The sequence below is a fragment of the Flavobacterium poyangense genome, from assembly GCF_011751075.1.
GTDB classification, from domain to species: domain Bacteria; phylum Bacteroidota; class Bacteroidia; order Flavobacteriales; family Flavobacteriaceae; genus Flavobacterium; species Flavobacterium poyangense.
The window spans coordinates 1-56831 of record NZ_JAALLN010000003.1; the positions used below are offsets into that span (position 1 = coordinate 1).

Consider the following 56831-nt stretch of genomic DNA (forward strand, 5'->3'; position numbering starts at 1 on the left):
ACTGGAACAGAACGAATTCTATTCCAGTTTAATTATTTTAAAATATTAATCCAGTCAACCTTTTTCAGGACTACTCATATATAACTAACGGATAAGTTTTTTGAGTATGTCAAAATATTTTTAAGTAGTAATTTATATCTAAAAGCAAATGATACATTTTATATTTCCTTATTTTTGAGTTATGAAACAACTGCTACTTCTATTTTTGCTTTCGCCATTTGTAATATGGTCGCAATCTAATTTTGAAAAGGGAGAAAAATTGTTTCACGCTAAAAAATACGATGAAGCTCAGAGTATCTTCGAAGAGATTTTGAAAACCAAACCATCAGATGTAAAGGCAATGGAATATTTAGGAGACATTGCTGCTTACAATAAATCTTGGGAAGAAGCGGTAGACTATTATAAAAAACTAAAAGAATTAAAACCTTCTGAAGCTAATTATTATTTTAAGTATGGAGGTGCACTCGGAATGCGTGCTTCAGAAGTCAACAAATTTAAAGCTTTAGGAATGGCAGGCGAAGTGAGAGAGTCGTTTGAAAAAGCAATAGCACTCAATCCTAAGCACATTCAGGCCCGTTGGGGATTAATCGAATATTATTTACATTTACCCGGTATTTTTGGAGGAAGTGAGGCTAAGGCAATTGCATATTCAGTAGAGTTAATGCAATTATCTGTCGTAGACGGATATTTGTCCAGAGGGAGGATTGAAGAGTATTTTAAACGATATAGCTCGGCTGAAAAATATTATATAAAAGCGAATGAAATTGGTAAATCAAAAACTACATTTCAAAAATTATATAATTTATATTTGAACAAATTAAAAGACCCAAAAAAGGCTCGCGAGTTAAAACAAAAATTCGAAACTTAATAGCTAGATTTTTAGAATATTAAGATTTGAAATTTAAGATAAATTGAAATTTAAAATGAAAACACATTTCATCGCTATAGGCGGAAGTGCCATGCATAATCTGGCATTAGCATTGCATAACAAAGGATATCAGGTTACAGGAAGTGATGATGCTATCTTCGAGCCATCAAAATCAAGGTTAGAGAAAAAAGGAATTCTTCCTGTAGCGTTAGGTTGGTTTCCTGAAAAAATCACTGCAGATCTTGATGCTATAATTTTAGGAATGCATGCAAAGGCAGATAACCCGGAATTACTAAAAGCGCAGGAATTGGGAGTGAAAATCTATTCGTATCCCGAATTTTTGTACGAGCAATCTAAAAATAAAACCCGTGTTGTAATTGGTGGTTCTCATGGTAAAACGACTATTACTTCGATGATTCTGCATGTTATGCATTATCATAATATAGAGGTAGATTATATGGTGGGGGCACAATTAGAAGGTTTTGATACCATGGTGCATCTAACAGAAGAGAATGATTTCATGGTTCTGGAAGGAGATGAGTATTTGTCTTCTCCAATAGACAGAAGACCAAAATTTCATTTGTATCAGCCTAATATTGCCTTGATTTCCGGAATTGCATGGGATCATATTAATGTTTTTCCAACATATGAGAATTATGTAGAGCAGTTTGAAATTTTTATTGGTAAAATTACAAACGGAGGTATTTTGGTGTACAACGAAAATGATCCAGAAGTAAAACGCGTTGCTGAAGCTGCAACAAATCCTATTCGAAAATTGGCCTATGAGACTCCGGAATATACAGTTAGTGACGGGGTTACTTTGTTAAAAACACCTGAAGGGGATATGCCTATTGAAGTTTTTGGAGCACATAATCTCAATAATCTGGCCGGAGCGAAATGGATTTGCCAGAACATGGGCGTTGATGAAGCTGATTTCTACGAAGCGATTGCCAGTTTTAAAGGAGCTTCTAAACGTTTGGAGAAAATCGCGGAAGGAAAAGGAAAAGTTGCCTACAAAGATTTTGCCCATTCACCAAGTAAGGTAGCTGCGACGACCAAAGCGGTAAAAGAACAATACCCGAACAGGACTTTGGTTGCTTGTTTAGAATTGCACACTTACAGCAGTTTGAATGCCGAGTTTCTGAAAGAATATGAGGGCGCTTTAGAATATGCAGATGTTGCGGTAGTGTTTTATTCTCCGGATGCGGTTAAAATCAAACAACTCGAAGAAGTGACTTACGAGCAGATTGCAAGTTCATTCAACAGAAAAGATTTAATTATTTACACCAACCCTGTTGAATTTAAGGAATACCTTTTTAATCTAAATCTCGACAACTCTGCACTACTTTTAATGAGTTCAGGGAATTACGGAGGATTAAATTTTGATGATGTTAAAGGACTGATCGAGTAGTCGTACTTTATATAATAGTAGTAAGCCAATTAGCAATTTCAATTTGTTAGTTGGCTTTTTTATTTTACATATTTGTAGTGCCCCACAATTTTATAAGCAAATAAGCAGTCTTCCAGAACCTGGCCACCACCAACATTGTGAACAATTAGATTTCGTTTTCGGTCTTTTGATTTTTTGTTGGTAACAATTCCAATATGTGGAAGTTTTTCATTAATCATCCAGGTTACGATTTCGCCAGTTTTATAAATAGAAGGATCTTGGTTTACGGAAAGTTTCTGCCCCTTTCTTTCAAAGAATACTTCAAGATTCGGAACTCTTCTATGGTCTATATTAGTGTCCGTTTTTGTCATTCCCCATTTTTCTAAATTGGGGTACTCAGAAAAGTTGGCAATCATATCCTCATGTACTTCTTTTTGCAAATCGATGCCCAATTTTCTATAGGAACGGATAATAACATCAGTGCAAACACCTTTGCTTTTAGGGACATCCCCGTTAGGATACGCTATAGAAAAATAGGCTGGATCATATTCTATTGTGGGATCAATAATCGAAATTGCAGCATCGGATAGTTTTTCTTCAAATGTTTTTGCGGTCTGATTTGTAGTAGATATCAATGCTTTGTTGTTCTCTTTTTGATGACAAGAGCCTGTTAAAATCACGAACAAAAGTATAGAAAGGTATTTCATTGTTTTTTATTTAAAATTAGAAATAATTTAAGTGAAAATGGGTGTTTATTTTTGAATGAATTTTCTTATTTTTGTGTAGATTTGTGGAATTAGATATTTACCTAAATTTTTACCAATGGAAGCAATACATTTCCCTATAAGAAACTGGTCAGAAGACGACAGACCACGCGAAAAATTAATGCTAAAAGGCAAAAGTGCTTTAAGCGATTCAGAATTAATTGCCATTTTAATCGGATCCGGTAACAGAACCGAATCGGCTGTTGATTTGAGTAAAAGAATTTTAACCACTGCTCATAGTTTAAGTACACTTGGGAAAATGTCAGTTCCGCAATTGATGAATTTTAAAGGAATAGGAGAAGCAAAAGCAATTAGTATTATTGCAGCCTTAGAATTAGGTCGCCGTCGTAGAAGTGAAGATTCTGTCGAACTAATCAAAATTACATCAAGTAAGTTGGTGTTTGAAATGATGCAGCCCATTATTGGAGATTTGCCGCATGAGGAGTTTTGGGTGCTTTTTCTGAATAATTCAAATAAAGTCATTTCTAAATCACAACTAAGTAAAGGTGGTATAGCTGGTACAATTGTTGACGTACGTTTAGTTTTTAAATTAGCTTTAGAAAAGGGGGCTACAGGCTTAATTTTGTGCCACAATCATCCTTCAGGGGCATTAAAACCCAGTGATGCAGATAAAAAAATTACGAAGACATTAAAACTGGCAGGGGAGAGCTTAGATGTTAAAGTTTTAGACCATTTGATTATTACTGAAACAAAATATTATAGTTTTGTAGATGAAGGAATCTTTTAATATATGAATACTACTATTACCGATATTTTTTTTGATTTAGACCATACACTTTGGGATTTTGATAAAAATTCTGAGATGACCTTTGATCGTATTTTCAAAGAGAAATTTCTAAGCATAAACACGGCCGATTTTATTGATAAATATGTGCCAATCAATCAGGCCTGTTGGAAATTGTACCAACACGATAAAATCACACATCAGGAACTGCGATACAATAGACTTAAATTTTCTTTTGATGCCTTAAATTATAAGATTTCGGATGAAGATATCGATTTGATTGCCAATGATTATATCGAGCTCTTAACAGAGAATAATCATCTTTTTGATGGTGCAATTGAAGTGTTGGAGTATTTAAAGCCAAAGTACAAATTGCATATTATTACTAATGGCTTTGCTCAGGTACAGGAAAAAAAAATAAATAATGCAGCTCTTGGGGGATATTTTAGCACTATCACTAATTCGGAGTTAGCGGGTGTAAAAAAGCCAAATAGTGTTATCTTTGATTATGCCCTTAATTTGGCTCAAACTTCCAAAGAAAATAGTATTATGATAGGAGACGATCTTGATGCGGATATTAATGGTGCTTTAAATGCCGGTTTGGATGCAATCTTTTTTAATGATAAAATGATTGAGGCTCCGACAAATTTTAAACAAGTAAATCATTTATTAGAACTTAAAAAATATTTATAATTATGAAAGTTAAATTTTTACTGACGGCACTTTTATTTTCGGTTATGGGATTTTCACAATCTGTTAATGATTATAAAGCTGTCATTATTCCTCTGAAATACGATTTTATTAAAACTGACAATCAGTATAGATTAGCAACAAGAACGAAATCAAATTTGCTTAGTGCCGGTTTCAATGCATTTTATATCAATGAAGAAATGCCCGGAGAGTTAAACGATCGTTGTCAACTTTTATATGTTGATGTAAAAAAGCAGGGTGGTTTTTTAGTTACGAAGCTTTTTGTTGAATTAAAAGACTGTTACGGAAAAGTGATTTATAGTTCAGAGATTGGAAAAAGTAAAGAAAAAGATTATGAACTTGCGTATAGAGAAGCGCTTGATGAGGCGTTTGTCTCTGTAAAGAGTCTGAACTACAAGTATAGTGGTAAAGCTGTTGCGGCTCCTGTAGCTAAGGCAACTAATACCGCTGCGTCTTTACCTGTTGTTAGTGCAGTCGCTGTTGCTGCTCCTGTCGTTACTGCTACGCCTGTCGCAGATGTTTCAGACCCCAATTTGCTTTATGCACAGCCAACAGAAAATGGATATCAGTTAATTGATAAGACTCCAAAAGTGGTTATGAAATTGTTGAAAACCTCTCGTGCCGATTCTTTTATAGCAATAAAAGACAATGTGCAAGGGACATTAAATGCAAAAGATAATCAATGGTTTTTTGAATATTATCAAAATGATAAACTAGTGTCTGAAAAAATTTCGGTTAAATTCTAAATATAAAATTTGGTTTTAATAACCATATTTATCTTTCCAACGGTTCTTTAAAAATTCGCGGTTGCTATTCTCTCGGGAATTGCTTCCCGGATTGTAAAGAACCGTTTCTTTTATGGCATCCGGTAGAAATTCCTGTTCTGCAAAATTATTGGCATAATCGTGAGAGTATTTGTATTCATCACCATATCCCAGTTCTTTCATAAGTTTAGTTGGGGCATTTCTTAAGTGAATTGGTACCGGCAAATCTCCGGTTTGTTTCACCAATTGCTGCGCAGTCCCTATCGCCATGTACGAGGCATTGCTTTTTGGTGAAGTTGCCAGATAAATGGCGCATTGACTTAGTATGATGCGACTTTCCGGATATCCAATGGTAGAGACGGCCTGAAAGGTACTGTTAGCCATGATAAAAGCCGTTGGATTGGCATTTCCGATATCTTCACTTGACAATATAAGCATTCGCCTTGCTATAAATTTTACATCTTCACCTCCTTCTATCATTCGGGCTAACCAATAGACAGCTCCATTCGGGTCGCTGCCTCTAATTGATTTTATAAATGCGGAAACAATGTCATAATGTTGCTCTCCGGTTTTGTCATACAGAACCGTATTTTGTTGCACTAATTCAAATACACGGTCGTTTGTAATGATAATTTCTCCGTCTGCTGAGGCGTTTATTACTAACTCAAATATGTTAAGCAGTTTTCTGCCATCTCCGCCAGAAAGTCGCAATAGTGCTTCCGTTTCTTTGAGCGTTATGTTTTTTGAGACTAATTCGATATCTGTTTTTAGGGCACGATGTAGTAGGGCTTCCAGATCATATTTACTAAATGCATTTAGAATGTATACCTGACAGCGTGATAGTAATGCGGGAATAACCTCAAAACTCGGATTCTCTGTAGTGGCACCAATAAGTGTAATCCAGCCTTTTTCTACAGCAGCCAAAAGTGAATCCTGTTGGGATTTGCTAAATCTATGAATCTCATCAATAAACAAAATCGGATTTTTGGCAGTGAATAGCCCGCCGCTTTGTTTTGCCTTATCGATAACATCCCGAATATCTTTTACGCCCGAATTTATAGCACTTAAAATATAAAACGGACGTTTAGATTCTTGCGCAATAATCTGAGCTAAGGTTGTTTTTCCTGTACCCGGAGGCCCCCATAATATTAAGGAAGGAATAACTCCTCTTGAAATTTGCTGTGTCAGGGAACCATTAGGTCCAACTAAATGTGTTTGACTAATATAATCTTCTAATTTCTGTGGACGAATTCGTTCGGCTAAAGGTGCTTCCATTTTGTAAAATTACTATTTTCCATTTTAATTTTATAGTTTTTTGGGGCTATTTCCCGGAGTCGTAGGATGTCTTTTTCGATTTGTTGGGATGGATATATAAAAGAACTGTTTGTAATGGATTTACAATTGTTGATGCATAAACTTTCGGTTTGCTGACAAATTATCAGTAAATTGTATTTGGATAGTTTTTTGATGATTAGCTAATAGAACTGACTATTATACCCTTATGAACGACAATCACTTTAAATTTTCAACTGCTGTAATTGGTCTGCCTTTACTTTTTGTGCTTTCACTATGGATTGTCTACTGGTTTCAAATTCGTTTTGATTTAGATTTTTATCAAAATGGCATTTACCCTCGCGATTTTTCAGGGCTTCAAGGAGTTTTATTTAGTCCTTTTATTCATGAGAATTTGAGACATTTGTATAATAACTCTATTCCACTGTTTGTGTTATTGGCTGCGCTGCAATTTTTTTATCCCAAACAAACTTTAGCTGTTATTACCTATGGGATTTTGTTATCGGGATTTATTACCTGGTTGATCGGTCGTGAGAATTATCATATTGGAGCCAGCGGGTTGATTTATGTTTTGGTTAGTTTTATTTTCTTCAAAGGAATTCAGACAAGGTATTATCGTTTAGTGGCACTTTCGTTTGCTGTTGTTTTGTTGTATGGAGGTATGATTTGGTATGTTTTTCCGGATATAGATCAATCCATTTCGTGGGAGGGGCACTTGGCAGGGTTTATTACTGGTTTTGTTCTGACTTTGTTTTATAAAACCCCTGAATATGCAAAGCCGATATTTTACGATTGGCAGAAACCGGATTTCAAGCCGGAAGAGGATCCATTTATGAAACATTTTGATGAAAATGGAAATTTTGTAAATACGGAGATTTTAGTAGAGGAGGAGCCAGAGGTGATTTCGGGTTATTTTAATTCCAATGTTTTGGTTAATTATACCATTAGAAAAAAAGAGGATACAGACGAAATGGCATAATTTTGACAGGTTGAGATTTGTCTTTATAAAATCAGTGTTTTTGTATTAAAGGTTTAATGCTTAAACGTTTAATTGTGAAAAAAACAAGCTTACTGATTCTGGCCGTTTTATTTTCTGTATCGCTTGTAGCACAATGCGAAATTCATAATAAAGTACTGGCAGACGGGTCTATGTTGTATTGTCCGGATGCTTTCTCGGGCTTTGAAGTTGTTTCTGCCGATATTATATTAAGGAGACAGAGTTTATTAGAAATTATGTCTTCAAATTGCTCAATTTCGGGAACATCCTTGTTGTCGTAATAAGCTACAAAGCCAGAAGGCTTTCATCTGGGAGTTAAATAATAATTCCTCCAAAGTCTAAAATGACCTTTGTACATTATTTTCGAAAAGATTTGAAGAGAATTCTGCTGCTATACAAGTTGGCAATATCTAATTCTGTAGACCATTTTTCGTTTAGAGTGCGCGTAAACTGGATTTCATACCAAAACTGATTGTAGGTGCTATTTTGTCCATAACAGTAATTTGAAAGTACTGTTATGGATAAAAGTATAAATGGTTTATTAGGAATCGTTTTAATGGTAAGTAAGAATGCATTCGATTTTAAGTTAAAATTATTCATTACCAATCTAAAATCTAAACTTCTAATTTATTTAGCTTCTTTGTCTAACGGCCTCATATAAGAATGCTCCACAGGCGACAGAAACATTTAAAGAGCCAATCGTTCCAAACATTGGAAGTTTTGCTTTTTCATCTACAATTTTAAGTACAGATGGATTTATTCCGCGGTCTTCAGATCCCATTATTATCGCAATAGGTTCGTTTAAAGACAGATCATAAAGAGTTTGTTCTGTTTTTTCAGTAGCTGCGACAGTTTTGATTCCTGAACCTTGTAAATAAAAGATGGCGTCTTTTATATGTTCAACTTTACAGATAGGGACATTAAAAACAGCACCGGCCGATGTTTTAACAGTATCTCCATTTACAGGAGCTGATCCGGCTTTTTGTACAATGATTCCATTTACGCCAGTACATTCAGCAGTACGGATAATGGCACCAAAATTTCTTGCATCAGAGATTTGGTCCAATATTAAAAATAAAGGTTTGCTGCCTGATTCGATTGTGGATTCAACCAAATGTTCTAAATCAATAAAACCAATAGGAGAAATCGTCGCTACGGCTCCCTGGTGATTGTTTGGTGTCAGTCGGTTTAGTTTTTCTACGGGAACATAGGAAAAATTTATGTTGGCGCGTTTCATCACCTTCATTAAATCTTTCATCAGCTCGCCGGAAATTTCTTTTTGGATGAATACTTTGTCTACTTCTTTACCTGCCTGAATTGCTTCTATAATGGCTCTAATTCCAAATATTTGATGTTCTTTTTCCATAGGGCAAATATAGGTATAATGTTGCTATAAAAAAAAACCACTCTGAATGAACAGAGTGGTTTAGTATGTTTATTTTGAGAATAAAATTAGAATTTATCCCAGAATAATTTTGTTGTCAATAAATCTCCACCGATAGCTGTAGATGCAGCTTTCCAGTTTGCGTTATTTACTTGTTGTTCAAGTACAGGGTATGTCATTCTCACCGGAACTTTACCACCAGCATTGTTAATTGCAGTTGGAGGAGCCAATAAAACCGGGAAGTCTAATCTTCTCCAGAAGTTCCATGAAGTTAACCCTTGATTAAACATCGCTACCCAAGCTTGCTCTCCAAGTGATTTTTTCCAGTTTGCCGGATCAAATGGTTTTGTAGCAAGATAAGCTGTAGCTTCAGCAGGAGTACCGCCCCATTCTGTAATAGATGCTGTAACTGCCGCGTCATAAGATGCTGCCGCTGCCGCTGTGTTCCAACGGGCATTTGCCTCAGCAACGTAGAAAGCAACTTCGGTAAAGTTTAAGATAGTACCAGGTGTTGTTGAAGTATAAGCAAATCCGCCAATATTAGAAACACTTCCAAACTCAGCACCTTCACCAATTGTCTGACCTTTGTAACCACCACCTGCTACTTCGTCGTAATAGTGACTAATTCTAGGGTCGCTAGACGCGTTCATGTAGTCAACCAATGTCTTTCCAGCAAAGAAATCATCTCTACCACTTGCAGAAAGATTTTCATACAACGGATTGTAGTTTGGTGATGCATCGAAATATTGTAACTGAGCGTTATCGGCAGGAGATGTCATTACTCCTGCAGCAATAGCAGCTGTTGCAGTAGTTTGTGCTAAAGTTGGGTTAGCATCCGCGATTCCTATTGCTAATTTTAATTTTAAAGAATTTGCAAATACACGCCATTTTGCCGGACTCCCACCGTAAAGTTTGTCACCTCCATCAAAAGTACCGAATCCAACAGCACTATTGTCTAAATTAGCTATATCAGTGTTAACTCTTGCGATTAAGTCACTGTAAATAGTAGCAGCATCGTCATATACTGGTAATGGATATGCAATAAGATTTGCAGCTTGAGTGTAAGGAATATTACCAAAAGTATCTACTAAAATTTGATAAGTGTAAACCTGCATCAGGTCAATAATAGCTAGTTGGTTCTTTTTGTTTTTTGGCCAACCTGCTATCTCCGTTGGAGCAGGATCGTATACGTTAATGATTTCTTTAGCTTTACCTAAATTGTTTAAGACGTTTACATAATTTAGTAAAAAGATATTGTTAGAAACATTTCTGTTGGTAAAATCGTAATTACTCTCGTTTACATAAGTGGTCTCTTGCCAATACTGCATCGTTAACCTGAAGTTGTTTTCGTTCACACTCGGGGTGTTCAGGTAGTCACTTAGCTCTTTTTGTGAGTAAGTAATCAACGATCCAGGCACAGTGGTATAAGCGCTATTTGGGTCTGTATTTGTGTCCTCATTAACACAAGCTGTCATCGACAGACCTATTGCTAATATTGCTATGATTTTTTTCATTTTCATTTTTTTTAAAAATTAACTTTGACATTAAAAGAAATATTTCTAGTTGTCGGCATAGGTCCAGATTGGTATCCTTGTGTGTTACCAGAAGATAATCCGGCCTCTGGGTCTGCATATGGCAAACTTTTGTCAATGATCCAAAGGTTGTTACCTATTATGCTAAATGAAGCTCCTTTTACAGATTTTCCTAAAATACTTTCAGGTAGGTTGTAGGTAAGAACTACCTCTCTTAATTTTACAAATCCTGCATCGTAAATAAATTCTTCAGCTGGTGGATCTGTTCCTAAAACCTGGCTTGATTGTGATTTGTCTAATCTGGTTGTGTTTTTAATGTACTGTGGTTGGTTTCCTCCTGGAGTATAAGCAGGGTTAGCCATAACACCATCTAATATCACCCCTCCATTGTTTACTAGAGTGTTTCTTACAGGGAATCCTAGATCATTGTTTCCAACTGAATTAGCATAAATACCAGTTCCATATCCATAATATTGATCAAGAGAGAAGATTTCTCCACCTTTTCTGATGTCAATTAAGAAGCTGAAAGAAAGATTTTTGTAGTTGAATTTATTGTTAATACCACCAGTCCAGTCAGCTTGGTAAGTTCCTAGTTTGTTGTCAGTTGTAGTTGAAACTAAGTAAGCACCATTGCTACCGATAATTTTGTTTCCAGCATCATCGCGTACAAAAGTAGTTCCCCAAATTTGTCCGTAATCTTGATTAAGAGGAGCATTGATACTAATACCACCTTGTAACGAGTTAATGTTGATGTTTTCGATACCTGGAGCTAATTTCGTAACTTTAGTATTTGGGTTAGCCCAGTTTATGTTTACGTCCCAAGAGAAATTATCTGTTTTAATAGGGGTAGCATTAAGGGAAACCTCAAAACCTTTTGTAGTCAATGTACCAGCGTTAACTGTATTAAATGGTGATCCGGTAGCTGTTGATACAGGAAGTGGTAAAATCTGATCGTATGCTTTGTTTTGGAACCAAGCCACATCAAATCCAAGTCTGTTTTTTGCAAATTGCATGTTCAAACCTAACTCGACGTTATCTAATTGTTGTGGTTTTAGGTTTGCGTTTTTCTTAGTAGTATTGAAAGAATAAACTGCAGTTCCGAATGGATTTCTGGCAGTGTAAGTATCCAATAATTGGTTTGGATCAGTGTCAGAACCTACTTGAGCGTAAGCTGCTCTGAATTTACCAAAATTGATGAATTCTACATCTTTTAACCAGTTAGAGAAAACAACACTTCCTGATATTGCAGAATACCAATAGTCATTGTTGTCTTGTGGTAAAGCAGAAGACTCATCTCTTCTTACAGAACCTTCAAGGTAGTAAGTTCCTTTGTAGCCTAAAGTTGCTTGTCCGAATAAACCAAGTACTTCTTTTCTTGTATCAACAATTCTAGGTAGTGCAGGAGCTGATACTGAGTTAGAAATAGTATACAATCCAGGGATATATAATCCACCTGAAGTCATTTGTTGGTTAATAAATCTGCTTTGTACGTTATAGTTAGTTCCTAAAACTACGTTAAGATTTAAGTTTTCGCTTAGGTCTTTTTTATAAGTTGCTAAGAAGTCATAGTTTTGCTCGCTGAAATCATAGATATCTAAAGCGTAACCTGATGGCTGAACTGGTAAGTTTTGACCATTTGAATTTGATCCAAGAGTTGCAGGAATAGATCCAACAGCAATTCTGTCTTCAGTTCTCATTGTGAAACCGTCAGTACCAACTCTACCTGTAAAACTTAAGTTTTTAGTAGCATCATAAGTTATACTTGCATTGGCAGCAAATCTTTTTCTGCTGTCGTTATTGTAATTCTGATATCTTGTGAAGTAAGGGTTGTCCCAATATTGCGGAGCAATATCAGCAGCACTTTTAATGTTCCAAGTATAGTTTTGGTGACCTAATTCGTAAAGTTGTTTTTGTTCTTTAAGGTCAACGTTTGTTGCCCACCATTGTCTGAAACCAGCGATATTGTTTCCTCCGTAACCAGTAGTATTTCTATTTCTGGTGTTTTGTGATACGTAAGTAGCGTTGAAAGTTGAACTTAATTTGTCGTTAAACTTATAAGTTGCACTTGCGTTAAAGTTGTTTTTACTTAACAAAGCATTAGGTAAGATGTCACTGCTGTTTGTGTTAGCATAAGTTAATCTGTAAGTCGCTTTTTCAGTTCCACCGTTTAACGAGATGTTGTTGATAGTAGATGTTGCAGTCTCGAAAAATTCGATTGGACCATTTTTAGCAGCTACCCATGGAGTTCTTTGACCGTTTGTTGGTGAGCCCGGAATAAAAGCGCCGTATTGCCAAACTAGTGAACCGTCAAATTTTGGTCCGTAAGAAGCATCATGTCCAGTTATCGATCTCGGTTGCCCTTGATACGATGAAAATCTTTGTCCTAAATATCCTTGACCGTATTCGCTTTGGTATTCAGGGAATGTTTTTTTGTCTACAGTAGACATAGTGTAAGAAGATGAAAATTCTACAGCTAAGTCAGTTCTTGCTTTTCCTTTTTTGGTTGTGATAATAATTGCACCGTTTTGTGCTCTGGAACCGTAAAGAGCTGTTGCAGCAGCACCTTTTAGTACGTTGATGTCAGCAATGTTATTTGGGTTGATATCAGAAGCAGCGTTTCCGAAATCGTAACCACCTCTACCGCTTTTTTGGTCAGCACTGTTTACGTTACTGTTCAAAATTGGCACACCGTCAACTACAAATAGAGCCTGGTTGTCTCCCAAAAGTGATTTGAAACCTCTAAGAACTACGTTTGTAGATCCACCGAAGTTAGTACCATTGGTTACGTTAAGACCAGCTACTTTTCCAGATAAGTTGTTTACAAAGTTTCCAGTAGGAACAGTTGATACTTGTTCAGCACTTACTTGTTGTGCAGAGTATCCAAGAGATTTTTTCTCTCTTTTAATACCTAAAGCTGTTGTTACAACAACCGCTTCAAGTTCATTAGCATCTGCGCCTAATTTTACATTAATCGAAGATGAACTTGCAGATACTTCTTGAGTTTTCATCCCAATGTAGCTGAATACCAAAACTTGGCTTGTTGATGCTTTGATAGAGAATTTACCATCAAAATCAGTTTGTGTCCCAGATTTTGTTCCTTTGATCAATACACTCACCCCTGGTAGAGGCATTCCTGTATTGTCAGAAACCATTCCCGAAACAACTCTTTCTTGCGCGAAAGTTAGTTGCGCCACTAGTACTATGAACAGTACTAGCAATCCATTGAACTTTAGTTTCATTTTTAAATATTTTGAATTAGTATCGCAAAACTCTTAATAATTTGTTAACTTTCCTAATAAATAAAAATCTTTTTTTGATAAACGCTAAAATTTAACATTATAACATATGTTTATAATACTGTTATATAATTGCATTTCCTGTATATTCTCGCCTCCATTGGTCATCGTAATTTTTAATAAACCGTTTTTTGTTTGAACAGCTGTTCCGATTCCGATTCCTGTTAATTTTTTGATTTTGTTTTTGCTTGAAGTGTTTGTGAGGTCTTGGTATAAGCCGTAATCAATGATAGAATTCAGATATAAGTTTTTGGAGACTATATATCTGTATTCTGTAAGAATTAAGGTGTTGAAATTTGCTTGTAAACTGTTTTCTAAAAAACCTCTTATAGAGTTAATTCCACCGAAGCGATAGAGTTCGTTTGAGATGTAATTTTTACTTTTTAAATAAAAATTTTGTGAATTAATACTAATAAAATTCTTCTCATTTAACTCAAAATTATAAGAAATGTCCAGATTAGTGAAGAACTGTATGCTGGATTCTGCTGTGTTGGGATTGTTGTTTGTATCTCTTTTTCCGTAGCCAATTATGAAGTTTATGAAAGCTTTTTTTGGAAAAAGATTGTTGATAGGATCTGTTTTTTTGTACTCAAAAGTAGAAGTGGTGTAGGAGTTGTTGTAATCGCTTATTGATGAGTTGTTTGTGTTCTGAATATCGCTTGATTCGGTTGCTTGATAACCTAAATATATTTTGGAGTTGTAGTTGATGTAGTACCCTAAATCTATAGCCGTTTTTGTGTTTTGAAATGTGCTGTCTTGCTTGAATATGTTGAGTTGAGCTTTTATTCCTAATGAAGTTTTAAAAATGTATGGAAGTTCAAGTTTGGTGTTGAAAGTCTTTTGTTGGTTACCATCGCTTTTCCAGTACAATGAAAATTTTTCCCCGGAATGAAGAATGTTTTGCAAGGTAATATCGAGATATCCGTTAAGGTTGATTTTTTTGTCTTCGTCATTGGAGAAACCTATGTAACCGTCAAAAGTGTTGGCTTTTCTTTTTTCGATGTAAGTATAGATTTTTGTTGAATCATTGGTGAATAGTATTTCGGGATATTTTGGCTGTGTAATAAATTCAAAGCTGTTTAGGTCTTCGTATAACTGCTTTGTTATTTCTTGATTAAAAGTTTTGTTAACGTATTTTTTGTTTAATTGTTTTAAATGGCCTTTTGGGAAAAAATCTTTTCCGTTGTTGTTTGTGTAATTGAGAATAATGGAATTTAGGGTTCGTTTTTTTTCGGATTTAAAGTTTAAGTCGGCGTAAATAGATGTGTTTTTTCTTGTGATATTTTCAAGTTTTATTTTGCTTAAGGCGTAGCCTGATTTTTCTGCTTCAATTGTTTTTTGATTTAGATAGTTTTCAATCTCTGTGTAAGGAATGATTAGGGTGTCGTTTGGGTTTTTTGGCGATTTGAAGAAGGTGTTATTTTTACCTATATATATATGCGCGAGCTTTATTTGTTTTTTGAGATTTATGATTGCTAAATAAGTGCTATCGTTTAATTTGTTGTTTTCTAGTATTTTATTGTCTAAATATCCTTTTTGAGAAAGTTTTTTTGAGCTGCTGTTAATTTCGTCAAACAACGATTTTATGTTGCTGTGTTTTGTTTGGTAATTGAGTGAGTCGATCGTTTGGTTTTCGGTGGGATTGGTTCCTTCTATTTTTAAATAAAAGTTTTGTGCATGACAGCTTAGTCCGTAAAAGAGAATTAATATGTTTAAAAGCTGTTTCAAGTGTGAAATGAAATTTGTTGATTGTGTTGCAAATATCTATTGTTTGTTTGTAAAAACATAAGTATAAATAATGTTATTGAAAATTAATGAATTAACGTTTGTATAGTGAAAAATATTTTATACATTTGCAACCCCGTAAAAAGCGGGAATTTAATAAACATAATAATTTTTAGTATTAATTATGCCAACAATTCAACAATTAGTAAGAACAGGAAGAACTCAGATCACTAAGAAGAGTAAATCGGTTGCTTTAGATTCTTGTCCTCAAAGAAGAGGGGTTTGTACGCGTGTTTACACTACTACACCAAAAAAACCAAACTCTGCAATGCGTAAAGTTGCGCGTGTACGTTTGACAAATGGTAATGAAGTGAATGCTTACATCCCAGGAGAAGGACACAATCTACAAGAGCACTCGATAGTATTAGTGCGAGGTGGAAGGGTAAAAGATTTACCAGGTGTTAGATATCATATCGTTCGTGGAGCGCTTGACACGTCAGGAGTTGCAGGAAGAACGCAAAGAAGATCTAAGTACGGTGCTAAACGCCCAAAAGAAGCAAAAAAGTAATTTAAAACGTTAAGAGTTGGAGGTTAGGAGTTAAGAGTTACCGGTAGAAAACGAAAGTCGAAAATCTGTAACACATAACATTTAACGGATAACCTATAACTTTTTATTAAAAAAAAGACATGAGAAAAAGAGCGGCAAAGAAAAGACCACTTTTACCAGATCCAAGGTTTAATGACCAATTGGTAACGCGTTTTGTAAACAACTTAATGTGGGATGGTAAAAAATCTACAGCTTTCAAAGTATTTTATGATGCAATTGATATCATCGAATCTAAAAAGCAAAATGATGAAAAAACTTCATTAGAAATCTGGAAAGATGCTTTAACAAACGTTATGCCTCACGTAGAAGTACGTAGCCGTAGAGTTGGTGGAGCTACATTCCAAATTCCAATGCAGATTCGTCCGGACAGAAAAATTTCTATGGCAATGAAGTGGTTAATACTTTATTCAAGAAGAAGAAATGAAAAATCTATGGCACAACGTTTAGCGTCAGAATGTTTAGCTGCGGCTAAAGAAGAAGGTGCGGCGGTTAAGAAAAGAATGGATACTCACAAAATGGCAGAAGCTAACAAAGCTTTCTCTCACTTTAGATTTTAATTCGTAAAGAAATGGCTAGAGATTTAAAATATACAAGAAATATCGGAATTGCTGCTCACATTGATGCTGGTAAAACAACAACTACTGAGCGTATTCTTTTTTATACTGGAAAGTCACACAAAATTGGTGAGGTACACGATGGTGCTGCAACAATGGACTGGATGGCACAAGAGCAAGAAAGAGGTATTACAATTACTTCTGCTGCTACAACTTGTACTTGGAATTTTCCAACTGAGCAAGGTAAAACTTTACCTAATTCGTTGCCATACCACTTTAATATTATTGATACTCCTGGACACGTTGACTTTACTGTAGAGGTAAACCGTTCTTTGCGTGTACTTGATGGTTTGGTTTTCTTATTTAGTGCTGTTGATGGTGTTGAGCCTCAGTCAGAAACTAACTGGAGACTTGCTGATCAATATAGAGTTCCTCGTATGGGATTCGTAAACAAAATGGACCGTCAAGGTGCTAACTTTTTAGGAGTATGCGGACAGGTTAAAGATATGTTGAAATCGAATGCGGTTGCAATTACTTTGCCTATTGGTGACGAGGCTGATTTCAAAGGTATTGTTGACTTAGTAAAAAATCAAGCTATTGTATGGCATGATGAAACTCAAGGAGCTACTTTTGATATCGTTGATATCCCGGCTGACATGGTTGACGAGGTTAGACAATATCGTTCTATTCTTATCGAAGAAATTGCTACTTACGATGAGAATCTTTTAGATAAGTATATGGAGGATGAGAACTCTATTACTGAAGAAGAGATTAACAACGCGTTAAGAGCTGCAACTATTGACATGGCAATCATTCCTATGCTTGCTGGTTCTTCTTTCAAAAACAAAGGAGTTCAGTTCATGTTAGATGCAGTTTGTAAATATTTACCATCTCCTTTAGATAAAGAAGGTATCGAAGGTATTCACCCTGATGATGCTGATTTATTAGAAGAAGATCAAACTAAAATCTTGCGTAAGCCAGATGTAAAAGAGCCGTTTGCTGCTTTGGCATTTAAAATTGCTACTGACCCGTTCGTAGGTCGTTTAGCTTTCTTCCGTGCTTACTCTGGTCGTTTAGATGCAGGTTCTTATGTTTTAAATACTCGTTCTGGTAACAAAGAGAGAATCTCTCGTATTTACCAAATGCACGCTAACAAGCAAAATCCAATCGAATTTATTGAGGCTGGAGATATTGGAGCTGCTGTAGGATTTAAAGACATCAAAACAGGAGATACTTTATGTGATGAAAAGAATCCAATTATCTTGGAATCTATGAAATTCCCTGATCCTGTAATTGGTATCGCTATTGAGCCTAAAACTAAAGCTGACGTTGATAAAATGGGTATGGCTTTAGCGAAATTAGCTGAAGAGGATCCAACATTTACTGTTAGAACAGATGAGGCTTCAGGTCAAACTATTATCTCTGGTATGGGTGAGCTTCACTTAGATATCTTGGTTGATAGAATGAAACGTGAATTCAAAGTTGAAGTAAACCAAGGTGAGCCTCAAGTTGAGTACAAAGAAGCATTTACAAAATCTGCTCAACACAGAGAAACTTACAAGAAACAATCTGGAGGTCGTGGTAAATTCGGTGATATCGTATTTACAATTGAGCCTGCTGATGAAGTTGATGGTAAAGTTCCGGTTGGATTGCAGTTTATCAATGCTGTAAAAGGTGGTAACGTTCCTAAAGAATATATCCCGGCTGTTGAAAAAGGATTTAGAGAAGCTATGAAAACTGGTCCGTTAGCAGGTTATGCTGTAGATAGTTTGAAAGTAACTTTAACTGATGGATCTTTCCACCCTGTGGATTCTGATGCATTATCTTTTGAATTAGCTGCAAGAATGGGTTATAAGGAGTCTGGGCGTGCTGCCGGAGCTGTTATTTTGGAGCCAATCATGAAAATCGAAGTTATTACTCCTGAAGAAAACATGGGTGATATCGTAGGTGACTTGAACCGTCGTAGAGGTCAGGTAAATGATATGGGGGACAGAAACGGAGCTAAAACGATCAAAGCTGATGTGCCTTTGTCTGAAATGTTTGGTTATGTTACAACATTAAGAACATTATCTTCAGGTAGAGCTACTTCAACAATGGAGTTTTCTCACTATGCAGAAACGCCTTCTAATATTTCAGAAGCGGTAATTAAAAAAGCAAAAGGTAACGCTTAATTCTTAAGAAAATGAGTCAAAAAATCAGAATAAAACTAAAATCTTACGATCACATGTTGGTAGATAAATCTGCTGAAAAGATCGTAAAAACAGTAAAAACTACTGGAGCGGTTGTAACAGGTCCAATTCCGTTGCCAACTCACAAAAAACTTTTCACTGTATTGCGTTCTCCGCACGTTAACAAAAAAGCGAGAGAGCAATTCGAAGTAATGTCATACAAGAGATTGATTGATATTTATTCGTCTTCATCTAAAACTATTGATGCTTTAATGAAACTTGAATTGCCAAGTGGTGTTGAAGTAGAGATCAAAGTATAATTTTTTATTATATTTTATAAATAAAAAGCGGAACAGAAATGTTCCGCTTTTTTTATGGATTTAAGTTTTTTTTTAGTGGCTGATGGTTGTTTTTTGTTTTTGTAAAAACGGTGTTTGTTTTTGTGAAATGTCTTTTGTTTAGGCTGTTGGCGACGTTTTTTGATTTTTATTGTGGTGTAATTGTTGGTTGTTTTGTTGTTTCTGGCTGAAGTAATTATTTTAAATTTTTAAATCGTTGCGAGGTGTGTTGGGTCTGATTTTGGGCTTGGATTTTGATTATGAGCGATTTAATTTTCGTAACTGTTTGGTATATTCAATTTTAATAGCTACTTTTGCACTCCCTGTTTGGAAATTTCTGTTATTTTCAAATTGAAGGGAATTTTAGTAATTAATAATTAATATTTATGTCTGGGTTAATTGGTAAAAAAATCGGCATGACTAGCATTTTCGACGAAAACGGGAAAAACATTCCTTGTACAGTAATCGAAGCTGGGCCGTGTGTTGTTACCCAAGTCAGAACCAAAGGTGTTGACGGGTACGAAGCGTTGCAACTTGGTTTCGATGACAAAAACGAGAAACATTCCACTAAAGCGGCTTTAGGTCACTTTAAAAAAGCGGGAACTGTTGCTAAGAAAAAAGTCGTTGAATTTCAAGATTTTGCAACTGAACAAAAATTAGGAGATCTTATTGATGTTTCTATTTTTTCTGAAGGAGAATTTGTAGATGTACAAGGTGTCTCAAAAGGTAAAGGTTTTCAAGGGGTTGTTAAACGTCACGGATTTGGTGGTGTTGGACAAGCAACTCACGGTCAACACAACCGTTTAAGAGCGCCAGGTTCTGTGGGAGCTTCTTCTTATCCATCTAGAGTATTCAAAGGAATGCGTATGGCTGGAAGAATGGGAGGAGACAATGTAAAAGTTCAAAACCTTAGAGTTTTAAAAGTAGTAGCTGAAAAGAATCTACTTGTTATTAAAGGATGTGTTCCTGGACATAAAAACTCTTATGTAATCATTCAGAAGTAATGGAAGTAAAAGTATTAGATTTCAACGGAAAAGATACTGGAAGAAAAGTTCAACTTTCTGATTCAGTATTCGCAATTGAACCAAACAATCACGCTGTATACCTTGATGTTAAGCAATATCTTGCTAATCAAAGACAAGGTACTCACAAAGCTAAAGAAAGAGCTGAAGTGACAGGAAGTACACGTAAGATTAAAAAACAAAAAGGAACTGGTACAGCTCGTGCGGGTAGTATCAAAAATCCATTGTTTAAAGGTGGTGGAACAATTTTTGGACCAAGACCAAGAAGTTATTCATTCAAATTGAATAAAAGCTTGAAGAGATTGGCTAGAAAATCTGCTTTCTCAATCAAAGCAAAAGAGTCGAATATTATCGTTCTTGAAGACTTTAATTTTGAAACGCCAAACACTAAAAATTTCATTAACGTTTTGAAAGCTTTAGGGTTAGAGAGTAAAAAATCTTTATTTGTGTTGGGAGAGTCGAATAAAAATGTATATTTGTCGTCACGCAATTTAAAGGCTTCAAATGTCGTAACTAGCTCAGAATTAAGCACTTACGCTATCTTAAACACTAATAATTTAGTGCTTTTGGAAGGTTCTTTGGAGTTAATTGAAGAAAATTTAAGTAAATAATAGGAATATGAGTATCATTATCAGACCTATAGTAACGGAAAAAGTAACCAAAGAAAGTGAAGTTTTAAACCGCTTCGGATTCGTTGTTGACAAAAAAGCAAACAAAGTTCAGATTAAGAAAGCTGTTGAGGCTGCTTATGGAGTAACTATCGTTTCAGTTAACACGATGAACGTTAGACCGGATAGAACTACAAAATACACTAAAAGTGGTTTAATCAGTGGAAAGACAAATGCAATTAAGAAAGCGATTGTTCAAGTACAAGAAGGAGAAACAATTGATTTTTACAACAATATCTAAGATAGAAAAATGTCAGTAAGAAAATTAAAACCTATTACCCCAGGTCAGCGATTTAGAGTTGTGAATGGTTATGACGCCATTACAACTGATAAGCCGGAACGCTCTTTGATAGCGCCGATAAAAAACTCTGGAGGTAGAAATAGTCAAGGAAAGATGACCATGCGTTATACGGGTGGTGGTCACAAGCAGAGATATCGTATTATTGATTTCAAAAGAACTAAAGACGGAATTCCGGCTACAGTGAAATCAATCGAATACGATCCAAATCGTACTGCATTTATCGCTTTATTAGCTTACGCTGATGGAGAGAAAACTTATATTATCGCTCAAAACGGATTGAAAGTAGGTCAGAAATTAGTTTCTGGACCAGAGTCTCAACCAGAGATCGGTAATACATTGCCTTTAAGCAGAATTCCTTTGGGAACTGTTATATCTTGTATTGAGTTACGTCCAGGACAAGGAGCAGTTATTGCTCGTTCAGCTGGAACTTTTGCTCAGTTAATGGCAAGAGACGGGAAATATGCAACAATTAAAATGCCATCTGGTGAAACAAGATTGATCTTGTTAACTTGTTCGGCTACAATTGGAGCTGTTTCTAACTCTGACCACCAATTGGTTGTATCTGGTAAAGCAGGTAGAACAAGATGGTTAGGAAGAAGACCTAGAACTAGACCAGTAGCGATGAACCCAGTTGATCACCCTATGGGAGGTGGTGAAGGACGTTCTTCTGGAGGGCACCCACGTTCAAGAAACGGATTGCCAGCTAAAGGTTACAGAACTCGTTCTAAGAAAAACCCGAGTAACAAGTATATCGTAGAACGTAGAAAGAAATAATAAGATATGGCACGTTCATTAAAAAAAGGACCTTTCGTTCATTATAAGTTAGACAAGAAAGTTCAGGAAAACGTAGAAAGTGGTAAAAATGCAGTTGTAAAGACTTGGTCTAGAGCTTCAATGATTACTCCGGATTTCGTTGGACAAACTATCGCAGTTCATAACGGTCGTCAATTTGTACCGGTTTACGTAACAGAAAACATGGTAGGTCACAAATTAGGAGAGTTTTCACCAACTAGATCTTTTAGAGGTCATGCTGGAGCAAAAAATAAAGGTAAAAAATAAGAAGCAATGGGAGTTCGTAAAAGAGAAACAGCAGATGCGAGAAAAGAGGCTAATAAGTCTATTGCTTTCGCAAAATTGAATAACTGCCCTACTTCACCTAGAAAAATGCGCTTAGTAGCGGACTTGGTAAGAGGTCAGAAGGTAGAAAGAGCACTTAACATTTTAAGATTCAGTTCTAAAGAAGCTTCAAGAAAATTAGAAAAACTATTATTATCTGCAATCAACAACTGGGAGCAAAAAAATAGTGAAGGTAATTTAGAAGAAGCTGGATTATTTGTTAAAGAGATCAGAGTAGATGGTGGAATGATGTTGAAAAGACTTCGTCCAGCTCCACAAGGTCGTGCACACAGAATAAGAAAACGTTCTAATCACGTAACAATCGTGCTTGGAGCTATCAATAACACACAAAGCAATTCTTAAGCAGCATGGGACAAAAGACAAATCCAATTGGAAATAGACTTGGTATCATCAGAGGGTGGGACTCAAACTGGTATGGTGGAAATGATTACGGTGATAAACTTGCCGAAGATCACAAAATCAGAAAGTATATCCACGCTCGTTTATCAAAAGCTAGTGTATCAAAAGTAATCATTGAGAGAACTTTAAAGCTTGTAACCGTTACTATCACTACTGCTAGACCTGGTATCATTATCGGAAAAGGCGGACAAGAGGTAGACAAGTTAAAAGAGGAACTTAAGAAAGTTACTGACAAAGAGGTTCAAATTAACATCTTTGAAATCAAAAGACCTGAGTTAGATGCTTATCTTGTGGCGACAAGCATCGCTCGTCAAATCGAAAGCCGTATTTCTTACAGACGTGCAATCAAAATGGCTATTGCTGCTTCTATGCGTATGAACGCTGAAGGTATCAAAGTTTTGATTTCTGGTCGTTTGAATGGTGCTGAGATGGCACGTTCTGAAGGATTCAAAGAAGGTAGAATTCCTCTATCAACTTTCAGAGCTGATATTGATTATGCTTTGGCTGAAGCTCACACTACTTACGGTAGAATGGGTATCAAAGTATGGATCATGAAAGGTGAAGTTTATGGAAAGAGAGATCTTTCTCCACTTGCAGGAATGGATAAAAAACAATCCGGAACTGGTGGTGGAAAAGGTGGAGATTCTCCAAGAGGAGAAAGAAAAGCCTTTAATAAAGGTGGTAAACCAGACGCTCGTAAAAGAAAGTAAATTTTTAAACTAAAGAAAAATGTTACAGCCTAAAAGAACAAAATACCGTAAGGTACAAAAAGGTAAGATGAAAGGTAACTCTCAAAGAGGGCATGAACTTTCTAATGGAATGTTTGGAATTAAATCTGTACACGAAGATGGAATGTTCTTAACTTCACGTCAAATCGAAGCTGCACGTATCGCTGCAACTCGTTTTATGAAAAGAGAAGGACAATTATGGATTAAAATATTTCCGGACAAACCTATTACTAAGAAACCTCTTGAAGTACGTATGGGTAAAGGTAAAGGAGCAGTTGAGTATTGGGCTGCTGTTGTTAAACCAGGAAGAATTATGTTTGAAGTTGGAGGAGTTCCTTTATCAGTTGCAAAAGAGGCGTTACGTCTTGCAGCTCAAAAGCTTCCAGTAAAAACTAAGTTCGTCGTTGCTAGAGATTTCGAAGCATAATTTATATTATATTATGAAACAATCAGAAATAAAAGATCTTTCTGCAGCGGAGTTGCAAGAAAAACTTAGTCAAACTAAGAAAGTATATGCTGACCTAAAAATGGCTCACGCTATTTCTCCAATTGAAAACCCACTTCAAATTAGAAGTGTAAGAAGAACAGTTGCAAGATTGGCTACAGAGTTAACTAAAAGAGAGTTACAATAATTGTATTCTGCTGAAAGATGGAAGAAAAAAGAAATTTAAGAAAAGAAAGAATTGGTGTTGTTACTTCAAATAAAATGGACAAGTCTATTGTTATTTCTGAAGTAAGAAGAGTAAAACACCCATTATACGGTAAGTTCGTGTTGAAAACTAAGAAATATGTTGCACACGACGAAACAAACGACTGTAACATTGGAGATACTGTAAGAATTAGCGAAACGCGTCCTTTAAGTAAAACAAAATGTTGGAGATTAGTTGAAATCTTAGAAAGAGCTAAATAATTATGGTACAACAAGAATCAAGACTAAAAGTAGCAGATAACACGGGAGCAAAAGAAGTTTTAACTATCCGTGTTTTAGGAGGTACCAAAAGAAGGTATGCCTCTGTTGGTGACAAGATTGTAGTTTCTATCAAAGACGCAACTCCAAACGGAAACGTGAAAAAAGGAGCTGTTTCAACTGCAGTTGTTGTACGTACCAAAAAAGAAGTGAGAAGAGCTGATGGTTCTTATATCCGTTTCGATGACAATGCATGTGTTCTTTTGAACGCTGCAGGGGAAATGAGAGGAACTCGTGTTTTTGGTCCGGTAGCAAGAGAACTTCGTGAAAAACAATTCATGAAAATTGTATCATTAGCACCAGAAGTGCTTTAATTCGTTTTAAGATGATAAAGCTAAAAATAAAATCAGGAGATATCGTAAGAGTAATTGCCGGAGACCATAAAGGTGCTGAAGGTAAAGTTTTACGTGTTTACCGTGAGAAAAATAAAGCGATAGTTGAAGGTGTAAACATGGTTTCGAAACATACAAAACCAAGTGCTAAAAACCCTCAAGGTGGTATCGTTAAGAAAGAAGCTTCTATACAAATATCTAACATTTCACTAATTGATCCTAAAACTAAGGAAACAACTAGAGTTGGTATTAGAGTAGAAGGAGATAAGAAAGTAAGATTTTCAAAAAAATCTAATCAAGTACTATAGTAATGGCATATACACCTAGACTAAAAGAAGAATATAAGAGTAGAGTAATCTCTGCTCTTAAAGAGGAATTCGGATATACAAACGTAATGCAAGTTCCAAAATTGGAAAAAATCGTTTTGAGCCGTGGAGTTGGTGCAGCTGTATCTGATAAAAAACTTATCGACTATGCAGTAGATGAGTTAACAAAGATCACTGGACAAAAAGCAGTATCTACTATTTCAAAGAAAGACGTTGCGTCATTCAAATTGAGAAAAGGGATGCCGATTGGAGCAAAAGTTACTTTGCGTGGAGAAAGAATGTATGAGTTTTTAGATAGACTTATTACTTCTGCTTTGCCACGTGTAAGAGACTTTAGTGGTATCAAAGCTACTGGTTTCGACGGAAGAGGTAACTACAATCTTGGAGTTTTAGAGCAAATCATTTTCCCTGAAATTGATATTGACAAAGTAAACAAAATTTCAGGAATGGATATTACTTTTGTTACTACTGCAAAAACAGATAAAGAGGCAAAGTCATTATTGGCTGAATTAGGTTTACCTTTTAAAAAGAATTAAGACATGGCTAAAGAATCAATGAAAGCCCGCGAGGTTAAAAGAGAAAAAACGGTAGCGAAGTATGCTGAGAAAAGAAAAGCTTTGAAAGAAGCCGGAGATTTTGAAGGATTACAAAAATTACCTAAAAATGCTTCGCCAATTCGTTTACACAATCGTTGTAAATTAACTGGTAGACCAAGAGGGTATATCCGTCAGTTCGGTATTTCACGTGTAACTTTCCGTGAGATGGCTAATAATGGATTAATTCCAGGAGTTAAAAAAGCGTCTTGGTAATCTCGCAATAAGTTATTACTTTTGCAAACCAAAAATAATTTTAATTGATTAAAGGTTCGGGAAACGAGTGTTTCCCGAAAACCATAATCGCAATCAAATACATATGTATACAGATCCTATTGCAGATTATTTGACTAGAGTTCGTAACGCTGTGGCTGCAAACCACAAAGTTGTTGAAATTCCGGCTTCTAATCTAAAAAAAGAAATAACTAAGATCTTATTTGATCAAGGTTATATCTTAAGTTACAAATTTGAGGACAACTCTGTTCAGGGTTCAATCAAAATTGCTTTGAAGTATGACAAAGATACTAAAGAGCCTGTAATTAAAGATATCCAAAGAATTAGTAAACCAGGTTTACGTAAGTATGCCGGTGCTGCCAAATTACCTAGAATCCTTAACGGATTAGGAATTGCTATTGTTTCTACATCAAAAGGTTTGATGACTGGAAAACAAGCGAAGCAATTAAATGTAGGTGGTGAAGTAATTTGTTACGTATACTAATTTTAAACACTAGATAAAGATGTCAAGAATAGGTAAAAGCCCAATTGTAATCACTGCTGGTGTAACTGTAGAAGTTAAAGACGGTAGTATTACAGTAAAAGGAAAAAGAGGTCAACTAACTCAGGAGTTTTCGGACGTTACTGTAAAAGTTGAAGGCGATCAGATTTTAGTAGAAAGATCGTCTGATTATAAAGACCAAAGAGCAAAACACGGATTATACAGATCATTGATCAGTAACATGATTGTGGGTGTATCTGAAGGTTTTACTAAAGAACTAGAATTAGTTGGAGTAGGTTACAGAGCTTCAAACCAAGGTCAAAAGTTAGATTTAGCTCTTGGATATTCTCACAATATTGTTTTGGAAATTGCTCCTGAAGTAGTTGTTGAAACAATATCTGAAAAAGGTAAAAATCCTATCGTAAAGTTAACATCATTAGACAAACAACTTTTAGGTCAGGTTGCTGCGAAAATCAGAGGTTTCCGTAAGCCAGAGCCGTATAAAGGAAAAGGTGTTAAGTTTGTAGGAGAAGTATTAAGAAGAAAAGCAGGTAAATCAGCTTAAAAATTAAGATTATGTCATTAACAAAATCTGATAGAAGACAGAGAATTAGATTCAGAATTAGAAAATCGATTAGTGGTACTGCTGCTAACCCAAGATTATCTGTGTTTAGAAGTAACAAAGAAATTTACGCTCAATTAATTGATGATGTAAATGGAGTTACTTTATTAGCTGCATCTTCAAGAGAAAAAGAAATAGGAAAAGGTACTAACGTTGAAATCGCTGCTGCTGTTGGAAAACTAGTTGCTGAGAAAGCGTTAAAAGCCGGGATTGATACCATCACTTTTGACAGAGGTGGATACTTATATCACGGTCGTATTAAATCATTAGCAGAAGGCGCAAGAGCGGCTGGACTTAAATTCTAATATATTATGTCTAAATACAAAAATGTAGAATTGGTAAAACCAAGTGGTCTTGAACTTAAAGATCGTCTGGTAAGTGTTAATCGTGTTACTAAAGTTACAAAAGGAGGTAGAGCTTTCGGTTTTTCTGCTATTGTAGTTGTAGGTGATGAAAATGGAGTAGTGGGTCACGGATTAGGAAAATCTAAAGACGTTTCTGAAGCAATTGCGAAAGCAGTAGAAGATGCTAAGAAAAATTTAGTAAAAATTCCTTTGAACGGACAATCTGTTCCTCACGAACAAAAAGGTAAATTTGGTGGTGCACGTGTATTCTTAATTCCTGCTTCTCATGGTACAGGAGTTATTGCTGGTGGAGCTGTTCGTTCAGTTCTTGAATCAGTAGGTATTCACGATGTATTATCTAAATCTCAAGGATCATCAAATCCTCATAACGTAGTGAAAGCAACTTTTGATGCTTTATTACAAATGAGAAGCGCTCACACTGTTGCAAAACAAAGAGGTGTTTCTTTAGAAAAAGTTTTTAAAGGTTAATTCAAGGAAATTATGGCTAAATTATTAGTAAAACAAGTAAGAAGCAAAATCAACTGTCCTCTTTCTCAAAAGAGAGGTTTGGAAGCTTTAGGTCTACGTAAAATGGGACAAGTTGTGGAGCATGATTCAAATCCTGCTATCCTTGGTATGATAAACAAAGTTAAACACTTAGTTTCTGTAGAAGAAGCTAAATAACAAATACTGTTATGAATTTAAGTAACTTACAACCAGCTGAAGGGTCAACGCACAATCAAAATAAAAGATTAGGTAGAGGAGAAGGTTCTGGAAAAGGTGGTACTTCTGCAAGAGGTCACAAAGGAGCAAAATCTCGTTCTGGTTATTCTAAAAAGATTGGTTTTGAAGGAGGGCAAATGCCACTTCAAAGACGTGTACCTAAGTTTGGTTTCACAAACATCAATCGTAAAGAATACGAAGGTGTTAATTTAGATACGCTTCAATTATTAGTAGACAATGGTGTGATTACTGATTCTGTTTCTATGGCAGATTTCGTAGCTAACCGTCTTGCTACCAAAAATGAAATCGTTAAGATTTTAGGTAGAGGAGAATTGAAAGCAAAATTAAAAGTAACTGCCCACAAATTTACTGCTACTGCAAAAGCTGCTATTGAAGCTGCTGGTGGAGAAGCTGTAACTATATAACTTATCTACTAAGATGAAGAAATTTATTGAATCAATAAGTAATGTTTGGAAAATCGAAGAACTGAAAAATAGAATCTTAATTACATTAGGATTGCTTTTAGTATATCGTTTTGGTGCACACGTTACGCTTCCTGGTATTGACGCAACTCAATTAACAGGTTTAGCGGGACAGACTAAAAATGGTTTAGGATCTATCCTAGACATGTTTACAGGAGGTGCTTTCTCTAAAGCTTCAGTTTTTGCTTTAGGAATTATGCCTTATATTTCTGCATCTATTGTTGTTCAGTTAATGGGAATTGCGATTCCTTATTTGCAAAAGCTTCAAAGCGATGGAGAAAGTGGTAGAAAAAAGATTAATCAAATCACTCGTTGGTTGACTATAGCTATTACACTGGTTCAAGGTCCAACTTATATCTATAATTTATACAGAACATTGCCTGGTAGTGCATTCTTACTAGGCTTTAATTCTCCTGAATTTTTGTTCTCGTCAGTTATCATTTTAGTTACAGGTACAATTTTTGCTATGTGGCTTGGTGAGAAAATTACAGATAAAGGTATTGGAAATGGAATTTCGTTATTGATTATGGTTGGTATCTTAGCTCGTTTACCGCAAGCTTTTATTCAAGAGTTTACAACGAGAGTTACCAACAACAATGGAGGTCCAATGTTGTTAGTTATTGAAATTATTGTGTGGTTATTAGTTATTATCTCTTGTGTATTGCTTACAATGGCAGTACGTAGAATCCCGGTTCAATACGCTCGTCGTACGACAACTGGTGATTATGAGCAAGATTTAGCAGGTGGTAATAGACAATGGATTCCTCTTAAGCTTAACGCTTCAGGAGTTATGCCAATCATTTTTGCTCAGGCAATTATGTTTATACCTGCGGCTGTAGCTGGATTGTCTAAATCAGACACATCACAATCGATCGTTGGAGCATTTAGCGATATGTTTGGTTTCTGGTATAATTTTGTTTTTGCAACTTTAATTATTGTATTTACATTCTTTTATACTGCGATCACCGTACCGACTAACAAAATGGCTGACGATTTGAAGAGAAGTGGTGGTTTTATTCCTGGCGTTCGCCCGGGAGCTGAAACTTCAGACTTTCTTGATAAAGTGATGTCCTTGATAACTTTCCCAGGATCTTTATTCCTTGCTTTGATTGCTGTGTTCCCAGCTATTGTTGTAAGTATTATGGATGTACAACCATCTTGGGCAATGTTTTTTGGAGGTACCTCATTAATAATTATGGTTGGTGTTGCAATAGATACTATTCAACAAATCAATTCATACTTGTTAAACAAACATTATGATGGTTTAATGAAGACTGGTAAAAATAGAAAAGCGGTAGCTTAATATATTTATGGCAAAACAATCAGCAATAGAACAAGACGGATCAATCATTGAAGCATTGTCAAATGCGATGTTCCGTGTGGAGTTAGAAAATGGACATATCGTGATTGCTCATATTTCTGGAAAGATGCGTATGCATTATATCAAATTATTACCTGGTGATAAAGTGAAACTGGAAATGAGCCCTTATGATTTGTCAAAAGCAAGAATTACTTATCGATATTAAAGGATATTCAATATGAAAGTTAGAGCATCAGTAAAAAAGAGAAGCGCCGAGTGCATTATCGTGCGCAGAAAAGGGAGATTGTACGTAATAAACAAAAAGAATCCTAGATTTAAACAAAGACAAGGATAATTATGGCAAGAATAGCAGGGGTAGATATCCCAAAAAACAAAAGAGGTGTTATTGCACTTACCTACATCTTTGGATTAGGAAAAAGTAGAGCTATTGAGATTTTAGAAAAAGCTCAAGTAAGCCAAGATAAAAAAGTTCAAGATTGGAATGACGACGAGATCGGAGCAATTCGTGAAGCTGTTGGAGTATACAAAATTGAAGGTGAATTACGTTCTGAAGTTTCTTTAAACATCAAACGTTTAATGGATATTGGTTGTTATAGAGGTATCCGTCATAGAGCTGGTCTTCCATTAAGAGGACAAAGAACTAAAAACAACTCTAGAACTAGAAAAGGTAAAAGAAAAACTGTTGCTAACAAGAAAAAAGCAACTAAATAATAAGTAATATGGCTAAAGCAACTGCAAAAAAACGTAAAGTTATCGTTGAATCAACGGGTGAAGCTCATATTTCTGCCACTTTCAACAACATTATCATTTCTTTGACTAATAAGAAAGGTGAAGTTATTTCTTGGTCTTCAGCTGGTAAAATGGGTTTCAGAGGTTCTAAAAAGAACACTCCGTACGCAGCTCAAATGGCAGCAGAAGATTGTAGTAAAGTAGCTCTTGAGGCAGGACTTAAAAAAGTAAAAGTTTATGTAAAAGGACCAGGAAACGGACGTGAGTCTGCTATCCGTTCTATTCATAACGGTGGAATTGAAGTTACTGAGATTATCGATGTTACTCCAATGCCTCACAACGGATGTCGTCCTCCAAAAAGACGTAGAGTTTAATACTCAAATTTAATTATAGTATAACCTAGATAGAACATAGATTATCGAAGGATAAGACCTGAATTCATAATCTCTATCTTAAACAATTTAAAATGGCAAGATATACTGGTCCTAGCACAAGAATCGCTCGTAAATTTGGCGAAGCAATTTTCGGAGATGATAAATCTTTCGAAAAAAGAAATTACCCACCTGGACAACACGGGATGGCTAAAAAAAGAGGAAAAAAATCTGAGTACGCTGTTCAGTTAATGGAAAAGCAAAAAGCTAAATATTCTTACGGAATTTTAGAAAAACAATTCAGAAATTTATTCGAAAAAGCATCAGCTACTAAAGGAGTTACTGGTGAAGTTTTATTACAATTATGCGAAGCAAGATTGGATAATGTTGTTTTTAGAATGGGTATCGCTCCTTCTAGAAGAGGTGCACGTCAAATCGTATCTCACAGACACATTACCGTAAATGGTGAAGTTGTAAATATTCCTTCTTACCACCTTAAGCCTGGTGATAAAGTTGCAGTTCGTGAAAAATCTAAATCTTTAGAAGCTATCGAGCGTTCTTTATCAAATTCAAGTCATGTTTACGAATGGATTACCTGGAACAATGATCTTAAAGAAGGAACTTTCGTTTCTGTACCTGCGAGACTTCAAATTCCAGAAAACATTAAAGAACAATTAATCGTAGAGTTGTACAACAAATAATAATTGACTTAGTCGAAATTTATGGCAATATTTAATTTTCAAAAGCCCGATAAAGTTATCATGATCGATTCAACCGATTTTGAAGGTAAATTCGAATTTAGACCTTTGGAACCTGGTTATGGATTGACTGTTGGTAATGCACTTAGAAGAGTTTTGCTTTCAGCATTAGAAGGTTATGCAATTACATCTGTTCGTATCGAGGGTGTAGATCATGAGTTTTCTACTATTTCAGGTGTTGTTGAAGACGTTACCGAAATTATCCTTAATCTAAAACAAGTACGTTTCAAACGTCAGATTGAAGATATCGATAATGAAGCAGTTACAATTTCTGTTTCTGGTAAAGATCAGTTAACAGCAGGTGATTTTCAAAAATTTATCTCAGGTTTCCAAGTTCTGAATCCAGACTTAGTAATCTGTAATTTAGATTCTAAAATCAAATTGAACTTCGATTTAACAATCGAAAAAGGTAGAGGATATGTTCCTGCTGAGGAGAACAAAAAACAGAACGCAGCAATTGGTACTATTTTTACAGACTCTATTTTTACTCCGGTAAAAAATGTAAAATATGCTATTGAAAACTTCCGTGTGGAACAAAAAACAGATTACGAAAAATTAGTTTTTGAAATTAAAACTGATGGTTCGATTAATCCAAAAGATGCTCTTACTGAAGCTGCTAAAGTTTTAATTCACCACTTCATGTTATTTTCTGACGAAAGAATTACACTCGAGGCTGACGAAATTGCACAAACAGAATCGTATGATGAAGAGTCATTGCATATGAGACAATTGCTTAAAACTAAGCTTGTTGATATGGATTTATCTGTTAGAGCATTAAATTGCTTGAAAGCGGCTGAAGTTGATACACTTGGTGATTTAGTATCGTTCAATAAAAATGACCTAATGAAATTCCGTAATTTTGGTAAAAAATCTTTAACTGAACTTGATGAACTTGTTGCAGTTAAAAATCTTACTTTCGGAATGGATTTAGCTAAATACAAATTAGATAAAGAATAATTCAATCCGCTGCGGCGGATTAAATTTAAAATAGCAATGAGACACGGAAAAAAATTCAATCACTTAAGCAGACAGACTGGACATAGAAAAGCTATGTTGGCTAATATGGCTTGTTCTCTTATCGAGCACAAACGTATTAACACTACTGTTGCTAAAGCTAAAGCGCTTAAACAATTCGTTGAGCCTTTAATCACAAAATCAAAAGAAGATACGACTCACAACCGTCGTATTGTTTTTGCTTACCTACGTAGTAAATATGCGGTAACTGACTTGTTCAGAGACGTAGCTGCTAAAGTTGGTGACCGTCCAGGTGGATACACTCGTATCATTAAAGTTGGAAATCGTTTGGGAGATAATGCTGATATGGCAATGATCGAACTTGTAGATTTCAATGAACTTTACAATGGAGGTAAAAAAGAAGTTAAAAAAGCAAAAAGCCGTCGTGGTGGTAAAGCAAAAAAAGCTGAGGGTACTCCTGAAGCTCCTGCTGCTGAATCAGAATCGACTACTGAAGCTTCTGAATAATTATGAAAGTAATGATTCTATAGAAATCAAGGATAAACTAATTTTTAGTTTATCCTTTTTTTTTGATTTTTTTTTAAAATAGAAATCTAACTTATTAAGATACTCCGGTTTTATTTTTATGAATGAAATTTTTAAAAAATCTTGGAGGCACTCTTTTAAGGAAGTAAATTTGCAAAATATCTAATTACAATTGAAACAGGCTTTACCGGTTTCATAAGACGATTAAAAACAATACAATTAAAGAATGAAATACACTACACGACAAAGCGCCATTTTATTACTAAGTGATGGAACTATTTTTCATGGAAAATCTATCGGAATTAGCGGTAAAACTTTTGGAGAAGTTTGTTTTAATACTGGAATGACCGGATATCAGGAGATTTTTACAGATCCTTCTTATTACGGACAAATTATGGTGGCAACTAATACGCATATTGGAAATTATGGAGTTAATGATTCAGAAGTAGAATCAGATTCTGTTAAAATTGCCGGTTTAGTTTGTAAAAACTTTAGTTTCAATTATTCCAGAGAAGATGCTTCCGGTAGTTTGGAAGATTATTTCACAAAACAAAATCTAATTTGTATTTCTGATGTTGATACACGTGCATTGGTAAGTTACATTCGTGATAACGGAGCTATGAACGCTGTTATTTGTACAGACGGTACTTCTGTTGAAGACTTAAAGAAAGAGTTGGCCAATGTGCCAAACATGGAAGGTTTAGAGTTGGCATCGAAAGTTTCGACTACTGAGCCTTATTTTTTTGGTGACGAAAATGCTACTTATAAAATCTCTGCTTTAGATCTTGGTATTAAAACAAATATCCTTAGAAATCTGGCTAAGAGAGATTGTTACATAAAAGTGTTCCCATATAATTCAACTTATAAAGATCTGGCAGCGTTTAATCCGGATGGGTACTTCTTGTCAAACGGACCTGGTGATCCGGATCCGCTTTTTGGTGCAATTGAAGTGGCAAAAGAAATTCTTGCGGATAATAAACCTTTGTTCGGAATTTGTTTAGGGCATCAGGTAATTGCTTTGGCAAACGGAGTTCAGACGTATAAAATGTTTAACGGACACCGAGGAATAAATCATCCTGTAAAAAACATTATTACAGGTAAAGGGGAGATTACTTCTCAAAACCATGGTTTTGCAGTTAATAAAGAACAATTAGATAATCACCCTGACTTAGAGATTACACACCTGCATTTGAATGACGGAACTGTGGCGGGTATGCGTATGAAAAATAAGAATTGTTTTTCAGTACAATACCATCCGGAAGCAAGTCCGGGACCTCATGATTCTTCTTATTTGTTTGATCAGTTTGTAGAGAACATCAAAGAGGCTACTTCTAAAACGATATAGTTAATAAATAAAGGTTTTTAATAGTTAAAATGCGTATTTTCTATTGGATATTTTTATAATTTCGAAAAAAATATATAATCTATTAATAAAAAAACAAAAATAATGAGTATTATAATTAAAATTCACGCAAGACAAATTCTTGATTCCAGAGGTAATCCAACTATTGAAGTTGATGTAATAACTGAAAACGGAGTTTTAGGTAGAGCAGCTGTTCCTTCCGGAGCTTCAACCGGAGAGCATGAAGCGGTTGAATTACGTGATGGTGGTAAAGCTTACCTTGGAAAAGGTGTTTTGAATGCAGTGAATAATGTAAATACTGTTATTGCTGAAGAGTTAGTTGGAATTTCTGTTTTTGAACAAAACGTAATTGATCAAACGATGATCGATTTAGATGGAACTCCAAACAAATCTAAATTAGGAGCAAATGCAATTTTAGGAGTTTCTTTGGCTGCTGCAAAAGCTGCTGCTAACGAACTTGGATTGCCTTTATACAGATATGTAGGTGGAGTTTCTGCTAATACATTACCTGTGCCAATGATGAACATCATTAATGGTGGTTCTCACTCTGATGCGCCAATCGCATTTCAGGAATTTATGATTTTCCCGGTAAAAGCAACTTCTTTTACGCATTCTATGCAAATGGGAACTGAGATTTTTCACAGTTTGAAAAAAGTATTACACGATAGAGGTTTAAGTACTGCTGTAGGTGACGAAGGAGGTTTTGCTCCAAACTTAGCCGGTGGAACTGAGGACGCTTTAGACACAATTAAAAAAGCAGTTGAAAATGCAGGATATTCTTTCGGAGACGAAATTATGATTGCGCTTGACTGTGCTGCTTCTGAATTTTATGTAAACGGTAAATACGATTACACAAAATTTGAAGGTGAAACCGGAAAAATCAGAACTTCTGAAGAACAAGCGGATTATTTAGCTGAATTGGCTGCTAAATATCCAATTATCTCTATCGAAGACGGTATGTACGAAGATGACTGGAACGGATGGAAATACCTGACAGAGAAAATTGGTGATAAAGTTCAATTAGTAGGTGATGATTTGTTTGTTACCAACGTAGAACGTTTGTCAACAGGAATCCAAAAAGGTATCGCAAATTCAATCTTGGTAAAAGTAAACCAAATTGGAACTTTAACAGAAACGATTGCAGCTGTAAATATGGCTAAAAATGCAGGATATACTTCAGTAATGTCTCACCGTTCAGGAGAAACAGAAGATAATACTATTGCAGATTTAGCAGTAGCATTAAACTGTGGTCAGATTAAAACAGGTTCTGCTTCTCGTTCTGATCGTATGGCTAAATACAACCAATTATTAAGAATCGAAGAGGAATTGGGTAGTACAGCTTATTTCCCTGGCTTAAATGCTTTCAAAATCAAATAATTGTAAACAATTATAGACTATATTTAAACCATCCGTTTTTATGGATGGTTTTTTTTTGGAGTTTTAACAAATTCATAGGAGGATTCTTTTTTTAATTAGTCTTAAATTCCTTAGATTTGGTAAATTATTATTTTAAAGATTTATTTTCGATATATTATGTCAAAAACAGCTACATTAGAAATAGACGGTAAAAAAATTGAACTTCCTGTAATTACCGGGAGTGAAAATGAGTCTGCTGTCGATATTAACAAATTACGTGATTTAACTGGTTTTATTACACTTGACCCGGGATATAAAAATTCAGGATCTTGTACAAGTGAAATTACTTTCTTAGATGGAGAACTTGGAATTTTACGTTACAGAGGATATTCAATTGAAGATTTAGCTGAAAAAGCAACTTTCCCTGAAGTATCTTACCTTTTAATTTTCGGTGAATTGCCAACGGCTCAACAATTAGCTCAATTTGATGCTGATATTAAAAAGCATACTTTGGTTAACGAAGAAATGAAAAACATCATTGACGGTTTCCCGAAAACGGCTCACCCGATGGGAGTTTTGTCTGCCTTGACAAGTGCTTTAACAGCGTTTAACCCAAAATCTGTAAATGTAGAGAATGAAAAAGAAATGTATGAGGCTATCTGCAAAACAATAGCTAAGTTTCTTGTTATTGCTACATGGACGTACAGAAAAACAATGGGCTACCCATTGAATTATTATGACAATACACAAGGTTATGTAGAGAACTTTATGCAATTAATGTTTAAATTGCCTACAGGACCTTACGCTGCAAACCCAATTGTTGTTAATGCATTAGACAAATTGTTTATCTTACACGGAGATCATGAGCAAAACTGTTCAACTTCTACGGTAAGAATGGTTGGTTCTTCTCATGCAGGATTGTTTGCTTCTATTTCTGCAGGTGTTTCTGCACTTTGGGGACCACTTCACGGTGGTGCAAACCAAGCTGTTTTGGAGATGCTGGAAGAGATCAATAAAGATGGTGGAGATACAGATAAATTTATGGCGAAAGCCAAAGATAAAAACGACCCTTTCCGTTTAATGGGATTTGGTCACAGAGTTTATAAAAACTTTGATCCTAGAGCAAGAATTATCAAAAAAGCAGCTAAAGAAGTGTTAGAAACTTTAGGTGTTGAAGATCCGATTTTAGAGATTGCTAAAAAACTGGAAGAAGCTGCTTTAGAAGATGAATACTTCAAATCAAGAAACTTATATCCAAACGTTGATTTCTACTCTGGAATTATCTACAGAGCGTTAGGAATTCCAACAGATATGTTTACTGTAATGTTTGCTATTGGTAGATTACCGGGCTGGATTGCGCAATGGAAAGAAATGCGTGAGAATAAAGAGCCAATCGGAAGACCAAGACAAATATATACTGGACATCCGTTGAGAGACTTTAAGTCAAATAAATAAAAACATTTTAAAGCTTCACGTAACTGTGAAGCTTTTTTTATCTTTGTTCAAAATACAATAAAGTTATGTTGCAATTAAATGTAAAGAACGAAACGTCAAGATTACGTGCTGTAGTTTTGGGTTCAGCTGTTCATAATGGGCCAACTCCAACATTAGATGAAGCCTATGACCCTAAATCATTGGAACATATTAAGGCAGGAACCTATCCTCTTGAAAAAGATATGGTTGTTGAAATGGATGCTTTTAATGCTGTTTTTCAAAAATATGATGTAACGGTTTATCGTCCTGAGATGATAGAAAATTACAATCAGATTTTTGCAAGAGATATAGGATTTGTTATTGATGATACCTTTGTGAAATCTAATATTTTACCGGACCGTGAGAGAGAACTAGATGCGATTCAATATGTAATTAATCAAATGAATCCTCAAAAAGTGGTTCGTCCGCCGGAAGAAGTTCATATCGAAGGTGGTGATGTTATGGTTTGGAATGATCATATTTTTATAGGAACCTATAAAGGCAGTGATTACAAAGATTATATTACGGCCCGTACCAATATGCACGGTGTAAATTATATTAAAGAATTATTCCCAAATAAGATTGTTAAAGAGTTCGATCTGGTTAAATCTAAATTAGAAGCCAGAGACAATGCTTTGCACTTAGACTGTTGCTTTCAGCCTGTTGGAAAAGACAAAGGGATTATTTACAAACGAGGCTTTCGCGAAGAAGCAGATTATTTGTACCTGGTGAATCTTTTTGGAAAAGAAAATTTATTTCATATCGAAAGAGATGAAATGTATTATATGTTCTCGAATGTATTTTCCATTGATACCGATGTAGTGGTTTCAGAGAAAAACTTTACCCGTTTGAACAATTGGTTGCGTTCAAAAGGTTTTACGGTTGAAGAAATTCCATACGCCGAAATTGCAAAACAAGAGGGATTGTTGAGATGTTCGACATTGCCGTTGATAAGAGATTAAAAAAGAGTTTCAAGTTTTAGGTTTCAGGTTTTTTGCAACTTGAAACTTGAAACCTGAAACAAAAAAATATAAAAAATGAAACAAACAACCAATGCAATTGTAATGATTCGTCCAGTTGCTTTCAGAATGAATGAGCAAACGGCTGTCAATAACTATTATCAAAAAGTTCTCGATGGACTTTTGCCGAGTACAGTAAATGCTAAAGCACAACAAGAATTTGATGTTTTTGTTGAGAAATTGAGAGCTGTAGGAGTTGATGTTACCGTTATTGAAGATACTTTAGAAACAGATACTCCGGATAGTATTTTTCCAAATAATTGGGTTTCGTTTCATGAAAACGGAGAGGTAGCTTTATACCCGATGTTTGCAGAAAACCGTCGTCAGGAACGTCGTGAAGATATTTTAGATACACTGGAAGACAAAGGTTTTGAAATTACCGACATAATGGATTATACCTCGGCAGAAGAAGATGGTATTTTTCTTGAAGGTACCGGAAGTTTGCTTTTAGACCGTGCAAACGGAAAAGCATATTGTGCTTTGTCACCACGTGCTGATGAGGAATTGTTTATCGAATTCTGTGAAGATTTTGATTATGCTCCGGTTATTTTTGAAGCTTTTCAAACGGTTGATGGCGAACGAAAATTGATTTACCATACCAATGTAATGATGTGTTTGGGTGAAACTTTCGCTGTTATTTGTGCGGACTGCATCGATGATAAAAAAGAACGCAAAATGGTTCTGGAGAACTTAAAAGCAGATAATAAAGAAGTTATTTTAATTACCGAGGCTCAGGTTAATAACTTTGCAGGTAATATGTTGGAAGTTAGAGGAACAAATGACAAGAGGTATATTGTTATGAGTGCTTCGGCTCATCAAAGTTTAACACCAAAACAAATTGCTCAGTTAGAAGGTCATGCTGAAATCTTAAGTTCAAGTTTAGATACAATCGAAGCTTGTGGCGGTGGAAGTGCAAGATGTATGATGGCAGAGGTGTTTTTGCCTAGAAACTAAAAAGAATACTTGCCACGACTGGAGCGATAGCGAACAGGCGAAGCAATAGCGCGAATTTTCACGAATTATATTTTTTCTGATTTAGTGGTACTATTGTATAATCAGACTCAGATGAAAAAAGATTTTACGGAATAAAAAGAAAGGGATCAAACAACATGTTTGATCCCTTTCTTTATGGAGTAAGATATGGAAATTATGGCATCAGGTTTCCTTTTATGATGTTAACTATCGCGCTTACGATGTATTGTATACCGATCGAAATTACGATAAAACCAACAATTCGTGATATGGCTACAATTCCCGATGCACCTAGTATCCTGGCAAGGTAATGGGCGCTTTTTAGAATCGCAAAAATTGCAATTGCTATTGCTAAAATAGCCGCTGTAGAAATTATGATTTCGTTTACTTCATGATGTTCCTGATAAAAAGCAATCAACAAAGACATGGAACCCGGACCGGCCAGCATTGGAATTGCGAGAGGAGTTAAGGCAATGTCGTTTCTTTGTTGTGCTTCGTTCTCGATCTTTTTATTAATACCTCGTTTCTTGTTGAATTTTCCGGAAAGTAATGAGAAGCCTGAGTTTACGATTACAATTCCACCGGCAATTCGGAGTGCATCAATACTAATTCCGAAGAAAGTTAATACGTATTGACCAATAAAGTACGAGACTAATAAAATGATAAAAACGTTGATTGCGGTCCATAATGAAATTCTGGAACGTTCTTTTTGAGAATCGTGCTGCGTTAGTCCAACAAAAATAGGGACAGTTCCGATTGGGTTTAGAACGGAAAAAAGGGCAGCAAATAAATAAATGAATAAATCCATATAGTTTGGGTTAGTAGAGTAAAAATAGTCTTTTTTTAATATTTGAGTGTAAATTCATGTTGAGATATTGTTTTTTTATTTCAATTAAGCCTCTTCGAAATAAGCTGAATTAAGCTCGTACTTTTTGATTACTTTTGTACGATATTTAAAAATGATGAAAAATAAAAAAACTTTAGTTCTCGGAGCAACTACAAAACCGGAGCGTTATGCTTTTAGAGTCATAAATGCGTTAGTTGAAAAAGGACACACCGTTTTGGCAATAGGTCAAAACACAGGTGAAGTTGCCGGTGTGAAAATTTATACAAAAGCGATTCCTGTTAAAAATATTGATACTATAACCTTGTATTTGAATGCTGGACGTCAGCGTGATTATTATAATTATATTGTTGAAGCGAAACCAAAAAGGGTGATTTTTAATCCCGGTTCTGAAAATCCGGAGCTGTATCAATTGTTGGAACTTAATAATATCAAAGCTGAAGTTGCTTGTACATTGGTTTTATTGGCTACAAATCAATATTAATCTAATAAGGCTATCTTTTAATGTCTTTTTTTAATTCTAAGAAAGTATAAAAGAGATGTTGTTTGATCTAAATTGAAACTTAGTAGTCTTTTGCTAAAATTTGTTTTCTCGACTGGGATCGATTTTTGGTGTCAGAACGTTACTAAATTATTAAAAACAGTACTTTTGTCGTCATGGAATTTTCATCAAAATTAATAGAAAAAGCAGTAAACGAAATGTCGCAATTACCGGGAATAGGTAAGCGTACCGCATTGCGTTTGGTTTTGCATTTGTTAAAACAGCCTAAAGAGCAAACCGGTTTTTTGTCTCAGGCATTGTTAAATATGCGGGAGGATATTAAGTTTTGTAAAAGTTGTCATAATATTTCGGATACCAAAGTTTGTGAAATTTGTGCAAATTCGGCGAGAAATCATGAGTTGATTTGTGTAGTTGAAGATATTCGGGATGTAATGGCAATTGAGAATACCGGTCAGTACAAAGGAATTTATCATGTTCTGGGAGGGAAGATTTCTCCAATTGAAGGAGTTGGACCCAGTCAGCTAAATATTTCTAGTTTGGTAGAAAAAGTAAAATCCGGAAAAGTAACAGAGCTTATTTTTGCATTAAGTTCAACGATGGAAGGAGATACAACGAATTTTTATATCTACAAACAGATTGCCGCCCATGACATCATTGTTTCGACGATTGCACGAGGGATTTCTGTTGGTGACGAGTTAGAATACGCAGATGAAGTTACGCTCGGAAGAAGTATTTTGCATCGTGTTCCGTTCGAAAAAACTTTCAAAAACAACTAAATACAACCAATAAAAAGCTAGATTTCCTGAAGATTAAAGGAAAAGCTATATTTGCGGATAAAATATTAATAATGACAAAGAAAAGCTTTTATATATTGCTATTAATAAGTACAGTGTTTACCTCTTGTATTCCTGTAAAAGATCTGGTGTATTTGCAGGATAAGAATGCTTCGGGAGAACAAAATACAATTGCGGAAGTCGAATCCAAACCTTACAGATTGCAGGTAAATGATGTTATAAGTATTGATATTAAAGCAATAGATCCCAAACTAGTTTCCATTTTTAATAAAAGTGAGAATGCTTCGACAGCAACCGGGAAGTCGGAGTCGACTTTGTACTTCGATGGTTTTACAGTTAATGATCACGGAAATATAAGAATGCCAATTTTAGGAGAACTAAATGTTATAGGTTATACGCTTGAAGAAGTAAGAGTGATGATTGAAAAAAAATTGCTTGAAGAATATTTTAAAAGTGAGGCCAATATTTTTGTAACCGTAAAATTAGCAGGTTTCAGATATACAATAAATGGAGAGGTAGGAAATGTGGGAACCAAAACATTGTTTCAGGAGCATGTAAACATTATGCAAGCTATCGCAAATGCTGGAGACATTACAACAGTTGGAAATAGAAAGGCAGTAACTGTAATTCGTCAAACTCCAACGGGGGTTCAGATGAATGATATTGATCTTACAGATATTAATGTGATGAAATCTCCTTATTATTATCTACAGCCTAACGATTATATTTATGTGAAACCTCTAAAGCAAAAAACATGGGGGACCGGACAGACCGGTATACAATCTATTGGTACTGTTATTACTTTGTTGTCCTTGGCAACGACCGTTTATTTGATTCTTAAAAATTAAAATTCAGTTGAAAAGATGCTAGATATAAAAGATTTTTCGATTTTTGAGAATCATTCGAATTTTGATTTTAAAGGACTTTTATTAAAAATTTTAAGTTACTGGAAATGGTTTTTGTTTAGTTTAATCATTGCATTTGCAATTGCATATCAGGTAAATATTCGAAAAGAGAAAATTTACGCCATGCAAACCATGATTTCTATCAAGGAAGAAAGTAATCCGTTTTTTACCTCTAATACCAGCTTGGTTTTTAATTGGGGTGGGATTTCTGATCAGGTAAATGGAATTTCTACTATCCTGAAGTCAAGATCGCATAACGAATTGGTTGTTGATAAACTGCAGTTTTATATCGATTATCTTACTAAGGGAGAATATAATTTGGTTGACTCATATGGCCAGATACCCTTTTATTTAAATATTGATAAAACAAAAGGACAGCTTGTAAATACGCTTATTGGAGTTAAATTTATAAGTGAAAATGTATACGAAATCCGAGTTTTATTTGAGAATAATTCGGTTGCATTACTAAATTATTCTACTAATTCTTATACTAATACGGCAGTTCAACCTGTAGAATTTGTAAAAAGATTTAAGGTTGGAGAACAGGTCTCGCTTCCTTTTCTGAATTGGAAACTGCAAATAAATGACAATCCGGGTTTTTATAAAGGGAATGAGTACTTCGTTAGATTTAATGATTTTGACGGTACGGTATCTAATTACAGAGGTATAAATGTCACTTCTGATGACAAAGGAGGATCCTTGCTGACTTTGTCTTTGCAGGGAACAAATAAAGCCAGAATGGTTGATTATTTGAACTCAACAGTAAAGATGTTGATTAAAATTCAGCTTGACGGTAAAAATCAATTTGCAAACAACACGATACGTTTTATAGATAGTACTCTTGTTGCTATGGAGTCTCAGTTAAAAGAGAATGGTAACGAGTTAAAAACATTTCGAAAGGATAAGAATATTTATGAAATTGAAGATGGAGGAGCTAAGTTTTCGGATAAAATAATGGATTTTGATAAACAAAAAGATCAGATTTCCAGAAAAATAGCCTATTATAATTCCTTAAAAGTATATTTAAACAATAGTGTTGACTACTCGCGTTTACCCGCGCCTTCTGTTGCAGGAATTGAGGATCCGAATATCGTTGGAAATGTTTCGAGACTTATTGCGCTTTCTACACAAAGATCAGAAATGGCGTATGCGGTAAAAAGTGATAAAATTTTTAAGGATTTTGATAATCAGATGAATGCGGTTAAAGGTGTCTTGTTAGAGAATATCGTGAGCGCAAAATCATCCTTGTTGTATGACTTGACTATGGTTAATGCCAAAATTGGTCAGGCAGAAAGCACGGTTAAAAGACTTCCTGAGGAGCAGCAGGAGTTGTTGAAGATCAAAAGAAAATACGATTTAAATGACAATATTTATACGGAGTTTTTGCAGAAACGCAATGAAGCAGAAATTGTAAAGGCGTCTAATTTGTCGGACATCCATTTTATTGATCCGGCAAAAGATATTGGGGGAGATTTAGTAGGACCTAAAACTTCTGCTAATTATGTCCTGGCTTTGTTTCTTGGGATGTTGATTCCTTTGTTGTTTGTTTTTGTGATTTTCTTCATTAATAATTCAATTCAGAATGTTGAGGATATTAGTAAATTAACGCAGATTCCTATTATTGGAGTTATCGGAGTTGATAAAGAAAATATGAGTCTGGCGGTTTTTGACAGACCAAAATCTGCTCTTTCAGAATCTTTCCGTGCTGTTCGTTCTTCCTTGCAGTTTTTGTATAAAAAACAACGTGTCAGCGGTGCAAAGACATTAATGATTACTTCGTCTGTAAGTGGGGAAGGGAAAACATTTTGCTCCATAAATATAGCCACCGTTTTTGCTTTAAGCGAAAAGAAAACCGTGATTGTTGGTTTAGATTTGAGAAAACCAAGGTTAGCTGACGAGTTTAATCTGACCAAAAATGTTGGTGTAGTTAATTATTTGATTAAACAAAAGAGCTTAAGTGAAATAACAAATACAACACATATCGCTAATCTTGATGTTATTTTGTCAGGTCCGGTTCCTCCTAATCCTTCTGAGCTTATTTTAAGTGAAGCGATGAAAGAACTGATAGATGAGTTAAAGCAAGAATATGATTATATTATTTTAGATACACCTCCGGTTGGATTGGTTTCCGATGCTTTAGAGTTGGCTCAGTATGCAGATGTTACTTTGTATATTGTAAGACAAAATTATACTAAAAAAGATATGATTACTTTGTTGAACAACAGAGTAAAAAGAGGAGAGCTTAATAATGCAAGTATCGTTTTAAACGGATATGAGAATAAAGCTAAATATGGTTCCGGTTATGGCTATGGGGCTTATTCTAATGGTTATTATGAAGAAAAAGAAAGACCTGGTGTTGTGAAATCTCTTTTGAACAAATTCAATAAAAAATAATTTGAAGGATATGGAAGTAACAACTCAATATAAAATTTTAATTACGGGAGGTGCCGGTTTTATTGGTTCAAATTTATGTGAGCACTTTTTAAAATTAGGTCATAAAGTGGTTTGTTTAGATAATTTTGCCACGGGTCATCGCCATAACCTGAAAGATTTTATTGAGAATCCAAATTTTAAATTGATTGAAGGTGATATTCGCAACATAACCGATTGTGTTGCTGCGGTTGATGGTGTTGATTATGTTTTGCATCAGGCGGCTTTAGGTTCTGTGCCAAGATCAATAAACGATCCGATAACCACAAACGATGTTAATGTGTCGGGTTTTTTAAATATGTTGACAGCGTCCCGTGATACGAAGGTAAAGAGATTTATATATGCGGCGAGCTCTTCTACCTACGGAGATTCTGAAGGATTGCCAAAAGTTGAAGAGGTTATAGGTAAGCCATTGTCTCCCTATGCCATTACAAAATATGTAAACGAATTATATGCTGAAATTTTCAGTAAAACATATGGTTTGGAAACAATAGGATTGCGCTATTTTAATGTTTTTGGACGAAAACAAGATCCAAAAGGAGCTTATGCAGCCGTAATTCCTAAGTTTGTGATGCAATTTATGAATTATGAAAGTCCGGTTATTAACGGTGACGGAAATTACTCGCGTGATTTTACCTATATTGATAATGTGATTCAGATGAACGAATTGGCAATGTTAAGTCAAAATCCCGAAGCCGTAAATACAGTTTACAATACAGCATTTGGTGATCGCAATACTTTAAATGATTTGACAGGTTATTTGAAAAAATACTTAAGTGAATTGGATTCAAAGATTGCTGATGTAGAAGTTGTTTATGGTGAAAATAGAGCAGGCGATATTCCGCATTCATTAGCAAGTATTGCTAAAGCCAGAAAAATGTTGGGGTATGATCCGAAATATTCTTTACAGGAAGGATTAAAAGAAGCTGTCAGTTGGTACTGGAGCAATTTGAAATAAATCAAAGATTAAGATATTAAATTAAATTAAATGGAAGTAACAAAAATTTGTTGCATTGGTGCAGGTTATGTTGGAGGTCCGACGATGGCAGTAATTGCTCAAAAATGTCCACATATTCAAGTGACTGTTGTTGATTTGAACGAACAAAGAATTAAAGACTGGAATGATCCAAATACCGATAATATTCCGATTTACGAACCGGGACTTTCAGAAATTGTAGCAGAGGCAAGAGGGAGAAATCTTTTCTTTTCAACAGAAGTTGAAAAAGCAATTGATGAAGCTCAGGTGATTTTTATCTCAGTAAATACGCCAACCAAAACCTATGGAAAAGGAAAAGGCATGGCTGCTGATTTGAAATATATTGAATTATGCGCAAGACAAATTGCTAAAGTTGCAAAAGAAAATAAAATTGTAGTTGAGAAATCGACTTTGCCGGTACGTACGGCAGAAGCAATAAAAAGTATTTTAGACAATACCGGAAATGGAGTTCAGTTTCAAATTTTATCAAATCCTGAATTTTTAGCAGAAGGAACTGCCGTTACCGATTTATTGAATCCGGATCGAATTTTAATTGGCGGTGATACCACTCCTGAAGGAGAAGTAGCTATAAAAGCTTTGGTGGATGTATATGCGAACTGGGTGAGCAAAGATAAAATTCTGACTACAAATGTTTGGTCTTCAGAATTGTCTAAACTTACAGCAAATGCCTTTTTGGCGCAACGTATTTCGTCTATAAATGCGATGTCTGAATTGTGTGAGAAAACAGGCGCTGATGTAAACGAGGTAGCGAGAGCAATAGGAATGGACAGTAGAATTGGATCAAAATTCTTAAAAGCCTCTGTTGGTTTTGGTGGATCTTGCTTTCAAAAGGATATTTTAAATTTAGTTTATATTGCAAAAACATACGGATTGAATGAAGTAGCCGATTATTGGGAGCAGGTTATTATTATGAACGACCATCAGAAGAGAAGATTTTCAAGCAAAATCGTTCAGACCTTATATAATACTGTTGCAGATAAGAAGATTACGTTTTTGGGTTGGGCATTCAAAAAAGATACCAACGATACCCGTGAGTCTGCGGCAATATATGTAGCCGATGATTTGATCAATGAACAAGCAAAAATCTCTGTTTACGACCCTAAAGTTTCAAGAAATAAAATGCTGACGGATCTAAATTATTTAGAAACAAGATCAGTTAAAGAGAATAATAATGCAGTTTTGACGTTTGATAATCCTTATGAAGCCTGCAAAGGAGCTCATGCGATTGCAATTCTTACCGAATGGGATGAATTTACAACATACGACTGGCAAAAAATCTATGATTCAATGCACAAGCCGGCATTTGTTTTTGACGGAAGAAATATATTGAATGCGCAACAGTTGGAGGCTATTGGATTTGTTTATAACGGAATTGGTTCATAATCGATAATTAATTCTTGATTTAAAATTGGACAGGAAGCGAATAAAGCGGTAGAATTAAAAATTTTATTTCATTAGAGAAGTGATATGAATTGGTACGTAGTTTATACAAAACCCAAATGGGAAAAGAAGGTTGCTGAAAAATTAAATCAATCAGGGATTGAATGCTATTGTCCGGTAGTTACTCAGATTAAGCAATGGTCGGACAGAAAGAAAAAAATTGAAGTACCTCTTTTTAATTCCTATGTATTTGTTCAATTGCCAGATATAGATCGAAATACTGTTTTTCAGGTTGCCGGTGTAGTCCGCTATTTGTTTTGGTTAGGAAAACCGGCGATTGTTAAAGACGAGGAAATCGCTGTAATAAAAAAGGGTCTTTCGGATTCAAATGTAAGTGATATTTCGGTAGCGGCATTTCAGGTTGGTGATCGGATAAAACTGGAGTCCGGTGCTTTTAGTAGTCAGGATGCAATTGTTAGGGAAATTTCTAATACACATTATATTTTAGTATTAGAATCTTTAGGATGTGTTTTGAAGATTAAGTATAAGTAGTGATCTTCATGTGTAAGATAAAAGACATAAGTTAATTAATGGAGAGTGAAATTCATTTTTAGTGTTTTTCATTCTCTTTTTTTTGCAAATAAAATCGCACCGTTTTGATTTGTAAAGCTTTGTATTTATAGGTTTTTTTGTTTTTAAGTCTGTTAATAAACGTATTGAATTAATTGACTTAATGTGTTATATTTGCCAAAAATGATTTTTCCGGTTTCTGTGTCGATTTATGTGACAGGGAAAGGCGTAGCCGTGAGTTTTAAGGACTAAATCGATTAAAAAAGAGAATAATTTGAATGAGAATATAAAAATAGCTGTTATCGGTCTGGGCTATGTCGGACTGCCTTTAGCGAGGCTGTTTGCGACAAAGTATGCCGTTATCGGTTTTGATATTAATACATCAAGAGTAGATTCTTTAAAGTCAGGATTTGATACTACATTAGAAGTTGATGATGTGACCTTGCAAAAAGTACTGGTAGATAATCCTAATGCTGAAACAGGATTGTTTTGTACTACTTCTTTAAATGATATTGCAGACTGCAATTACTTTATCATAACAGTTCCAACACCAGTTGATAAAAATAACCGCCCCGATTTAACTCCATTGTATAAATCGAGTGAATCTGTTGGTAAAATACTGAAAAAAGGCGATGTTGTTATTTACGAATCAACTGTTTATCCGGGTGTAACAGAAGAACAATGTGTTCCCGTGTTAGAAAAGGTTTCGGGGTTGAAATTTAACGAAGACTTCTTTGCTGGATATTCACCTGAACGCATAAACCCGGGAGATAAAGAACATACAGTTGAAAAAATTCTAAAAGTGACTTCAGGATCAACTCCCGAAATTGGTTTACAGGTTGATGCGCTTTATAAATCGGTGATTACAGCTGGAACTCATTTAGCACCAAGTATAAAAGTTGCGGAAGCGGCAAAAGTTATTGAAAATTCACAGCGTGACATTAATATTGCTTTTGTGAACGAACTGGCGAAAATATTCAATTTAATGAATATAGACACTCAGGAAGTATTAACTGCAGCAGCCACAAAATGGAACTTTTTACCTTTTAAACCAGGATTGGTTGGAGGTCATTGTATAGGAGTTGACCCTTATTATCTGGCACAACGTGCGCAGGAATTTGGTTATCATCCTGAAATAATTTTGGCAGGACGACGTTTAAATGACAGTATGGGAGAGTATATCGCCTCTCAGGTCGTTAAATTGATGATTAAAAAAGGAATTTCTGTTAATGGTGCCAATCTGTTAATGCTTGGAATCACTTTTAAAGAAAATTGTCCCGACGTTCGAAATACAAAAATCGTAGATGTCATAAAAGCATTGAAGGAATACGGTATAGCGGTAACCATTTACGACCCGTTGGCAAGTATTGACGAGGTTAGTAAAGAATACAAACTCACCACAATAGATTCAATTCCAAAGGAGAAATTTGATGCTATTGTTTTAGGTGTAGCACACAAAGAATTTTTGAAACTGGATTTTTCCGAGTTGCAAAAATCAAATAGTTTAGTATATGATGTAAAAGGAGTTTTAGGTACTATAGCCGATAATAGGTTGTAGTAGTTAAAGTTTCTTTTTTATTTAAAAGAAAATGGAAATAAGCAGTTCAATCATACATGTAATTTTGACTGGCGGAATTGGAAGCAGATTATGGCCTTTGTCACGAAAAAGCCAACCAAAACAATATTTGGAGATATTTGAAGGGAAGTCTTTATTTGAAATGACGGTTGAAAGAAACAGTTATTTGGCTAGTAAGGTTATGGTAGTAGGTAATGTTGATAATCATCACTTAAGTACCAAGGTGATGGACAAAACCCAAACCGAATTTCTTAATATTGTAGAAGCTACTCCAAGGAATACGGCTGCAGCTATTGCTTTTGCAGCATTTGCATCTAATCCTGATGATATATTAATTGTGACTCCCTCTGATCATATCATTGATAAGATGGAAGAATATAATAAAGCCATAAATGAGGCCGTTTTAAAGGCAAAAGAAGGTTATATTGTAACATTTGGAATTATACCAACTAAACCGGAAACGGGATATGGTTATATTGAATCTAACGGTGATAAAGTAATTTCATTTCGTGAAAAACCAAATGAAACGACAGCTAAAAACTTTATCGCAAGAGGAAAATTTTTATGGAACAGTGGTATGTTTTGTTTTAAAGCAGGAATTCTTTTAGAAGAGTTAAAACAATTCCAGCCGGATGTGTACGAGACAGCAAAGATAGTTTGGGAATCCAGTAAGGACGGAATACTCGATTTGAATTTATCTTTAGAAATTCCATCTATTAGTATCGATTATGCTGTGATGGAACGAAGTAAAAAAATTAAAGTAGTTCCTGCTTCATTTTCTTGGTCAGATTTGGGATCGTTTGAATCTGTTTATGATTATTTGGTATCTAAAGGTCATTCCACAGATAATAATGGGAATATGGTTATTGGAAGTGATAAGTATACTGCTTTCTTAGGATTGAAAAATACTATTTTTGTTTGTACTGATACTGCAAATTTAATTTTGCAAAAAGAGAATTCCCAAGATGTAAAAGATTTATATGGGGAGTTAGAAAAAGTAAATTCACATTTGTTAAATTAATTGAAAGCTAAGATGAAAAAAATTCTTATAACCGGTGGTGCTGGTTTTATAGGGTCACATGTTGTAAGACGATTTGTAGTGAAGTATCCGAATTATCAGATTTATAATTTAGATGCTTTAACTTATGCCGGAAATCTGGAGAATATAAAAGACATTGAAAATAACCACAACTATACTTTCGTAAAAGGAGATATCGTAGACGAAGTGTTTATAAATGAGCTTTTTTCAAAACATGAATTTGAAGGGGTTTTGCATTTAGCTGCTGAATCACATGTAGATCGTTCTATCGAAGATCCTTTGGCATTTGTGAAAACAAATGTAATTGGAACGATGAATTTGTTGAATGCAGCAAAAAATCAATGGAAAGGTAATTTTGAAGGAAAACGTTTCTATCATATCAGTACGGATGAAGTTTATGGTTCCCTTGGAGCTGAGGGGCTTTTTACGGAAACAACTCCTTATGATCCTAATTCGCCCTATTCTGCTTCTAAGGCAAGTTCTGACCACTTTGTCAGAGCCTATGGAGAAACATATGGACTACCTTATGTTTTAACAAACTGTTCAAATAATTATGGATCTTTCCATTTTCCTGAAAAACTAATTCCCCTTTTTATAAATAATATTATTAATAATAAACCTTTACCGGTATATGGTGATGGTAACTATACAAGGGATTGGTTGTTTGTGGAAGATCATGCTATTGCAATTGATTTGGTTTTTCATGAAGGAAAAAACCATGAGACGTATAATATTGGTGGTTTTAATGAATGGAAGAATATAGATTTAGTGAAATTACTATGCCAGATTATGGATCAAAAGCTAGGAAGAGACGAAGGAACTTCACAGAAACTAATTACTTATGTAAAAGACAGACCAGGTCATGATTTACGTTATGCTATAGATGCTTCAAAAATTAACAAAGAACTTGGTTGGAAGCCATCTGTGACTTTTGAAGAAGGTTTAGAGAAAACAATTAATTGGTATCTTAACAATGGAGAATGGTTGCAAAATGTAACTTCAGGTTCTTACAAAGATTATTATCAGAAACAATATTCCTAAAATTTATAGATAAGTTATTTAGGTTAAAATTATATTCATTATGAAAAAACTAACATATATCCTTACTCTTTTTTTTGTTCTTTTAATGTCTTTTAGTGCAAATGCCCAGGATATTTTTAAGTCTAGAGATTTAAGTACTATTAAAGTAGATTATTTGTCTGATGATGATCTTGGTAAAATTAACGCGCAATTAAAAAGTAATAATATGACTATCGATCAGGCTGAATCGATGGTTCTGTCCAGAGGGATGAGTCAAGAAGAGTTTGATAAGTTAAAAATAAGATTAAAGACTTTTTCAAATACATCTGAAAATGCGGATAATAAATTCAATCAAAATAAGAACAATAAAGCGCAATTCGGAAGAAATCAGGATGTTATTACAAATGTTAAAGCAAAGGATTCTGTAAATGCTCTAATTTTTGGTTCCGAGTTATTTGATAATCCAACTCTGAATTTTGAGCCGGATTTAAAATTAGCAACTCCAATGAATTATATTTTGGGACCTGGAGATGAATTGCAGATTAGTATTTATGGTGTTCAGGAATTCAATGCCACTATACCAGTAAGTGTTGAAGGAAAAATTACTATACAATATGTAGGTCAAATCGCAGTTTCGGGAATATCAGTTGAAGCGGCAACGCAAAAAATAAAATCGGCAATTGCAAAAGTGTATAGTACTGTTCAATCAGGACAGTCAAAAGTTAGTGTTAGTTTAGATAAAATACGAACGATAAAGATAACGGTTGTTGGAGGGAAACAACCCGGAAATTATTCAATTTCATCCTTGGCAACTGTTTATAACGCATTACATTTAGCAGGGGGGCCTGGTAAAAACGGGAGTTATAGAAATATTGAATTGATTAGAAATAATAAAGTTTTTAGAAATATTGATATTTATAGATTTTTGGTAAAAGGTGACCAATCAGATAATGTAAGTTTGAAAGATAATGATGTTATAAGGATTCCTGCTTATAGTCAGCGGGTAACAGTTCAGGGAGAGGTAAAACGTCCAGGAATTTTTGAAATAAAAAAGGGAGAAACTTTTTCCGACTTATTGAATTTTGCGTCAGGATTTAATGAATATGCTTATACAGCCTCAGTTAATGTTGTACAGAAAACGGGGAAAGAATTTAAAGTTCATGATATAAATGAAAGTGAGTTTAGTAGTTACAATCCTAAATCAGGAGATGTTTTTAGAATAACTAAAATCTTAGCTCGATTTGAAAATCGTATCAAAATAGAAGGTGCTGTTTTTAGACCGGATTATTATTCTTTTAACGAGGGAATGAGGATTTCGGATCTGATTACAAGAGCAGAAGGCCTAAAAGAGGATGCATACAGTAAAAGAGCAAGAATCATACGTCTAAAACCTGATTTGACTACGGAGATCGTTAATGTAGATATAAGTGCTGCTTTATCAGGTGATTTAAGAGCTGATATCGAGTTAAAAAGAGAAGATGTTTTAACTGTTTATTCTATTTTAGATTTTAGAGAAGAATACAAAGTTACTATAGATGGAGAAGTAAAAAATCCCGGGGTATATGACTATTTTGAAAATCTGACTTTGAATGATTTAATTGTACAAGTAGGAGGGTTGACTGGCTCGGCATCTAAAAGAGTAGAAATTGCAAGAATGATAAAATCAGATGTAATAAACGATATGGATAAGAAACGTATTGAATTAATGCAACTTGATATAACAGAAGATAGTAATGAGCAAGTCAAAAATTTTCTTTTAAAACCTTTTGATGTAATTAATATTAGAAGAGTAGCTGTTTACGAAAAGCCACAAATGATTACCGTAAGCGGTGCTGTGACATATCCTGGTAAGTACGTTTTGGCTAACAAAAAAGAAAAAGTGTATAATCTAATTATGAGAGCTGGAGGATTAACTTCTATTGCTAATATAGAGGGCATGAAAATTAGAAGACCTATTAAGCAAGATGAATTAGCTAAAATTGAAAGTATAGATTTAAATTTATCTAAAAAAGATTCACTAAATGAAGATTTATCTCAAAAATTAAAAAATGAGGTGAAGTTTTCTACAATTCCTATTGACTGGGAAAAAATCGTAAAAAATGCAGACCATTATTCTAATGTAACTTTATTCCCAGATGATGAAATCATAGTTACAGACTATAATGAGGGAGTAAAAGTAACAGGTAATGTGTTGCTGACTTCTGAGATTCCGTATAGAAGTGGGAAGAGTTTTAAATATTATATAAATGCAGTTGGAGGAGTAGATAGTAAAGGATGGAAAAAGAAGGCTTATATAATCTATCCTAATGGTAAAGCTGATGTTACAAAATCATTTTTATTCTTTAGAGCATATCCAAAGGTTATGCCTGATTCACAGATTATTGTGCCGGAAAAACCGGAAGTAAATAAAATGACTACTGGAGAATGGGTAAGTATTGGTAGTGTAATAACAAGTTTAGCTTTGTTGATTGTAACTGCATTTAAATAAGTAATAGAATTTTAGCATGGATAATAAACCTGAAATTAATGATGAGATTTCATTGCAAGAAATATTGGAAAAAGCTAGAGGCTGGTATAATTATTTATTGTCTAAATGGAGAATAATCGTATTGGCTGGGGTTATAGGGGCAGTTGGAGGATTGACCTATTCCTTTATTAAAAAGCCTGTATATACCGCCAGTTTATCATTTGCTTTAGAAGATGAAAAATCCGGTGGAGGAGGTTTAGGAGGCGCATTGGGACTTGCCAGTTCTTTAGGAATAGATGTTGGTGGCGGTGGTGGAAGTATTTTTACAGGAGCAAATTTAACTGAACTGTTGAAATCGAGGTCTATGGTAGAGCAAACATTGTTAACGCCAGTTTCTATTTCAAAGGGGAAGGTTATTTCCTTGGCGGAAATGTATATTCAAAATAATGGCTGGCGCAAAAAATGGGCAGATAATCCTAAACTAGCTTCCATAGAATTTCTGCCGGATAGTAAGCGTAAATCTTTTACACGGGTTCATGATAGTATATTGGGATCGATTTATGAAAATTTATCTGGCAAAGGATTGGTAATTGCTCAGAAAGATAAAAAAATTGCAATTGTTACAATAGATATGTCATCTACAAATGAATTGTTTTCGAAATATTTTGCGGAAGGCCTAGCTAAAGAAGTTTCAGATTTTTATATCAGTACTAAGAGTAAGAAAGCGCGTATGAATATGGCTGTTTTAGAAAAACAAACAGATTCAATACGAGCAGAACTTAATGGAGCAATTACTGGAGTAGCAGTAGCACAGGATAATACTTTTAATTTAAATCCTGCATTAAATGTTCGTCGTGCTCCTTCAGCAAGAAGACAGGTAGATGTGGAGGCAAATACAGCTATATTGACAGAACTTGTTAAACAAACTGAAATAGCTAAAGTAACCCTAAGAAAAGAAACACCCTTAATTCAAATTATCGACAAACCAATTTTGCCATTGAAAAAAGACAAATTGGGTAAGTTTAAAGGGATGTTAATCGGATCTTTTCTTTTTGGATTCATTTGTATTTTGATTCTTATGGGTAAGAAGTACATAAAAGAATCTCTTTCTTCATAGTTGATTGTTTAGCTATGTTTCCTTTAATTTAAAGCAAGAATATCATTAACATGAAGATAAAAAATTTAATCATATTTGGTACAAGACCAGAAGCCATAAAAATGGCACCTTTGGTGAAAGAATTTCAGAAAAACACTACTGATTTTGAAACTAAGGTTTGTGTAACGGCACAACATCGAGAAATGTTAGATCAAGTATTGGACTTTTTTAAAATTATTCCCGACTATGATTTAGACTTAATGAAAGCAAATCAAAATTTATATTCATTAACAGCAGACATTATTACGGAGTTAAAAATTGTTTTAGAGGATTTTAAACCTGATTATGTTTATGTTCATGGTGATACCACTACAACTATGGCAGCCAGTATTGCAGCTTTTTACTCTGGGGCTAAAGTTTGTCATGTAGAAGCAGGTTTGCGTACACATAATAAACGTTCTCCATTTCCTGAAGAAATTAATCGACAGGTAACCGGTCGTATTGCAGATTTTCATTTTGCTCCTACAACGGCTTCCCAAAATAATTTGTTGGTAGAAAATTGTAATCCTGAAAGTATATTAGTAACAGGTAATACGGTAATAGATGCTTTATTGGAAAGCGTATCAATAGTTGATAATGTTGACAATGAAGAAATCAATTATTTAAAGACAATTGTTGATCCTTCTAAAAAAATAATTTTGGTGACTGGACATCGACGTGAGAATCATGGACAGGGATTTATAAATATTTGTGGGGCTTTAAAAGAAATTGCGTTACAGCATTCGGATGCTCAAATTATTTATCCGGTACATTTGAATCCAAACGTAAAAGGACCTGTTTATGATATTTTGTCAAATGTTTCTAATATTCTCTTGATAGACCCTTTAGCATATCCCGCTTTTGTTTGGTTAATGAAGCAATCTTATTTAATTATTACCGATTCGGGAGGGGTTCAGGAAGAAGCACCTAGCTTGGGTAAACCCGTTTTAGTAATGCGTGACACTACAGAAAGACCGGAAGCAGTTGATGCAGGAACTGTAATTTTGGTAGGGACAGATAAAGATAAAATTGTATCAGAAGCAAATGAACTATTAATAAATAACGAACGCTATCAACATATGAGTGCGCTGCACAATCCATACGGAGATGGTAAAGCTTGTCAAAGAATAGTAGAATTCATCCGTACAAATTAAGTATGAAAGCTTCTTCTTCGGCGGACCATCTCGGAAAAAAATTGTTTCGGGAAACATTAATTTATTCTATTGGAAGTTTTGGATCAAAAATATTATCTTTTTTATTACTTCCTTTTTACACATTCTTATTAACTAAAAAAGACTTAGGGGAATATGATATATTTATCACAACAATAACCCTGTTTGTTCCCTTAGTTTCCTTGCAAATTTCTGATTCTGGATATCGATGGTTAATTGATAGGGATAAAGAAGATGAGATATTGAAAACACAAATTATAACCAATACAATGATAGCCTTTGGTATTGGTTTTTTATTTTTTTCTATTTGTTTTCTAATTTATTGCGGTTTTGAAACTTTTCAATACAAAGAATATTTCTTTGTACTAATGTTTTTAAATTGCTTATTGCCGATACTGCAAAGCGTATTAAGAGGAGAAGGAGATACCAAGAAATTTGCTTTAAACGGCCTTGTTACTACATTTCTGGTAATCGTTTTTAATGTGCTTTTTATATATGTATTGCGCTTAAAAGTAGAAGGTATTTTGCTTGCTAATATTGTGGCTTATGCAATTGCCTGTCTGTTGATACTTTTTCAAATTAAGATTTTTAAATATTTTTCTTTTAGAAGATTTGATAAAAAATTATTGAAAGAAATGTGTCG

Annotated in this window: 65 protein-coding genes (1 of these 65 running past the window's edge); 58 read left to right on the forward strand and 7 right to left on the reverse strand. The window is 34.8% G+C overall.

Annotated elements, in window-relative coordinates:
- The first annotated feature begins 181 nt into the window (after positions 1 to 181).
- Both G3A47_RS07895 and G3A47_RS07900 read left to right on the forward strand, forming a co-directional pair.
- Positions 182 to 868 carry a tetratricopeptide repeat protein gene (locus G3A47_RS07895; RefSeq protein WP_166921644.1) on the forward strand — a complete coding sequence of 229 codons (687 nt, stop codon included), beginning with the start codon at positions 182 to 184 and terminating at the stop codon, positions 866 to 868.
- Positions 869 to 923: 55 nt separating this feature from the next.
- Positions 924 to 2279, forward strand: a complete 1356-nt coding sequence (locus G3A47_RS07900) for a UDP-N-acetylmuramate--L-alanine ligase (protein WP_166921645.1) — start codon at positions 924 to 926, stop codon at positions 2277 to 2279.
- A gap of 59 nt (positions 2280 to 2338) precedes the next feature.
- On the opposite strand, the gene G3A47_RS07905 is transcribed toward G3A47_RS07900, so the two are convergent.
- Positions 2339 to 2965: a DUF1287 domain-containing protein gene (locus G3A47_RS07905; RefSeq protein ID WP_166921646.1), complete on the reverse strand. Its 627-nt coding sequence runs from the start codon at positions 2963 to 2965 to the stop codon at positions 2339 to 2341.
- 115 nt (positions 2966 to 3080) lie between these two features.
- On the opposite strand from G3A47_RS07905, the gene radC reads away from it, so the two are divergent.
- Genes radC through G3A47_RS07920 form a run of 3 tightly spaced genes read left to right on the forward strand, consistent with a single transcriptional unit; the run spans position 3081 to position 5224 of the window.
- On the forward strand, positions 3081 to 3770 hold the full coding sequence (radC, locus tag G3A47_RS07910; RefSeq protein WP_166921647.1) for a RadC family protein: 690 nt from the start codon (positions 3081 to 3083) through the stop codon (positions 3768 to 3770).
- 3 nt (positions 3771 to 3773) lie between these two features.
- Positions 3774 to 4460 (forward strand): YjjG family noncanonical pyrimidine nucleotidase, encoded by a 687-nt coding sequence (locus tag G3A47_RS07915; protein ID WP_166921648.1) that lies wholly within the window; start codon positions 3774 to 3776, stop codon positions 4458 to 4460.
- A gap of 2 nt (positions 4461 to 4462) precedes the next feature.
- The gene (locus G3A47_RS07920; RefSeq protein WP_166921649.1) at positions 4463 to 5224 is read left to right on the forward strand and encodes a hypothetical protein; all 762 of its coding nucleotides are present in this window, start codon (positions 4463 to 4465) and stop codon (positions 5222 to 5224) included.
- A 15-nt stretch (positions 5225 to 5239) separates the two neighbouring features.
- On the opposite strand, the gene G3A47_RS07925 is transcribed toward G3A47_RS07920, so the two are convergent.
- Entirely contained in the window at positions 5240 to 6517 is a 1278-nt protein-coding gene (locus tag G3A47_RS07925) for a replication-associated recombination protein A (protein ID WP_166921650.1), read from the reverse strand.
- A 226-nt stretch (positions 6518 to 6743) separates the two neighbouring features.
- Between G3A47_RS07925 and G3A47_RS07930 the strand changes: the two genes are divergently transcribed.
- Both G3A47_RS07930 and G3A47_RS07935 read left to right on the forward strand, forming a co-directional pair.
- Complete coding sequence (locus G3A47_RS07930; RefSeq protein ID WP_166921651.1) at positions 6744 to 7514, forward strand: rhomboid family intramembrane serine protease; 771 nt, start codon at positions 6744 to 6746, stop codon at positions 7512 to 7514.
- 74 nt (positions 7515 to 7588) lie between these two features.
- Positions 7589 to 7813, forward strand: a complete 225-nt coding sequence (locus G3A47_RS07935) for a hypothetical protein (RefSeq protein WP_166921652.1) — start codon at positions 7589 to 7591, stop codon at positions 7811 to 7813.
- A gap of 350 nt (positions 7814 to 8163) precedes the next feature.
- On the opposite strand, the gene rlmB is transcribed toward G3A47_RS07935, so the two are convergent.
- The 4 genes from rlmB to G3A47_RS07955 form a co-directional block, all read right to left on the reverse strand.
- Positions 8164 to 8898 (reverse strand): 23S rRNA (guanosine(2251)-2'-O)-methyltransferase RlmB, encoded by a 735-nt coding sequence (gene rlmB, locus G3A47_RS07940; RefSeq protein ID WP_166921653.1) that lies wholly within the window; start codon positions 8896 to 8898, stop codon positions 8164 to 8166.
- An 86-nt stretch (positions 8899 to 8984) separates the two neighbouring features.
- A complete protein-coding gene (locus G3A47_RS07945; RefSeq protein ID WP_166921654.1) occupies positions 8985 to 10430 on the reverse strand; it encodes a SusD/RagB family nutrient-binding outer membrane lipoprotein in 1446 nt (481 codons plus the stop codon).
- Between the two features lie 11 nt (positions 10431 to 10441).
- Positions 10442 to 13687, reverse strand: coding sequence for a SusC/RagA family TonB-linked outer membrane protein (locus G3A47_RS07950; protein ID WP_166921655.1), 3246 nt, complete (start codon positions 13685 to 13687; stop codon positions 10442 to 10444).
- A gap of 84 nt (positions 13688 to 13771) precedes the next feature.
- Positions 13772 to 15472, reverse strand: coding sequence for a BamA/TamA family outer membrane protein (locus G3A47_RS07955; RefSeq protein ID WP_306783625.1), 1701 nt, complete (start codon positions 15470 to 15472; stop codon positions 13772 to 13774).
- Positions 15473 to 15653: 181 nt separating this feature from the next.
- On the opposite strand from G3A47_RS07955, the gene rpsL reads away from it, so the two are divergent.
- From rpsL to ctlX, 37 genes are all read left to right on the forward strand, one after another.
- The gene (rpsL, locus tag G3A47_RS07960) at positions 15654 to 16037 is read left to right on the forward strand and encodes a 30S ribosomal protein S12 (RefSeq protein ID WP_007136570.1); all 384 of its coding nucleotides are present in this window, start codon (positions 15654 to 15656) and stop codon (positions 16035 to 16037) included.
- Between the two features lie 119 nt (positions 16038 to 16156).
- Complete coding sequence (gene rpsG / locus G3A47_RS07965) at positions 16157 to 16633, forward strand: 30S ribosomal protein S7 (protein WP_017495022.1); 477 nt, start codon at positions 16157 to 16159, stop codon at positions 16631 to 16633.
- A gap of 11 nt (positions 16634 to 16644) precedes the next feature.
- Positions 16645 to 18801: an elongation factor G gene (gene fusA, locus G3A47_RS07970; protein WP_166921656.1), complete on the forward strand. Its 2157-nt coding sequence runs from the start codon at positions 16645 to 16647 to the stop codon at positions 18799 to 18801.
- Between the two features lie 11 nt (positions 18802 to 18812).
- Entirely contained in the window at positions 18813 to 19118 is a 306-nt protein-coding gene (gene rpsJ / locus G3A47_RS07975) for a 30S ribosomal protein S10 (RefSeq protein ID WP_007803605.1), read from the forward strand.
- A 404-nt stretch (positions 19119 to 19522) separates the two neighbouring features.
- A complete protein-coding gene (gene rplC, locus G3A47_RS07980) occupies positions 19523 to 20140 on the forward strand; it encodes a 50S ribosomal protein L3 (protein ID WP_017495020.1) in 618 nt (205 codons plus the stop codon).
- Complete coding sequence (rplD, locus tag G3A47_RS07985; protein ID WP_116752684.1) at positions 20140 to 20769, forward strand: 50S ribosomal protein L4; 630 nt, start codon at positions 20140 to 20142, stop codon at positions 20767 to 20769. Before rplC ends, rplD begins: the two co-directional genes overlap by 1 nt.
- A gap of 7 nt (positions 20770 to 20776) precedes the next feature.
- Positions 20777 to 21067 (forward strand): 50S ribosomal protein L23, encoded by a 291-nt coding sequence (gene rplW / locus G3A47_RS07990; protein ID WP_017495018.1) that lies wholly within the window; start codon positions 20777 to 20779, stop codon positions 21065 to 21067.
- Positions 21068 to 21076: 9 nt separating this feature from the next.
- On the forward strand, positions 21077 to 21901 hold the full coding sequence (rplB, locus tag G3A47_RS07995) for a 50S ribosomal protein L2 (protein WP_008464287.1): 825 nt from the start codon (positions 21077 to 21079) through the stop codon (positions 21899 to 21901).
- Positions 21902 to 21907: 6 nt separating this feature from the next.
- A complete protein-coding gene (rpsS, locus tag G3A47_RS08000; RefSeq protein WP_008464288.1) occupies positions 21908 to 22186 on the forward strand; it encodes a 30S ribosomal protein S19 in 279 nt (92 codons plus the stop codon).
- Positions 22187 to 22192: 6 nt separating this feature from the next.
- Positions 22193 to 22606: a 50S ribosomal protein L22 gene (gene rplV, locus G3A47_RS08005; RefSeq protein WP_007803631.1), complete on the forward strand. Its 414-nt coding sequence runs from the start codon at positions 22193 to 22195 to the stop codon at positions 22604 to 22606.
- A 5-nt stretch (positions 22607 to 22611) separates the two neighbouring features.
- The gene (gene rpsC / locus G3A47_RS08010) at positions 22612 to 23373 is read left to right on the forward strand and encodes a 30S ribosomal protein S3 (protein WP_166921657.1); all 762 of its coding nucleotides are present in this window, start codon (positions 22612 to 22614) and stop codon (positions 23371 to 23373) included.
- Positions 23374 to 23392: 19 nt separating this feature from the next.
- On the forward strand, positions 23393 to 23818 hold the full coding sequence (gene rplP / locus G3A47_RS08015; protein WP_007803637.1) for a 50S ribosomal protein L16: 426 nt from the start codon (positions 23393 to 23395) through the stop codon (positions 23816 to 23818).
- A gap of 13 nt (positions 23819 to 23831) precedes the next feature.
- Entirely contained in the window at positions 23832 to 24023 is a 192-nt protein-coding gene (rpmC, locus tag G3A47_RS08020) for a 50S ribosomal protein L29 (RefSeq protein WP_031456038.1), read from the forward strand.
- 17 nt (positions 24024 to 24040) lie between these two features.
- Positions 24041 to 24301 (forward strand): 30S ribosomal protein S17, encoded by a 261-nt coding sequence (rpsQ, locus tag G3A47_RS08025; RefSeq protein WP_089055326.1) that lies wholly within the window; start codon positions 24041 to 24043, stop codon positions 24299 to 24301.
- A 2-nt stretch (positions 24302 to 24303) separates the two neighbouring features.
- Positions 24304 to 24672 carry a 50S ribosomal protein L14 gene (gene rplN, locus G3A47_RS08030; protein ID WP_007803649.1) on the forward strand — a complete coding sequence of 123 codons (369 nt, stop codon included), beginning with the start codon at positions 24304 to 24306 and terminating at the stop codon, positions 24670 to 24672.
- Between the two features lie 11 nt (positions 24673 to 24683).
- Entirely contained in the window at positions 24684 to 24998 is a 315-nt protein-coding gene (gene rplX, locus G3A47_RS08035; protein WP_007803650.1) for a 50S ribosomal protein L24, read from the forward strand.
- A 2-nt stretch (positions 24999 to 25000) separates the two neighbouring features.
- Entirely contained in the window at positions 25001 to 25552 is a 552-nt protein-coding gene (gene rplE / locus G3A47_RS08040; protein ID WP_017495015.1) for a 50S ribosomal protein L5, read from the forward strand.
- Between the two features lie 3 nt (positions 25553 to 25555).
- Positions 25556 to 25825: a 30S ribosomal protein S14 gene (gene rpsN / locus G3A47_RS08045; RefSeq protein WP_166921658.1), complete on the forward strand. Its 270-nt coding sequence runs from the start codon at positions 25556 to 25558 to the stop codon at positions 25823 to 25825.
- 103 nt (positions 25826 to 25928) lie between these two features.
- The gene (rpsH, locus tag G3A47_RS08050; RefSeq protein WP_017495014.1) at positions 25929 to 26327 is read left to right on the forward strand and encodes a 30S ribosomal protein S8; all 399 of its coding nucleotides are present in this window, start codon (positions 25929 to 25931) and stop codon (positions 26325 to 26327) included.
- 19 nt (positions 26328 to 26346) lie between these two features.
- Positions 26347 to 26889, forward strand: a complete 543-nt coding sequence (rplF, locus tag G3A47_RS08055; protein WP_166921659.1) for a 50S ribosomal protein L6 — start codon at positions 26347 to 26349, stop codon at positions 26887 to 26889.
- 11 nt (positions 26890 to 26900) lie between these two features.
- On the forward strand, positions 26901 to 27251 hold the full coding sequence (rplR, locus tag G3A47_RS08060; protein ID WP_166921660.1) for a 50S ribosomal protein L18: 351 nt from the start codon (positions 26901 to 26903) through the stop codon (positions 27249 to 27251).
- Between the two features lie 3 nt (positions 27252 to 27254).
- Entirely contained in the window at positions 27255 to 27779 is a 525-nt protein-coding gene (rpsE, locus tag G3A47_RS08065) for a 30S ribosomal protein S5 (protein WP_085950926.1), read from the forward strand.
- Positions 27780 to 27791: 12 nt separating this feature from the next.
- Complete coding sequence (rpmD, locus tag G3A47_RS08070; RefSeq protein WP_017495010.1) at positions 27792 to 27974, forward strand: 50S ribosomal protein L30; 183 nt, start codon at positions 27792 to 27794, stop codon at positions 27972 to 27974.
- An 11-nt stretch (positions 27975 to 27985) separates the two neighbouring features.
- Positions 27986 to 28438, forward strand: coding sequence for a 50S ribosomal protein L15 (gene rplO, locus G3A47_RS08075; RefSeq protein ID WP_166921661.1), 453 nt, complete (start codon positions 27986 to 27988; stop codon positions 28436 to 28438).
- Between the two features lie 13 nt (positions 28439 to 28451).
- Positions 28452 to 29798 (forward strand): preprotein translocase subunit SecY, encoded by a 1347-nt coding sequence (secY, locus tag G3A47_RS08080; RefSeq protein WP_166921662.1) that lies wholly within the window; start codon positions 28452 to 28454, stop codon positions 29796 to 29798.
- 7 nt (positions 29799 to 29805) lie between these two features.
- The gene (infA, locus tag G3A47_RS08085) at positions 29806 to 30021 is read left to right on the forward strand and encodes a translation initiation factor IF-1 (RefSeq protein WP_007136545.1); all 216 of its coding nucleotides are present in this window, start codon (positions 29806 to 29808) and stop codon (positions 30019 to 30021) included.
- A 12-nt stretch (positions 30022 to 30033) separates the two neighbouring features.
- On the forward strand, positions 30034 to 30150 hold the full coding sequence (gene ykgO / locus G3A47_RS08090) for a type B 50S ribosomal protein L36 (protein ID WP_002987490.1): 117 nt from the start codon (positions 30034 to 30036) through the stop codon (positions 30148 to 30150).
- A 2-nt stretch (positions 30151 to 30152) separates the two neighbouring features.
- Positions 30153 to 30527 (forward strand): 30S ribosomal protein S13, encoded by a 375-nt coding sequence (gene rpsM / locus G3A47_RS08095; RefSeq protein WP_166921663.1) that lies wholly within the window; start codon positions 30153 to 30155, stop codon positions 30525 to 30527.
- Between the two features lie 8 nt (positions 30528 to 30535).
- On the forward strand, positions 30536 to 30919 hold the full coding sequence (gene rpsK / locus G3A47_RS08100) for a 30S ribosomal protein S11 (RefSeq protein WP_007803677.1): 384 nt from the start codon (positions 30536 to 30538) through the stop codon (positions 30917 to 30919).
- Positions 30920 to 31011: 92 nt separating this feature from the next.
- A complete protein-coding gene (gene rpsD, locus G3A47_RS08105) occupies positions 31012 to 31617 on the forward strand; it encodes a 30S ribosomal protein S4 (RefSeq protein WP_029272055.1) in 606 nt (201 codons plus the stop codon).
- 21 nt (positions 31618 to 31638) lie between these two features.
- A complete protein-coding gene (locus tag G3A47_RS08110; RefSeq protein WP_026109818.1) occupies positions 31639 to 32631 on the forward strand; it encodes a DNA-directed RNA polymerase subunit alpha in 993 nt (330 codons plus the stop codon).
- A 36-nt stretch (positions 32632 to 32667) separates the two neighbouring features.
- Positions 32668 to 33156: a 50S ribosomal protein L17 gene (gene rplQ, locus G3A47_RS08115; protein ID WP_166921664.1), complete on the forward strand. Its 489-nt coding sequence runs from the start codon at positions 32668 to 32670 to the stop codon at positions 33154 to 33156.
- 244 nt (positions 33157 to 33400) lie between these two features.
- Positions 33401 to 34519, forward strand: coding sequence for a glutamine-hydrolyzing carbamoyl-phosphate synthase small subunit (gene carA, locus G3A47_RS08120; protein ID WP_166921665.1), 1119 nt, complete (start codon positions 33401 to 33403; stop codon positions 34517 to 34519).
- A 102-nt stretch (positions 34520 to 34621) separates the two neighbouring features.
- Positions 34622 to 35914: a phosphopyruvate hydratase gene (eno, locus tag G3A47_RS08125; protein ID WP_166921666.1), complete on the forward strand. Its 1293-nt coding sequence runs from the start codon at positions 34622 to 34624 to the stop codon at positions 35912 to 35914.
- A gap of 156 nt (positions 35915 to 36070) precedes the next feature.
- On the forward strand, positions 36071 to 37348 hold the full coding sequence (locus tag G3A47_RS08130; protein WP_166921667.1) for a citrate synthase: 1278 nt from the start codon (positions 36071 to 36073) through the stop codon (positions 37346 to 37348).
- 65 nt (positions 37349 to 37413) lie between these two features.
- Positions 37414 to 38328, forward strand: a complete 915-nt coding sequence (locus tag G3A47_RS08135) for a dimethylarginine dimethylaminohydrolase family protein (RefSeq protein ID WP_166921668.1) — start codon at positions 37414 to 37416, stop codon at positions 38326 to 38328.
- Between the two features lie 75 nt (positions 38329 to 38403).
- A complete protein-coding gene (gene ctlX, locus G3A47_RS08140) occupies positions 38404 to 39339 on the forward strand; it encodes a citrulline utilization hydrolase CtlX (RefSeq protein ID WP_166921669.1) in 936 nt (311 codons plus the stop codon).
- Between the two features lie 193 nt (positions 39340 to 39532).
- Here the strand turns inward: ctlX and G3A47_RS08145 are convergent, their stop codons facing one another.
- Complete coding sequence (locus G3A47_RS08145) at positions 39533 to 40165, reverse strand: MarC family NAAT transporter (protein WP_166921670.1); 633 nt, start codon at positions 40163 to 40165, stop codon at positions 39533 to 39535.
- A 154-nt stretch (positions 40166 to 40319) separates the two neighbouring features.
- Here G3A47_RS08145 and G3A47_RS08150 point away from each other — a divergent pair, with 154 nt between their 5' ends.
- The 14 genes from G3A47_RS08150 to G3A47_RS08215 form a co-directional block, all read left to right on the forward strand.
- A complete protein-coding gene (locus tag G3A47_RS08150; RefSeq protein ID WP_166921933.1) occupies positions 40320 to 40685 on the forward strand; it encodes a CoA-binding protein in 366 nt (121 codons plus the stop codon).
- A 173-nt stretch (positions 40686 to 40858) separates the two neighbouring features.
- Entirely contained in the window at positions 40859 to 41479 is a 621-nt protein-coding gene (recR, locus tag G3A47_RS08155) for a recombination mediator RecR (RefSeq protein WP_166921671.1), read from the forward strand.
- Positions 41480 to 41550: 71 nt separating this feature from the next.
- The gene (locus tag G3A47_RS08160; RefSeq protein WP_166921672.1) at positions 41551 to 42345 is read left to right on the forward strand and encodes a polysaccharide biosynthesis/export family protein; all 795 of its coding nucleotides are present in this window, start codon (positions 41551 to 41553) and stop codon (positions 42343 to 42345) included.
- Between the two features lie 15 nt (positions 42346 to 42360).
- Complete coding sequence (locus tag G3A47_RS08165; protein WP_166921673.1) at positions 42361 to 44796, forward strand: polysaccharide biosynthesis tyrosine autokinase; 2436 nt, start codon at positions 42361 to 42363, stop codon at positions 44794 to 44796.
- A 10-nt stretch (positions 44797 to 44806) separates the two neighbouring features.
- On the forward strand, positions 44807 to 45790 hold the full coding sequence (locus tag G3A47_RS08170) for an SDR family oxidoreductase (RefSeq protein ID WP_166921674.1): 984 nt from the start codon (positions 44807 to 44809) through the stop codon (positions 45788 to 45790).
- A gap of 30 nt (positions 45791 to 45820) precedes the next feature.
- On the forward strand, positions 45821 to 47212 hold the full coding sequence (locus G3A47_RS08175; RefSeq protein ID WP_166921675.1) for a UDP-glucose 6-dehydrogenase: 1392 nt from the start codon (positions 45821 to 45823) through the stop codon (positions 47210 to 47212).
- 84 nt (positions 47213 to 47296) lie between these two features.
- Positions 47297 to 47761, forward strand: coding sequence for a UpxY family transcription antiterminator (locus tag G3A47_RS08180; protein WP_166921676.1), 465 nt, complete (start codon positions 47297 to 47299; stop codon positions 47759 to 47761).
- A 292-nt stretch (positions 47762 to 48053) separates the two neighbouring features.
- Entirely contained in the window at positions 48054 to 49337 is a 1284-nt protein-coding gene (locus G3A47_RS08185) for a nucleotide sugar dehydrogenase (protein WP_166921677.1), read from the forward strand.
- Positions 49338 to 49368: 31 nt separating this feature from the next.
- Positions 49369 to 50376, forward strand: coding sequence for a mannose-1-phosphate guanylyltransferase (locus tag G3A47_RS08190; RefSeq protein WP_166921678.1), 1008 nt, complete (start codon positions 49369 to 49371; stop codon positions 50374 to 50376).
- A 12-nt stretch (positions 50377 to 50388) separates the two neighbouring features.
- On the forward strand, positions 50389 to 51435 hold the full coding sequence (gene rfbB, locus G3A47_RS08195) for a dTDP-glucose 4,6-dehydratase (RefSeq protein WP_166921679.1): 1047 nt from the start codon (positions 50389 to 50391) through the stop codon (positions 51433 to 51435).
- A 40-nt stretch (positions 51436 to 51475) separates the two neighbouring features.
- On the forward strand, positions 51476 to 53902 hold the full coding sequence (locus tag G3A47_RS08200; protein ID WP_166921680.1) for an SLBB domain-containing protein: 2427 nt from the start codon (positions 51476 to 51478) through the stop codon (positions 53900 to 53902).
- Between the two features lie 16 nt (positions 53903 to 53918).
- A complete protein-coding gene (locus G3A47_RS08205; RefSeq protein WP_166921681.1) occupies positions 53919 to 54998 on the forward strand; it encodes a Wzz/FepE/Etk N-terminal domain-containing protein in 1080 nt (359 codons plus the stop codon).
- A 50-nt stretch (positions 54999 to 55048) separates the two neighbouring features.
- Positions 55049 to 56170 carry a non-hydrolyzing UDP-N-acetylglucosamine 2-epimerase gene (gene wecB, locus G3A47_RS08210; RefSeq protein ID WP_166921682.1) on the forward strand — a complete coding sequence of 374 codons (1122 nt, stop codon included), beginning with the start codon at positions 55049 to 55051 and terminating at the stop codon, positions 56168 to 56170.
- A 2-nt stretch (positions 56171 to 56172) separates the two neighbouring features.
- Positions 56173 to 56831: the 5' portion of a lipopolysaccharide biosynthesis protein gene (locus G3A47_RS08215; protein WP_166921683.1), read on the forward strand. The gene runs 742 nt beyond the window's last position; 659 of the gene's 1401 nt are visible here — the first part of the coding sequence; it begins with the start codon at positions 56173 to 56175; its stop codon lies off the right edge, out of view.

Excerpts from the sequence above, each read along its gene's own strand:
- rplP (WP_007803637.1), top strand. The coding sequence starts at position 23,393 with ATGTTACAGCCTAAAAGAACAAAATACCGTAAGGTACAAAAAGGTAAG.
- rpsQ (WP_089055326.1), top strand. The coding sequence starts at position 24,041 with ATGGAAGAAAAAAGAAATTTAAGAAAAGAAAGAATTGGTGTTGTTACT.
- G3A47_RS08200 (WP_166921680.1), top strand. The coding sequence starts at position 51,476 with ATGAAAAAACTAACATATATCCTTACTCTTTTTTTTGTTCTTTTAATG.
- rpsG (WP_017495022.1), top strand. The coding sequence starts at position 16,157 with ATGAGAAAAAGAGCGGCAAAGAAAAGACCACTTTTACCAGATCCAAGG.
- G3A47_RS07930 (WP_166921651.1), top strand. The coding sequence starts at position 6,744 with ATGAACGACAATCACTTTAAATTTTCAACTGCTGTAATTGGTCTGCCT.
- G3A47_RS08145 (WP_166921670.1), bottom strand. The coding sequence starts at position 40,165 with ATGGATTTATTCATTTATTTATTTGCTGCCCTTTTTTCCGTTCTAAAC.
- carA (WP_166921665.1), top strand. The coding sequence starts at position 33,401 with ATGAAATACACTACACGACAAAGCGCCATTTTATTACTAAGTGATGGA.
- G3A47_RS07895 (WP_166921644.1), top strand. The coding sequence starts at position 182 with ATGAAACAACTGCTACTTCTATTTTTGCTTTCGCCATTTGTAATATGG.
- rplW (WP_017495018.1), top strand. The coding sequence starts at position 20,777 with ATGAGTATCATTATCAGACCTATAGTAACGGAAAAAGTAACCAAAGAA.
- rfbB (WP_166921679.1), top strand. The coding sequence starts at position 50,389 with ATGAAAAAAATTCTTATAACCGGTGGTGCTGGTTTTATAGGGTCACAT.
- G3A47_RS08175 (WP_166921675.1), top strand. The coding sequence starts at position 45,821 with ATGGAAGTAACAAAAATTTGTTGCATTGGTGCAGGTTATGTTGGAGGT.
- G3A47_RS08150 (WP_166921933.1), top strand. The coding sequence starts at position 40,320 with ATGAAAAATAAAAAAACTTTAGTTCTCGGAGCAACTACAAAACCGGAG.
- rplE (WP_017495015.1), top strand. The coding sequence starts at position 25,001 with ATGGCATATACACCTAGACTAAAAGAAGAATATAAGAGTAGAGTAATC.
- secY (WP_166921662.1), top strand. The coding sequence starts at position 28,452 with ATGAAGAAATTTATTGAATCAATAAGTAATGTTTGGAAAATCGAAGAA.
- fusA (WP_166921656.1), top strand. The coding sequence starts at position 16,645 with ATGGCTAGAGATTTAAAATATACAAGAAATATCGGAATTGCTGCTCAC.
- recR (WP_166921671.1), top strand. The coding sequence starts at position 40,859 with ATGGAATTTTCATCAAAATTAATAGAAAAAGCAGTAAACGAAATGTCG.
- G3A47_RS08130 (WP_166921667.1), top strand. The coding sequence starts at position 36,071 with ATGTCAAAAACAGCTACATTAGAAATAGACGGTAAAAAAATTGAACTT.
- rplC (WP_017495020.1), top strand. The coding sequence starts at position 19,523 with ATGTCTGGGTTAATTGGTAAAAAAATCGGCATGACTAGCATTTTCGAC.
- rplB (WP_008464287.1), top strand. The coding sequence starts at position 21,077 with ATGTCAGTAAGAAAATTAAAACCTATTACCCCAGGTCAGCGATTTAGA.
- rplN (WP_007803649.1), top strand. The coding sequence starts at position 24,304 with ATGGTACAACAAGAATCAAGACTAAAAGTAGCAGATAACACGGGAGCA.
- rpsS (WP_008464288.1), top strand. The coding sequence starts at position 21,908 with ATGGCACGTTCATTAAAAAAAGGACCTTTCGTTCATTATAAGTTAGAC.
- rpmD (WP_017495010.1), top strand. The coding sequence starts at position 27,792 with ATGGCTAAATTATTAGTAAAACAAGTAAGAAGCAAAATCAACTGTCCT.
- rplX (WP_007803650.1), top strand. The coding sequence starts at position 24,684 with ATGATAAAGCTAAAAATAAAATCAGGAGATATCGTAAGAGTAATTGCC.
- rpsL (WP_007136570.1), top strand. The coding sequence starts at position 15,654 with ATGCCAACAATTCAACAATTAGTAAGAACAGGAAGAACTCAGATCACT.
- G3A47_RS07950 (WP_166921655.1), bottom strand. The coding sequence starts at position 13,687 with ATGAAACTAAAGTTCAATGGATTGCTAGTACTGTTCATAGTACTAGTG.
- eno (WP_166921666.1), top strand. The coding sequence starts at position 34,622 with ATGAGTATTATAATTAAAATTCACGCAAGACAAATTCTTGATTCCAGA.
- G3A47_RS08170 (WP_166921674.1), top strand. The coding sequence starts at position 44,807 with ATGGAAGTAACAACTCAATATAAAATTTTAATTACGGGAGGTGCCGGT.
- G3A47_RS08160 (WP_166921672.1), top strand. The coding sequence starts at position 41,551 with ATGACAAAGAAAAGCTTTTATATATTGCTATTAATAAGTACAGTGTTT.
- rplF (WP_166921659.1), top strand. The coding sequence starts at position 26,347 with ATGTCAAGAATAGGTAAAAGCCCAATTGTAATCACTGCTGGTGTAACT.
- G3A47_RS07900 (WP_166921645.1), top strand. The coding sequence starts at position 924 with ATGAAAACACATTTCATCGCTATAGGCGGAAGTGCCATGCATAATCTG.
- rplR (WP_166921660.1), top strand. The coding sequence starts at position 26,901 with ATGTCATTAACAAAATCTGATAGAAGACAGAGAATTAGATTCAGAATT.
- rpsM (WP_166921663.1), top strand. The coding sequence starts at position 30,153 with ATGGCAAGAATAGCAGGGGTAGATATCCCAAAAAACAAAAGAGGTGTT.
- G3A47_RS07945 (WP_166921654.1), bottom strand. The coding sequence starts at position 10,430 with ATGAAAAAAATCATAGCAATATTAGCAATAGGTCTGTCGATGACAGCT.
- rplO (WP_166921661.1), top strand. The coding sequence starts at position 27,986 with ATGAATTTAAGTAACTTACAACCAGCTGAAGGGTCAACGCACAATCAA.
- radC (WP_166921647.1), top strand. The coding sequence starts at position 3,081 with ATGGAAGCAATACATTTCCCTATAAGAAACTGGTCAGAAGACGACAGA.
- rlmB (WP_166921653.1), bottom strand. The coding sequence starts at position 8,898 with ATGGAAAAAGAACATCAAATATTTGGAATTAGAGCCATTATAGAAGCA.
- rplV (WP_007803631.1), top strand. The coding sequence starts at position 22,193 with ATGGGAGTTCGTAAAAGAGAAACAGCAGATGCGAGAAAAGAGGCTAAT.
- G3A47_RS08205 (WP_166921681.1), top strand. The coding sequence starts at position 53,919 with ATGGATAATAAACCTGAAATTAATGATGAGATTTCATTGCAAGAAATA.
- rpsC (WP_166921657.1), top strand. The coding sequence starts at position 22,612 with ATGGGACAAAAGACAAATCCAATTGGAAATAGACTTGGTATCATCAGA.
- rpsN (WP_166921658.1), top strand. The coding sequence starts at position 25,556 with ATGGCTAAAGAATCAATGAAAGCCCGCGAGGTTAAAAGAGAAAAAACG.
- G3A47_RS07920 (WP_166921649.1), top strand. The coding sequence starts at position 4,463 with ATGAAAGTTAAATTTTTACTGACGGCACTTTTATTTTCGGTTATGGGA.
- G3A47_RS08180 (WP_166921676.1), top strand. The coding sequence starts at position 47,297 with ATGAATTGGTACGTAGTTTATACAAAACCCAAATGGGAAAAGAAGGTT.
- rpmC (WP_031456038.1), top strand. The coding sequence starts at position 23,832 with ATGAAACAATCAGAAATAAAAGATCTTTCTGCAGCGGAGTTGCAAGAA.
- G3A47_RS07915 (WP_166921648.1), top strand. The coding sequence starts at position 3,774 with ATGAATACTACTATTACCGATATTTTTTTTGATTTAGACCATACACTT.
- infA (WP_007136545.1), top strand. The coding sequence starts at position 29,806 with ATGGCAAAACAATCAGCAATAGAACAAGACGGATCAATCATTGAAGCA.
- G3A47_RS08190 (WP_166921678.1), top strand. The coding sequence starts at position 49,369 with ATGGAAATAAGCAGTTCAATCATACATGTAATTTTGACTGGCGGAATT.
- G3A47_RS08165 (WP_166921673.1), top strand. The coding sequence starts at position 42,361 with ATGCTAGATATAAAAGATTTTTCGATTTTTGAGAATCATTCGAATTTT.
- G3A47_RS07905 (WP_166921646.1), bottom strand. The coding sequence starts at position 2,965 with ATGAAATACCTTTCTATACTTTTGTTCGTGATTTTAACAGGCTCTTGT.
- ctlX (WP_166921669.1), top strand. The coding sequence starts at position 38,404 with ATGAAACAAACAACCAATGCAATTGTAATGATTCGTCCAGTTGCTTTC.
- rplD (WP_116752684.1), top strand. The coding sequence starts at position 20,140 with ATGGAAGTAAAAGTATTAGATTTCAACGGAAAAGATACTGGAAGAAAA.
- rplQ (WP_166921664.1), top strand. The coding sequence starts at position 32,668 with ATGAGACACGGAAAAAAATTCAATCACTTAAGCAGACAGACTGGACAT.
- rpsJ (WP_007803605.1), top strand. The coding sequence starts at position 18,813 with ATGAGTCAAAAAATCAGAATAAAACTAAAATCTTACGATCACATGTTG.
- rpsD (WP_029272055.1), top strand. The coding sequence starts at position 31,012 with ATGGCAAGATATACTGGTCCTAGCACAAGAATCGCTCGTAAATTTGGC.
- G3A47_RS07925 (WP_166921650.1), bottom strand. The coding sequence starts at position 6,517 with ATGGAAGCACCTTTAGCCGAACGAATTCGTCCACAGAAATTAGAAGAT.
- rpsK (WP_007803677.1), top strand. The coding sequence starts at position 30,536 with ATGGCTAAAGCAACTGCAAAAAAACGTAAAGTTATCGTTGAATCAACG.
- rpsH (WP_017495014.1), top strand. The coding sequence starts at position 25,929 with ATGTATACAGATCCTATTGCAGATTATTTGACTAGAGTTCGTAACGCT.
- G3A47_RS08110 (WP_026109818.1), top strand. The coding sequence starts at position 31,639 with ATGGCAATATTTAATTTTCAAAAGCCCGATAAAGTTATCATGATCGAT.
- ykgO (WP_002987490.1), top strand. The coding sequence starts at position 30,034 with ATGAAAGTTAGAGCATCAGTAAAAAAGAGAAGCGCCGAGTGCATTATC.
- wecB (WP_166921682.1), top strand. The coding sequence starts at position 55,049 with ATGAAGATAAAAAATTTAATCATATTTGGTACAAGACCAGAAGCCATA.
- G3A47_RS08135 (WP_166921668.1), top strand. The coding sequence starts at position 37,414 with ATGTTGCAATTAAATGTAAAGAACGAAACGTCAAGATTACGTGCTGTA.